At 71.6% G+C, this 55,285-nt stretch carries 60 protein-coding genes and 1 pseudogene (1 of these 61 only partly in view); 37 read left to right on the top strand and 24 right to left on the bottom strand.

What is annotated here, in order from left to right; genetic code table 11:
• A protein-coding gene (locus ABD714_RS09885; RefSeq protein WP_344812151.1) for an MFS transporter crosses the window boundary here: on the top strand, positions 1–381 show its end. 1,578 nt of this gene lie to the left of the window's left edge; 381 of the gene's 1,959 nt are visible here — the last part of the coding sequence; the start codon falls outside the window, past its left edge; the stop codon is at positions 379–381.
• A gap of 61 nt (positions 382–442) precedes the next feature.
• Here the strand turns inward: ABD714_RS09885 and ABD714_RS09880 are convergent, their stop codons facing one another.
• Positions 443–1,414 (bottom strand): epimerase, encoded by a 972-nt coding sequence (locus tag ABD714_RS09880; RefSeq protein ID WP_344812150.1) that lies wholly within the window; start codon positions 1,412–1,414, stop codon positions 443–445.
• A 60-nt stretch (positions 1,415–1,474) separates the two neighbouring features.
• Between ABD714_RS09880 and glsA the strand changes: the two genes are divergently transcribed.
• The gene (gene glsA, locus ABD714_RS09875) at positions 1,475–2,704 is read left to right on the top strand and encodes a glutaminase A (protein ID WP_344812149.1); all 1,230 of its coding nucleotides are present in this window, start codon (positions 1,475–1,477) and stop codon (positions 2,702–2,704) included.
• A 10-nt stretch (positions 2,705–2,714) separates the two neighbouring features.
• Here glsA and ABD714_RS09870 read toward each other — a convergent pair whose 3' ends face one another.
• Positions 2,715–3,755 (bottom strand): zinc-binding metallopeptidase family protein, encoded by a 1,041-nt coding sequence (locus ABD714_RS09870; protein ID WP_344812148.1) that lies wholly within the window; start codon positions 3,753–3,755, stop codon positions 2,715–2,717.
• A gap of 111 nt (positions 3,756–3,866) precedes the next feature.
• Between ABD714_RS09870 and ABD714_RS09865 the strand changes: the two genes are divergently transcribed.
• From ABD714_RS09865 to ABD714_RS09855, 3 genes are all read left to right on the top strand, one after another.
• Positions 3,867–5,030, top strand: coding sequence for an AI-2E family transporter (locus tag ABD714_RS09865; protein ID WP_344812147.1), 1,164 nt, complete (start codon positions 3,867–3,869; stop codon positions 5,028–5,030).
• A 1-nt stretch (position 5,031) separates the two neighbouring features.
• The gene (gene mmuM, locus ABD714_RS09860; RefSeq protein WP_344812146.1) at positions 5,032–5,967 is read left to right on the top strand and encodes a homocysteine S-methyltransferase; all 936 of its coding nucleotides are present in this window, start codon (positions 5,032–5,034) and stop codon (positions 5,965–5,967) included.
• A gap of 203 nt (positions 5,968–6,170) precedes the next feature.
• Complete coding sequence (locus tag ABD714_RS09855) at positions 6,171–6,344, top strand: hypothetical protein (protein WP_344812145.1); 174 nt, start codon at positions 6,171–6,173, stop codon at positions 6,342–6,344.
• A 24-nt stretch (positions 6,345–6,368) separates the two neighbouring features.
• On the opposite strand, the gene ABD714_RS09850 is transcribed toward ABD714_RS09855, so the two are convergent.
• The gene (locus tag ABD714_RS09850; RefSeq protein WP_344812144.1) at positions 6,369–6,764 is read right to left on the bottom strand and encodes a VOC family protein; all 396 of its coding nucleotides are present in this window, start codon (positions 6,762–6,764) and stop codon (positions 6,369–6,371) included.
• A 31-nt stretch (positions 6,765–6,795) separates the two neighbouring features.
• Entirely contained in the window at positions 6,796–7,545 is a 750-nt protein-coding gene (locus tag ABD714_RS09845; RefSeq protein WP_344812143.1) for a hypothetical protein, read from the bottom strand.
• Positions 7,546–7,660: 115 nt separating this feature from the next.
• Between ABD714_RS09845 and ABD714_RS09840 the strand changes: the two genes are divergently transcribed.
• Positions 7,661–8,473 (top strand): SGNH/GDSL hydrolase family protein, encoded by an 813-nt coding sequence (locus ABD714_RS09840; protein ID WP_344812142.1) that lies wholly within the window; start codon positions 7,661–7,663, stop codon positions 8,471–8,473.
• 1 nt (position 8,474) lies between these two features.
• Here the strand turns inward: ABD714_RS09840 and ABD714_RS09835 are convergent, their stop codons facing one another.
• Positions 8,475–9,980, bottom strand: a complete 1,506-nt coding sequence (locus tag ABD714_RS09835; protein ID WP_344812141.1) for a fused MFS/spermidine synthase — start codon at positions 9,978–9,980, stop codon at positions 8,475–8,477.
• 186 nt (positions 9,981–10,166) lie between these two features.
• Here ABD714_RS09835 and ABD714_RS09830 point away from each other — a divergent pair, with 186 nt between their 5' ends.
• Positions 10,167–11,186 carry an LLM class flavin-dependent oxidoreductase gene (locus ABD714_RS09830; protein WP_344812140.1) on the top strand — a complete coding sequence of 340 codons (1,020 nt, stop codon included), beginning with the start codon at positions 10,167–10,169 and terminating at the stop codon, positions 11,184–11,186.
• 59 nt (positions 11,187–11,245) lie between these two features.
• Here the strand turns inward: ABD714_RS09830 and ABD714_RS09825 are convergent, their stop codons facing one another.
• The 5 genes from ABD714_RS09825 to ABD714_RS09805 form a co-directional block, all read right to left on the bottom strand.
• A complete protein-coding gene (locus tag ABD714_RS09825) occupies positions 11,246–11,803 on the bottom strand; it encodes an isochorismatase family protein (protein ID WP_344812139.1) in 558 nt (185 codons plus the stop codon).
• A 52-nt stretch (positions 11,804–11,855) separates the two neighbouring features.
• Positions 11,856–13,229, bottom strand: a complete 1,374-nt coding sequence (gene efeB / locus ABD714_RS09820; protein ID WP_344812138.1) for an iron uptake transporter deferrochelatase/peroxidase subunit — start codon at positions 13,227–13,229, stop codon at positions 11,856–11,858.
• Between the two features lie 14 nt (positions 13,230–13,243).
• On the bottom strand, positions 13,244–14,440 hold the full coding sequence (efeO, locus tag ABD714_RS09815) for an iron uptake system protein EfeO (RefSeq protein WP_344812137.1): 1,197 nt from the start codon (positions 14,438–14,440) through the stop codon (positions 13,244–13,246).
• Entirely contained in the window at positions 14,437–15,306 is an 870-nt protein-coding gene (gene efeU / locus ABD714_RS09810) for an iron uptake transporter permease EfeU (protein WP_344812136.1), read from the bottom strand. The genes efeO and efeU overlap by 4 nt, the downstream gene beginning before the upstream one ends.
• A 184-nt stretch (positions 15,307–15,490) precedes the next feature.
• Positions 15,491–16,186 carry an EcsC family protein gene (locus ABD714_RS09805; protein ID WP_344812135.1) on the bottom strand — a complete coding sequence of 232 codons (696 nt, stop codon included), beginning with the start codon at positions 16,184–16,186 and terminating at the stop codon, positions 15,491–15,493.
• A gap of 188 nt (positions 16,187–16,374) precedes the next feature.
• On the opposite strand from ABD714_RS09805, the gene aat reads away from it, so the two are divergent.
• On the top strand, positions 16,375–17,070 hold the full coding sequence (aat, locus tag ABD714_RS09800; RefSeq protein ID WP_344812134.1) for a leucyl/phenylalanyl-tRNA--protein transferase: 696 nt from the start codon (positions 16,375–16,377) through the stop codon (positions 17,068–17,070).
• On the opposite strand, the gene ABD714_RS09795 is transcribed toward aat, so the two are convergent.
• A complete protein-coding gene (locus ABD714_RS09795) occupies positions 17,060–17,374 on the bottom strand; it encodes a winged helix-turn-helix domain-containing protein (RefSeq protein WP_344812133.1) in 315 nt (104 codons plus the stop codon). The two genes, aat and ABD714_RS09795, sit on opposite strands and share 11 nt — an antisense overlap.
• Positions 17,374–17,790, bottom strand: a complete 417-nt coding sequence (locus ABD714_RS09790; RefSeq protein WP_344812132.1) for a hypothetical protein — start codon at positions 17,788–17,790, stop codon at positions 17,374–17,376. Before ABD714_RS09790 ends, ABD714_RS09795 begins: the two co-directional genes overlap by 1 nt.
• Positions 17,791–17,969: 179 nt before the next feature.
• On the opposite strand from ABD714_RS09790, the gene ABD714_RS09785 reads away from it, so the two are divergent.
• The 11 genes from ABD714_RS09785 to ABD714_RS09735 all read left to right on the top strand — a co-directional run bounded on the left by ABD714_RS09785 (position 17,970) and on the right by ABD714_RS09735 (position 28,446).
• Entirely contained in the window at positions 17,970–18,713 is a 744-nt protein-coding gene (locus ABD714_RS09785; protein ID WP_344812131.1) for a hypothetical protein, read from the top strand.
• A 226-nt stretch (positions 18,714–18,939) separates the two neighbouring features.
• Positions 18,940–19,128 (top strand): hypothetical protein, encoded by a 189-nt coding sequence (locus ABD714_RS09780; RefSeq protein WP_344812130.1) that lies wholly within the window; start codon positions 18,940–18,942, stop codon positions 19,126–19,128.
• A gap of 3 nt (positions 19,129–19,131) precedes the next feature.
• Positions 19,132–19,524 carry a TadE/TadG family type IV pilus assembly protein gene (locus ABD714_RS09775; RefSeq protein ID WP_344812129.1) on the top strand — a complete coding sequence of 131 codons (393 nt, stop codon included), beginning with the start codon at positions 19,132–19,134 and terminating at the stop codon, positions 19,522–19,524.
• Complete coding sequence (locus ABD714_RS09770) at positions 19,521–19,970, top strand: TadE/TadG family type IV pilus assembly protein (RefSeq protein WP_344812128.1); 450 nt, start codon at positions 19,521–19,523, stop codon at positions 19,968–19,970. The genes ABD714_RS09775 and ABD714_RS09770 overlap by 4 nt, the downstream gene beginning before the upstream one ends.
• A complete protein-coding gene (locus ABD714_RS09765) occupies positions 19,967–20,377 on the top strand; it encodes a pilus assembly protein TadG-related protein (protein WP_344812127.1) in 411 nt (136 codons plus the stop codon). The genes ABD714_RS09770 and ABD714_RS09765 overlap by 4 nt, the downstream gene beginning before the upstream one ends.
• 20 nt (positions 20,378–20,397) lie before the next feature.
• Positions 20,398–21,102, top strand: a complete 705-nt coding sequence (locus tag ABD714_RS09760; protein ID WP_344812126.1) for a hypothetical protein — start codon at positions 20,398–20,400, stop codon at positions 21,100–21,102.
• A gap of 6 nt (positions 21,103–21,108) precedes the next feature.
• Entirely contained in the window at positions 21,109–21,891 is a 783-nt protein-coding gene (locus tag ABD714_RS09755) for a CpaE/TadZ family protein (protein ID WP_344812125.1), read from the top strand.
• Between the two features lie 2 nt (positions 21,892–21,893).
• Positions 21,894–23,396 carry a TadA family conjugal transfer-associated ATPase gene (locus tag ABD714_RS09750; RefSeq protein ID WP_344812124.1) on the top strand — a complete coding sequence of 501 codons (1,503 nt, stop codon included), beginning with the start codon at positions 21,894–21,896 and terminating at the stop codon, positions 23,394–23,396.
• The gene (locus ABD714_RS09745) at positions 23,393–24,274 is read left to right on the top strand and encodes a type II secretion system F family protein (RefSeq protein WP_344812123.1); all 882 of its coding nucleotides are present in this window, start codon (positions 23,393–23,395) and stop codon (positions 24,272–24,274) included. The genes ABD714_RS09750 and ABD714_RS09745 overlap by 4 nt, the downstream gene beginning before the upstream one ends.
• Positions 24,271–25,164 carry a hypothetical protein gene (locus ABD714_RS09740; protein ID WP_344812122.1) on the top strand — a complete coding sequence of 298 codons (894 nt, stop codon included), beginning with the start codon at positions 24,271–24,273 and terminating at the stop codon, positions 25,162–25,164. Before ABD714_RS09745 ends, ABD714_RS09740 begins: the two co-directional genes overlap by 4 nt.
• Before the next feature lie 135 nt (positions 25,165–25,299).
• Positions 25,300–28,446: a LysM peptidoglycan-binding domain-containing protein gene (locus tag ABD714_RS09735; protein WP_344812121.1), complete on the top strand. Its 3,147-nt coding sequence runs from the start codon at positions 25,300–25,302 to the stop codon at positions 28,444–28,446.
• Positions 28,447–28,623: 177 nt separating this feature from the next.
• Here the strand turns inward: ABD714_RS09735 and ABD714_RS09730 are convergent, their stop codons facing one another.
• Complete coding sequence (locus tag ABD714_RS09730) at positions 28,624–29,025, bottom strand: DUF1801 domain-containing protein (protein WP_344812120.1); 402 nt, start codon at positions 29,023–29,025, stop codon at positions 28,624–28,626.
• Between the two features lie 128 nt (positions 29,026–29,153).
• Here ABD714_RS09730 and ABD714_RS09725 point away from each other — a divergent pair, with 128 nt between their 5' ends.
• Positions 29,154–29,858 (top strand): hypothetical protein, encoded by a 705-nt coding sequence (locus ABD714_RS09725; protein WP_344812119.1) that lies wholly within the window; start codon positions 29,154–29,156, stop codon positions 29,856–29,858.
• Between the two features lie 11 nt (positions 29,859–29,869).
• On the opposite strand, the gene ABD714_RS09720 is transcribed toward ABD714_RS09725, so the two are convergent.
• A complete protein-coding gene (locus tag ABD714_RS09720) occupies positions 29,870–30,088 on the bottom strand; it encodes a hypothetical protein (protein ID WP_344812118.1) in 219 nt (72 codons plus the stop codon).
• A gap of 61 nt (positions 30,089–30,149) precedes the next feature.
• Between ABD714_RS09720 and ABD714_RS09715 the strand changes: the two genes are divergently transcribed.
• A complete protein-coding gene (locus ABD714_RS09715; protein ID WP_344812117.1) occupies positions 30,150–30,635 on the top strand; it encodes an ArsR/SmtB family transcription factor in 486 nt (161 codons plus the stop codon).
• The gene (locus ABD714_RS09710) at positions 30,632–31,552 is read left to right on the top strand and encodes a cation diffusion facilitator family transporter (protein ID WP_344812116.1); all 921 of its coding nucleotides are present in this window, start codon (positions 30,632–30,634) and stop codon (positions 31,550–31,552) included. Before ABD714_RS09715 ends, ABD714_RS09710 begins: the two co-directional genes overlap by 4 nt.
• 9 nt (positions 31,553–31,561) lie before the next feature.
• On the opposite strand, the gene ABD714_RS09705 is transcribed toward ABD714_RS09710, so the two are convergent.
• Positions 31,562–32,449, bottom strand: a complete 888-nt coding sequence (locus ABD714_RS09705; protein ID WP_344812115.1) for an oxidoreductase — start codon at positions 32,447–32,449, stop codon at positions 31,562–31,564.
• 19 nt (positions 32,450–32,468) lie between these two features.
• On the bottom strand, positions 32,469–33,368 hold the full coding sequence (locus ABD714_RS09700) for a hypothetical protein (protein WP_344812114.1): 900 nt from the start codon (positions 33,366–33,368) through the stop codon (positions 32,469–32,471).
• 134 nt (positions 33,369–33,502) lie between these two features.
• On the opposite strand from ABD714_RS09700, the gene manD reads away from it, so the two are divergent.
• The 5 genes from manD (at position 33,503) to ABD714_RS09675 (ending at position 39,378) form a co-directional block, all read left to right on the top strand.
• Complete coding sequence (gene manD / locus ABD714_RS09695) at positions 33,503–34,726, top strand: D-mannonate dehydratase ManD (protein WP_344812113.1); 1,224 nt, start codon at positions 33,503–33,505, stop codon at positions 34,724–34,726.
• A complete protein-coding gene (locus ABD714_RS09690; protein WP_344812112.1) occupies positions 34,723–35,679 on the top strand; it encodes a PfkB family carbohydrate kinase in 957 nt (318 codons plus the stop codon). Before manD ends, ABD714_RS09690 begins: the two co-directional genes overlap by 4 nt.
• A complete protein-coding gene (gene eda / locus ABD714_RS09685) occupies positions 35,676–36,311 on the top strand; it encodes a bifunctional 4-hydroxy-2-oxoglutarate aldolase/2-dehydro-3-deoxy-phosphogluconate aldolase (RefSeq protein ID WP_344812111.1) in 636 nt (211 codons plus the stop codon). Before ABD714_RS09690 ends, eda begins: the two co-directional genes overlap by 4 nt.
• 116 nt (positions 36,312–36,427) lie before the next feature.
• Positions 36,428–36,898 carry a P-loop nucleotide/nucleoside kinase family protein gene (locus ABD714_RS09680; protein ID WP_344812110.1) on the top strand — a complete coding sequence of 157 codons (471 nt, stop codon included), beginning with the start codon at positions 36,428–36,430 and terminating at the stop codon, positions 36,896–36,898.
• Positions 36,899–36,966: 68 nt separating this feature from the next.
• Positions 36,967–39,378 carry a hypothetical protein gene (locus ABD714_RS09675; protein ID WP_344812109.1) on the top strand — a complete coding sequence of 804 codons (2,412 nt, stop codon included), beginning with the start codon at positions 36,967–36,969 and terminating at the stop codon, positions 39,376–39,378.
• A 124-nt stretch (positions 39,379–39,502) separates the two neighbouring features.
• On the opposite strand, the gene ABD714_RS09670 is transcribed toward ABD714_RS09675, so the two are convergent.
• Positions 39,503–39,802 (bottom strand): SH3 domain-containing protein, encoded by a 300-nt coding sequence (locus ABD714_RS09670; RefSeq protein ID WP_344812108.1) that lies wholly within the window; start codon positions 39,800–39,802, stop codon positions 39,503–39,505.
• A 9-nt stretch (positions 39,803–39,811) separates the two neighbouring features.
• On the bottom strand, positions 39,812–40,438 hold the full coding sequence (locus ABD714_RS09665) for a class I SAM-dependent methyltransferase (protein ID WP_344812107.1): 627 nt from the start codon (positions 40,436–40,438) through the stop codon (positions 39,812–39,814).
• Positions 40,439–40,551: 113 nt separating this feature from the next.
• Between ABD714_RS09665 and ABD714_RS09660 the strand changes: the two genes are divergently transcribed.
• The 3 genes from ABD714_RS09660 to ABD714_RS09650 all read left to right on the top strand — a co-directional run bounded on the left by ABD714_RS09660 (position 40,552) and on the right by ABD714_RS09650 (position 43,035).
• Positions 40,552–40,695 (top strand): hypothetical protein, encoded by a 144-nt coding sequence (locus tag ABD714_RS09660; RefSeq protein WP_344812106.1) that lies wholly within the window; start codon positions 40,552–40,554, stop codon positions 40,693–40,695.
• A gap of 160 nt (positions 40,696–40,855) precedes the next feature.
• Positions 40,856–42,013, top strand: a complete 1,158-nt coding sequence (locus tag ABD714_RS09655; RefSeq protein ID WP_344812105.1) for a L,D-transpeptidase family protein — start codon at positions 40,856–40,858, stop codon at positions 42,011–42,013.
• A 107-nt stretch (positions 42,014–42,120) separates the two neighbouring features.
• Positions 42,121–43,035: a type IV toxin-antitoxin system AbiEi family antitoxin domain-containing protein gene (locus tag ABD714_RS09650; protein WP_344812104.1), complete on the top strand. Its 915-nt coding sequence runs from the start codon at positions 42,121–42,123 to the stop codon at positions 43,033–43,035.
• 46 nt (positions 43,036–43,081) lie between these two features.
• Here ABD714_RS09650 and map read toward each other — a convergent pair whose 3' ends face one another.
• Complete coding sequence (gene map, locus ABD714_RS09645; RefSeq protein ID WP_344812103.1) at positions 43,082–43,849, bottom strand: type I methionyl aminopeptidase; 768 nt, start codon at positions 43,847–43,849, stop codon at positions 43,082–43,084.
• 98 nt (positions 43,850–43,947) lie between these two features.
• Here map and ABD714_RS09640 point away from each other — a divergent pair, with 98 nt between their 5' ends.
• Positions 43,948–45,348, top strand: coding sequence for a DUF2252 domain-containing protein (locus tag ABD714_RS09640; protein WP_344812102.1), 1,401 nt, complete (start codon positions 43,948–43,950; stop codon positions 45,346–45,348).
• A gap of 38 nt (positions 45,349–45,386) precedes the next feature.
• On the opposite strand, the gene ABD714_RS09635 is transcribed toward ABD714_RS09640, so the two are convergent.
• Positions 45,387–46,577 (bottom strand): AI-2E family transporter, encoded by a 1,191-nt coding sequence (locus ABD714_RS09635; RefSeq protein ID WP_344812101.1) that lies wholly within the window; start codon positions 46,575–46,577, stop codon positions 45,387–45,389.
• 80 nt (positions 46,578–46,657) lie between these two features.
• The gene (locus ABD714_RS09630) at positions 46,658–47,425 is read right to left on the bottom strand and encodes an exodeoxyribonuclease III (protein WP_344812100.1); all 768 of its coding nucleotides are present in this window, start codon (positions 47,423–47,425) and stop codon (positions 46,658–46,660) included.
• Between the two features lie 51 nt (positions 47,426–47,476).
• Between ABD714_RS09630 and ABD714_RS09625 the strand changes: the two genes are divergently transcribed.
• From ABD714_RS09625 to ABD714_RS09600, 6 genes are all read left to right on the top strand, one after another.
• Positions 47,477–48,502 carry a zinc-dependent alcohol dehydrogenase family protein gene (locus tag ABD714_RS09625; RefSeq protein ID WP_344812099.1) on the top strand — a complete coding sequence of 342 codons (1,026 nt, stop codon included), beginning with the start codon at positions 47,477–47,479 and terminating at the stop codon, positions 48,500–48,502.
• A complete protein-coding gene (locus ABD714_RS09620; protein WP_344812098.1) occupies positions 48,499–49,038 on the top strand; it encodes a DinB family protein in 540 nt (179 codons plus the stop codon). Before ABD714_RS09625 ends, ABD714_RS09620 begins: the two co-directional genes overlap by 4 nt.
• Before the next feature lie 50 nt (positions 49,039–49,088).
• On the top strand, positions 49,089–49,667 hold the full coding sequence (locus ABD714_RS09615) for a VOC family protein (RefSeq protein WP_344812097.1): 579 nt from the start codon (positions 49,089–49,091) through the stop codon (positions 49,665–49,667).
• Positions 49,668–50,409: 742 nt separating this feature from the next.
• On the top strand, positions 50,410–52,317 hold the full coding sequence (locus tag ABD714_RS09610) for an MFS transporter (protein ID WP_344812096.1): 1,908 nt from the start codon (positions 50,410–50,412) through the stop codon (positions 52,315–52,317).
• A gap of 17 nt (positions 52,318–52,334) precedes the next feature.
• Complete coding sequence (locus tag ABD714_RS09605; RefSeq protein ID WP_344812095.1) at positions 52,335–52,778, top strand: universal stress protein; 444 nt, start codon at positions 52,335–52,337, stop codon at positions 52,776–52,778.
• A gap of 435 nt (positions 52,779–53,213) precedes the next feature.
• Positions 53,214–54,284 (top strand): IS110 family RNA-guided transposase, encoded by a 1,071-nt coding sequence (locus ABD714_RS09600; RefSeq protein WP_344812094.1) that lies wholly within the window; start codon positions 53,214–53,216, stop codon positions 54,282–54,284.
• 175 nt (positions 54,285–54,459) lie between these two features.
• On the opposite strand, the gene ABD714_RS09595 is transcribed toward ABD714_RS09600, so the two are convergent.
• The 3 genes and pseudogenes from ABD714_RS09595 to ABD714_RS09590 form a co-directional block, all read right to left on the bottom strand.
• Complete coding sequence (locus tag ABD714_RS09595) at positions 54,460–54,660, bottom strand: hypothetical protein (protein ID WP_344812093.1); 201 nt, start codon at positions 54,658–54,660, stop codon at positions 54,460–54,462.
• Entirely contained in the window at positions 54,611–54,859 is a 249-nt protein-coding gene (locus tag ABD714_RS23050) for a transposase (RefSeq protein ID WP_425562367.1), read from the bottom strand. The genes ABD714_RS09595 and ABD714_RS23050 overlap by 50 nt, the downstream gene beginning before the upstream one ends.
• Positions 54,793–55,285 (bottom strand): annotated as a pseudogene (locus tag ABD714_RS09590) (hypothetical protein); the annotation flags it as partial. The pseudogene ABD714_RS09590 and the gene ABD714_RS23050, both read right to left, overlap by 67 nt.

The raw sequence follows: 55,285 nt of genomic DNA, 5'->3' as shown, positions 1-55,285 counted from the left end.
CTGGCGCTCCCGGGCCGGGACCGCTACCTGGTGATCGCCAACGCCGACGGCTGGACCCCCCGCTCCCAGGTCACCGACTTCGCCACCCCAGGTCTGGCCCCGGTGGTCCGGCTGGGTGGACCGCTGATGCTGACCGGAACCGTACGGCAGGGTTCCGAGCCGGTGGGCGGGGCGCTGCTGACCCTCAGCGCCACCACCGGCGAGGTGCGGGCCACGACCTCCAGCGCGGCCGACGGCAGCTACCGGTTGCGGCTGCCCCCGCCCGGCCACCACATCCTCACCGTCCTCGCCCCGGACCGGCTGACCACGGTGGCGGTCAAGATCTTCACCACCACCCAGTCAGCCGTGAACGACGTCGAGCTGCCGACCACCCACCGCTGACGCCCCCTTTCACTCGCTGACGCCCCCTCTGCAGCGGGGCGTGAGGCAGCGAAAGGGTGCGTCAGCGGGTGGTGAGGTCGGCGATCGCCGGACCCAGCTCCGGCCAGGCGAAGGTGAAGCCCGCGTCCATCAGCTTCTGCGGCTCCACCCAGCGGCTCTTCAGCAGCAGCTCGGACTCCTGGCGCAGCACGAGCATCCCCGGCTCGAGCATCCACCGGTACGCCGGCAACCCGAACGGTCGGTGGGTCGCGCGTCGCAGCTCGGCCATCAGCAGCCGGTTGGTGCTGGTGCCCGGGGCGGCCAGGTTGACCGTACCCTCCAGCTCGGGCCGGTCGACCACGAACCGGACCGCGGCGACCAGGTCGTCCAGGTGGATCCAGCTGAACCGCTGGTCGCCGTGGCTGCGGTGCCCGGTGGTGGCCGGTTGCGTCGGGGTGGGGCCGATCCCGCGGTAGCGCCGATGCGAGAACCACCAGCCGTCGTGCTGCGGTCCGCCGGCCCCGAGCCGGGCCGCCCGAAGCAGCATCTGCAGTGCGGGCCCGTCGCCCAGCACGATGGCCATCCGCAGGGCGATCCGGCGGGTGCCGGGCAGGTCGCCGGTGAACAGCGCCTGCTCCCAGTCGCGCGCGACGTCGACGGAGAACCCGCTGCCCAGCTCGCCGTCGGTCTCGCTCTGCGGTCGGTCCATCGCGTACCGGTAGATGGTGCCGGTGCTCGCGTTGAGCCAGACGGGCGGCGGGTTGCTCGCCGTCTCGACCGCCCGGTGCAGCTCGGTGGTGGTGTCGATCCGCGAGCGGTAGATCTCGTCGCGGTTCGCGTCGGTGTAGCGGCAGCCGACGCTGCGCCCGGCCAGGTTGATCAGCAGGTCCGCGCCGTCGACGAGAGCGGCGATCCGGTCCGGCTCACCCCAGCGCGCGTCCGGTCCGGACCGACCCACCAGGGAGACTTGATAGCCGTCGTCGGTCAGCTCGCGGGCCAGCCGCTGCCCGATGAAACCGGAGGCGCCGGCCAGGACCGCTCGTCGGGAACTCATGGCGCCGACTCTGCCAGGCGGGGGGAGCGCGTCAGCGTGGGCACGGACTAGCCTGCCCGCGTGCGCTCGCCCATCGACGACGAGATCCGGCAGATCTTCGACCAGTGCTCCGGCATCGTCGAGGGCGAGGTCGCGACCTACATCCCCGAGCTCGCGGCGGCCGACCCGACCGCCCACGGGCTGTGCGTCATGTCGGTCGAGGGCCACAGCTACGCGTACGGGGCGGTCGACGTGCCGTTCACCGTCCAGTCGATCTCCAAGGTGTTCGCGTACGCCCTCGCCCTGGAGACCCATGGGTTCGAGACGGTCGACGAGCTGATCGACGTGGAGCCGTCGGGCGAGGCGTTCAACGAGCTGAGCCTGGACGCCCGGACGCACCGACCGCGCAACCCGATGATCAACGCCGGCGCGATCACGGCGAGCTCGCTGCTGCCGGGGGACGGTCCCGAGCAGCAGGTGACCGCCCTGCTGGACTACCTCGCCGGGTTCGTCGACCACCCGCTGACCGTCGACGACCGCGTGTACGCCTCGGAGGCGTCGACCGGACACCGGAACCGGGCCATCGCGTACCTGCTGCGCAGCGTGGATGTGCTCCGGACCGACCCGATGGCCGCGGTCGACGTCTACTTCCGCCAGTGCTCCGTCCAGGTGACCGCCCGCGACCTCGCGCTGATGGCCGCCACCCTGGCCAACGGCGGGGTGCAGCCGACGACCGGGAAGCTGCTGGTCTCTCGGGCCGTGCTCCGCCGGGTGCTGAGCGTGATGGCGGGCTGCGGCATGTACGACGGGGCCGGGCACTGGCTGACCGAGGTCGGGTTGCCGGCCAAGAGCGGGGTCAGCGGCGGCATCCTGGCCGTGCTGCCCAGCCAGTTCGGGGTGGCGAGTTTCGCCCCGCCCCTCAACGAGCACGGCAACAGCGTGCGCGGGGTGGCCGCCTTCCGCTCGCTGTCGGAGCACTACGGCTCCCACCTCTTCGAGCCGAGGCTGGGCCGGCTGCACACCGTGCGGCACCGCACCACCGACGTCGACGATCCGGGCACTGTGCGCTACGCCCTGCAGGGCGACCTCGATGTGGCGGGCACGGAGTCCGTGCTGTGGCAGCTGACCAGTGAGCCCCCGAGCACCCGACGGGTCGTCGTCGACCTCGGCGCCACCGACCGGGTCAGCGCCCACGCCGGCGAGCTGCTCGCGGAGATGTCGCGCCGCTACCTGGTGGACGGCCGCACGCTGGAGGTGGTCGACCCCCAGGAGCTGCTCACCGGCATCCCCGACGTCACCCGGCTGACCTGACTCCCGCCGGTCACGCCCCGGAGTCTGAGGGCAGGCGGGTGTCCTGCACCAGCGTGTGCACGAACCCGAGCTTCTCCACCACCTGCGGCGACAAGGTGAAGGGGTAGGGGTCGGGTTTCCCCATCGACCGGCTGAGCTCGTTGAAGGACCCGGCGAACCCCGCCCACACCGCGATCAGGTCGGCCAGGTCGGCGACGTCGAAGTCGAGCTGCGGCCGGCCGTGGAACTCAGCCCGTCGCGGGTCGGGGAACAGCGAGTGCTGCACCGCCGTCTGCAGGGTGTCGGTGATGTGCAGGTAGTGCGCCCAGATCTCGGCGAAGTCCTCCCACGGGTGTGACGACGCGTACGGGGTGATGAACTCCGGGGCCGGCGGGCTGCCGGGATCACGACGGTAGTGCCGCTGGAGCGCCTCGCTGTAGGAGGCGCGCTCGTCGCCGAACAGCGCGCGGAACGGCTCCTCCCACCGGGTGCCGGGGATCAGCACCTGCCAGTAGTAGTGACCGATCTCGTGCCGGAAGTGGCCGAGCATCGTCCGGTACGCCTCGTCCAGCCACACCCGGACGGACTCGCGGTGGGCGTCGGTGGACTCGGCCAGGTCGACCGAGATGACCCCGTTGGCGTGCCCGATGACCACCCGCTGACCGCTGGTCGCGGAGGACAGCAGGTCGAAGGCCAGACCGCCGTCCGGACGCTCGTGGTAGCTGGTGATCGGTAGTCCCAGGTCGGTCAGCTGGTGGACCAGGCGGCGCTTCGCCACCGCCGCCCGGGACAGCTGCTCCCAGCCGATCGTGTCGTCCCGCGGCGGGGTCCTGCGGTTCAGCCGGCACGCCGGGCAGCGGGCCTGGTCGTCGCCGTCACGCACCAGCCAGTTGCAGCCCCACGACCGTTCCGCGCACGCGTGCCAGCCCACGAAGCCGGCGCCGTCGTCGGTCGAGGCGTTGACCATCGTCCTCAGGTCCGGGCGGTAGGCGAGGCGGTCGCCGCAGGACGCGCACCCGGCGTCCTCGAAGCTGATCAGCGCGCCACAGCGGGCACAGTCGAACCGTTGCATGGTGCTTTGTAGCACCCGGCCACCGCCGGGCCGGTGTCGTCCCGCGGAGGCGTCGCTCCCGGCTGACAGAATGACGGCCGAAGCACGCGACTACTCCGGAAAGGTCGTGCCATGAGTACGTCGTCCAGCCACCCGCACTACGAGGCCGACGAGCGGTCCTCGACCTCGGTGTCGACGGTGATCTTGACCCTGGCCGGCGCGGTGATCGTCTGTGCGGCGATCAAGACCACGGCGTCGATCATCGCGCCGGTGCTGCTCGCGTTCTTCCTGATGATGATCTTCCGCCCGCTGATGGCAGCCCTGGAGCGGCGGCGGGTCCCGCGCGGGGTGACCATCCCGTTGAGCATCGTCCTCGTCTACGGCGTGATCGTCTTCCTCGGGCTCTGCGTCTACCTGGCGCTGGCCCGGTTCGCGATCATCGTGGCCGACAACGGCGCCAAGTTCGCGGAGCTGGCCCGCTGGGTCGGCGGGGTGGCGCAGCAGTTCGGTGTCGATCCCACGAACGTGCAGCAGATCTTCACGCTGATCTCCCCGGCCCGCCTGGTGAACCTGGCCAGCACGGTGATCTCGGTGTCCGCGTCGGTGCTGACGGCGTTGGCCTTCCTGGCCGCGCTGGTCTTCTTCATGGCTCTGGACGCCGCGGACTTCTCGGGTCGGCTGGCCATGGTCGTCCGCCTCCGCCCGGCCACCGGCAAGGCGCTCCGCGACCTCGGCGTGTCGACGCGCAGCTACTTCGCCGTCGCGGCCACGTTCGGTGCCATCGTCGCCGTCCTGGACTGGATCCTGCTGCTGGTCCTCGACGTCGAGTACGCCTGGCTGTGGGCCCTGTTGGCCTTCGTCACCAACTTCATCCCCAACATCGGCTTCGTCCTGGGTCTGGTGCCACCGGCCCTGATCGCCTGGTTGACCATCGACTGGCAGACCGCGGTGATCATCGCGGTCGGCTACTCGGTCCTCAACGTGGTCGTGCAGACGCTGATCCAGCCCAAGGTGGTCGGTGACCGGGTCCAGCTCAACACGACGCTGACGTTCCTCGCCCTGATCATCTGGACGTTCCTGCTCGGCGGTCTGGGCGCCATCCTGGCCATCCCGATGACCCTGTTGATCCGGGCCCTCTTCGTGGACTCCCAGCCGCAGCACCGGTGGGTCCGCGCCCTGTTCTCCAGCGGACCACCGCCCGGCACCGGGGGCAGGAAGAAGAAGCCGAAGCTCGTGCTCCCGACGAAGGACGAGGCGACGGCCGTCGACGAGGGCGCCGCCCCGGCGGCGTCCTGAGATGAGCCCGGCGGCACCGCGTCCGGACCCGGCCGCGGTGGACCTCGCCGTGGTGCTGGACCAGGGACCGCTGCTGCTCGACGGCGGCCTGGCCACCGAGCTGGAAGCGGCCGGCCACGACCTCTCCGGCACCCTCTGGTCCGGCCGGTTGCTGCTCGACGCACCCGAGGCGGTGACGGCCGCGCACGCCCGCTTCTTCGCCGCCGGGGCGCGGGTGGCGACCACGGCGTCCTACCAGCTGTCGTTCGCGGGGCTGGCCGCGCTCGGCGTGGACCGGGCGGGAGCCGAGGTGCTGCTCCGCCGCAGCGTGGAGGTGGCGGCCCTCGCCCGGGCCACGACCCCGGAGCCGTACCGGTGCTGGGTCGCGGCGTCCGTCGGGCCGTACGGTGCGACCCTGGCCGACGGCTCGGAGTACCGCGGTGACTACGGCCTGACCGTCGCCGAGCTGCGGGACTGGCACCGCCCACGCCTCGCCGTGCTGGGTGACGCCGGCGCCGATCTGCTGGCCCTGGAGACGATCCCGTGCCTGGCCGAGGTCGAGGCGCTGCTGGCCGAGGTGGCGGGCACCGGGATCCCCGCCTGGCTGTCGGTGACCTGCGCGTCCCCGACCACGACCCGGGCCGGGGAGCCGGTCGCCGAGGCGTTCGCGATGGCCCGCGAGGTGGCCGAGGTGATCGCCGTGGGGGTCAACTGCCTGGACCCGCACGATGCCGGTCAGCTCGTCGCCCTCGCCGCACAGGAGTCCGGCAAGCCGGTGGTGGTCTACCCCAACAGCGGGGAGGAGTGGGACGCCACGAGCCGGACCTGGTCCGGCACCGGTGCGGGTCTGGCCGACCGGGTGCCCGGCTGGGTCGCCGACGGCGCCCGACTGGTCGGCGGCTGCTGCCGGGTCGCTCCCGCCGAGATCGCCACGATGGCGGACCGGCTGACCGACTGACCGGCTCACCTGTCGCCGTCTACCGCCGACTGATCACGCTGTCCCCGAATCGTTCGTGACGGGAATCTGTCGCTCGCGCCCGGACCTTCGGCGCGTCGCGGCGGTGCCGCCTCGCGAGCAGCAGGTCTCCGTCACCCGAAGTCCACAGCCAATTCAAAGGCACAGGTGATCGATTCCACCGGATTCCGACGCACTCTTGATCCATGGACATCACTCAGCTCGCGATCTCCGGGGCCGTGGCCCTGGGCATGCTCGTCGTGGCGCTGCTGGCGATCGTTCCGACGCTGTCCGAGCTCCCCGGCAGCCATCGGCGCCACGACCGCAGCACCGACACCCCGAGCCCCGTCAAGGTGCATCACCACTCGCTCCGGCACTGACCCCGTCGAGCCGGAGGCCCCGGCTCACCGACTGATCGGCGGCGCCGAGGCGGGCCGGGCGATCAGGCAGAACGGATGACCAGCCGGGTCCGCGTACACACCGGAGCCGGCCCCCAGTGGGCGCGCCCCCAGTGCCCGCACACGCTCGTCGGCCACGGCCGGATCGTCGACCATCACGTCCAGGTGGACCTGTTGCGGCCTGGCCGGATCCGGCCAGGCCGGCGGGCGGTGGTCGGGCGCGAGCTGGAACCCGAATCCTGACGTCTGCTCGTCCCGGGACACGACGACGAAGTCGGGCGAGCGGAAGGTGATCGGCAGGCCGAGCAGCCGGGCGTAGAACGCCGCCAACGCCTCGGGGTCGGGGCAGTCGTAGATCACGTGGTGGGCCCGGCCGATCTGCCCGGCCACCTGTTCGGTCATCGCAGCACCCTCCCTTCCGTCCTCGGCGGACTCAGCTCGGCGGGGGTTCCAGCCGCGGATCCTGGACCACCGCGATGAGATCCCCGTTGTGCAGCGGGAGCGGTCGTCCACCTGTGGTGTTCCGGGCGGCGACCGTGATCACGTACGTCCCGGCGGGGCTGTGCTGGACCTCGATCCCCTGCGCGACACCCGGGGTGGTGGTCATGGAGAAGCGGTTGCCGTCCATGAACCGCTGTCCCGTGCATCGGTGGCGGGTGATCTGCCCGCAGCGCACGGCGGCGGAGCGGGTCTTGGCGATCTGGATGAACACCTCGGTCCCCCCGCCGTTCAGCCGGTAGACGTCGAGCCCGAGGGCGTCGAGTCGGCTTCCCGCGTCGTAGAGCGGGTCGACCGAGTAGCTGAAGCCGCTGAAGTACGCGTTCTCCGGATCCAGTCGCTCGCGCACGATCGCGGCCGTACGGGCGCGCCAGCGGGCCGCGGCCACCACCCGGCAGGCCTCCAGCGCCAGGTCGCACCCGGCGTCGGGTGGGGCCGAGCTGCTCAGGGCCGGACCCGGTCGTGGGGGGTCCGACGGGAGGGGCGCGCCCGGCGAGCCGTGCGGGAGGACGACGGCGGCCACCAGGACGAGGACCGCTGCACTGACCAGCACGATCAGCGCCGACGGGCTCCGGGGGAGCCGGTGCTGACGGTCGGGCGGCGGTGGCGTGGGGCGGTCCAGCGGGGGCGGCAGGGGGCCGTCGACCAGCTCGAACCGGCTGGTCCGGGACGGTTCCTCGTCCATCGCCACCTCCTCGTGCTGTCGCGATCGTACGCCGGGGTCCGAGAGGCCGGCGCCGCCGAACCGCGGTGGCTAGGAGCGCCGGCTCGGCAGACCCGCGCTGCGCGACAATCGGACCGTGCTCACCTTCCACCGCTACGTCGCCATCGGCGACTCCAGCACCGAGGGTCTGGTCGACCCCGACGGGGCGGGCGGTTACCGGGGTTGGGCCGACCGGCTGGCGCAGCTGATCGCCGATGCCCAGGACGCGCCGCTGGAGTACGCCAACCTGGCGGTCCGCAGCCTGCGCCTGAACGAGATCCGCAACCGCCAGTTCGACGACGCCCTGGCCCTGCGGCCGGACCTGATGACCATCTTCGGCGGGGGCAACGACCTGATCGGCATCGGCTGGGATCTCGACGAGATGCGGGCCGACCTGGCAGCCATGTACGGCGAGGCCCGCGCCCACGACTGCACGGTGCTGACCTTCACCTTCCCGGACCCCAGCTCGATCAACCCGCTGGGCAAGCGGGTCCGCGACCGGATGTTCCGCTTCAACGACATCGTCCGCGCGGAAGCGGAGCGTTACGGCGTCCTGGTGATGGACTTCCAGCACTACCCGATCACCGAGGACCCGCGGCTGTGGTTCGAGGACCGGCTGCACGGCAACGCGCTCGGCCACCAGCGGACGGCGGCCGCGCTGGCCTGGCGGCTCGGTGTCGACGGGGCGGACGAGGCGTGGGCCGAACCCCTGGACGACGAGCCCGCCCGGCGACGACTGCGGGAGCAGCTGGGCTCCGACGTGGACTGGGTCCGCCGCTACCTGGGTCCGTGGCTGGGCCGCGGCCTCATCGGGGTCCCGCACGGCGACGGGGTGGAGGCGAAGCGGCCGGTCCCGACCGTCGTGCCGCGGTCCGACGGGTCCGAGCAGGCCGACGCCTTCGGTCGCTGAGTCAGCCGGGGGTGAGCAGCTGGTCGACGGGGGCGAAGTCGTCGGTGAGGATCGGGGCATCACCGGTCCAGCTGGCCAGGTCGTCCCCGGCCACCACCTGCCAGCCCGGCACCGCCGTCGCCAGGTCCGTCCGGAGCCGGGCCTCGTCGATCGGCTGCTGAGAGGCGACCACCACCAGGTTGCCGCCGTCGTTGCGGGGGTCGTCGAGGGTGCCGGCCTCCGCGGTGAGGGCGACGTGGGCGAACTGCCGCCGCAACGTGGCCACCTCGGCCCGGGCGAAGCCGAGCGGGCCCGAGTCGAGCAGGTTGAGGACGTAGATGCCGTCCGGGGTGAGCACCCGGTCGACGTCACCGATCGCCTCGGTGGTGGTGAGGTGCCAGGGCACGCTGACCCCGCCGAAGGCGTCACCGACGACCAGGTCCCGGCTGTCGTCGGCCAGCCGGCGCAGACCGAGCCGGCCGTCCTCGACCCGGACCTCGACGCGTCCGTCGGGGCGGAAGCCGAGCAGCTGCTCGTCGACGCGGACCACCCCGGGATCGATCTCGGACACCACGCTGCGGGTGCCGGGACGGGTCTCGGCCAGGTAGCGCGGCACCGTCAGGCCGCCGCCCCCCAGGTGATAGGCGCGCAAGGGCTGGGCGCCCGGGTAGGTGGTGTCGATGCTCGCCACGACCGCGCGGACGTAGGGGAACTCGAGGTGGCGCGGGTCGTCGAGGTCGACGTACGAGTGGCGCAGCCCGTCGAGCTCGAGCGTGCGGCCCGAGGGCCGCTGCGGATCGGCCACCACCACCGCGCAGTGGTACGTCGTCTCGGCGTCGCACCCCCCGGGGGCGACCGCGGCGGTCAGACCGCCGACCAGGACCAGGGCCGCCGGGACGGCCGCCGCCCGCGGACCGCGGGTGCGCCACTCGAAGGCGGCGGCGGTGAGCACCAGCAGCGCCCCCAGCCCGACCAGGATGCCGCTGACCGGGACTCGTGAGATCAGGATGAAGCCGGTGATGACGGTGCCGGCGATGGCGCCCGCGGTGCCGATGCCGGACAGCCGACCGACCACGGTGCCGGTCTCGGTCAGGCTGGTCAGCCTCAGCTTGGTGACCATCGGCGTCACCGCCGAGAGCAGGGCCCCGGGGACGATGATGCTCAGGGCCGAGGTCAGGACGAGCACCAGCTCCCAGCCACCCGGTAGGGCACCGGCACCCCTCACGGCGAAGGGCGTCAGGGCCACCGCCGCTCCCGAGACCGCCAGCAACGGGCCGATCGCCCGCAGCGGCGGGATCCGGTCGGCGAGCTGCCCGCCGGACCAGGACCCCATCGCGATGGCCGCCAGGGCGGTGCCGATGACGATGGTGCTGGTCTCCAGGGTGAGTCCGAGATAGGGCGCGAGCAGACGCAGGGAGGTGAGCTCGACGACCAGGACAGCCGCCGAGGACCCGGCCACGAGGGCGGCGGCCCCGTACTCACCGAGGGTCTCGCGCGGGCCGGTGCGGTGGTCGCCTGCGGAGGTCACCCGGCCGATCATGACAGTGACGGCCAAGGGCGCCTTCCTCGTGGGACGGCGTCCGGCGCGGATCCCGAACTTTCCGTCACCTGACGGAGAGTTCCAACCGGAGCGCCGCTGAATGTCGAACATTCCGTCAACCGACGGCATCTTCGGCCTGGGAATGCTGGTCAAGGGTCAGGAGTTAGTTGAAACATGAAGAACATTGGCTTCCTGTCCTTCGGGCACTGGTCCCCGGGCCAGCACTCGATGGTGCAGTCCGCTGCCGACACCCTGCTGCAGTCCATCGAGCTGGCCGTGGCCGCCGAAGAGGTGGGTGCCGACGGTGCGTACTACCGGGTGCACCACTTCGCCCAGCAGCTCGCCTCGCCGTTCCCGCTGCTCGCGGCCGCCGGGGCGAAGACCAGTCGGATCGAGCTCGGCACCGCTGTCATCGACATGCGCTACGAGAACCCGCTCTACATGGCCGAGGACGCCGGCGCCGCCGACCTGATCTCGGGCGGCCGACTCCAGCTCGGCGTGAGCCGGGGATCGCCCGAGCAGGTGATCGACGGCTACCGCCACTTCGGCTACGAGCCGGCCGAGGGGACCACCGACGCGGACATGGCCCGCGAGCACACCCGGCGGTTCCTGGAGGTGCTGTCCGGCGAGGGGTTCGCGCAGCCGAACCCGCGACCGATGTTCCCCAACCCGCCGGGGCTGCTCCGGATCGAGCCGTACGCCCCCGGTCTGCGCGACCGGATCTGGTGGGGCGCGGGCAACCGGGCGACAGCGGTCTGGACCGCCGAGCAGGGGATGAACCTGATGAGCTCGACCCTGCTCACCGAGGACACCGGGGTGCCGTTCCACCAGCTGCAGGCCGAGCAGATCCAGATGTTCCGTGACGCCTGGGCCACCGCCGGTCACCAGCGCGAACCGCGGGTCTCGGTGAGCCGCAGCATCTTCCCGATCGTCAGCGACCTCGACCGGAAGCTGTTCTGGCGGGAGACGCACAGCAGTGACCAGGTCGGGTGGCTGGACGGGGGCAACGCGCGGTTCGGCAAGACCTACGCCGGCGAGCCGGACAAGCTGATCGCTGAGCTGGCAGAGGACGAGGCCATCGCGGCGGCGGACACGCTGCTGCTCACCGTGCCCAACCAGCTCGGGGTGGACTACAACGCCCACGTGCTGGAGAGCGTGATCAACCACCTGGCTCCGGAGCTCGGCTGGCGCTGACCCGCTCAGGGCCCGGTCAGGCCCCGGTCAGGCCCCGGTCAGGCCCCGGTCCGGTCCGGTCAGGTCGAGGTCAGGCTCGCCTCGGCGGTCGTCGTGGTGCCGGCGGTCCGACCCGGGGCCTCGTGATGCTGCCAGTAGAGGTTGGTGTGGGCGATCACCAGGTCCGGCGTCGGTGCCCCGTAGGCCGACAGGTCCTCAGTGGTGTGGGCGTCGGCGACCAGCGTGGCGTCGTAGCCGCGGGTGATCGCGCCGTGCAGCGTCGAGCGGATGCAGGCGTCGGACTGCGCACCGGCGACCACCAGTCGGCCGACGCCGAGCCCGGCCAGGACGGTCTCGAGCTCGGTGTCCTCGAACGAGTCGCCGTAGCGCTTGTGGATGAGCGGCTCACCGTCGGCCGGGACGAGCTCGTCGACGTACGCCCACTCCGCACTGCCCTGCGGCAGGTCGTCGGCCGAGTGCTGGACCCAGACCACCGGGACCTCCTCGCCCCGGGCCCGGTCCACCAGCGCGGCGATGTTGGCGATCACGGCGTCGCGCTCGTGCGCCTGCGCGACCACGCCCTTCTGCACGTCGACCACCAGCAGCGCGGTGTGCGGCCGATCAGTGAATGTCGTCATGACCTCACCGTAGAACCGGCCGCTGACAGTCCGTGCCGGTCCGCGACCGGACTCAGGCGAAGAGCGACTGACCCACGTACTCGCCCAGCTTGACCCCCGGCGGGACCGCGAACAGGGCCGAGCCGGTGTGCTGGAGGTACTCACTGAGCGCGTCGCCGACCCCGATCTTGGTCTGGATCGGGATGAAGTGGGTGCGGGGGTCGACCACGTACGCCAGGAAGAACAGGCCGGCGTCGAGGCGACCGAGCCCGGTGGAGCCGTCGACGAAGTTGTAGCCCCGGCGCAGCATCCGGGCCCCGTCGTTGGCGTCGGGATGGACCAGGGCGACGTGGGAGTTCTTGGCGATGAGCGGCAGGTCGCCGCGGCCCAGCAGGGCGAAGTCCGGCTCACTGAACTCCGAGCCTCCGGAGAGCGGGGCCCCCTCGGCCTTGCTGCGACCGATCACCGCCTCCTGCTCGCGCAGCGACTGGCGGTCCCAGGTCTCGATGGTCATGTTGATCCGCCGCGCCACCAGGTAGCTGCCCCCGGCCAGCCAGTCCGCCGCGGGGTCGGCGCCGGTCGGCACCCACACGTGCTCGTCGACGGTGGCGGGCTCCTCGGCCTTGAGGTTGGCGGTGCCGTCCTTGAAGCCGAACAGGTTGCGCGGGGTGGCCTGGGCGGTCGAGGTCGACGACGTCCGCCCGAAGCCGAGCTGGGACCAGCGCACCGACGCCCGGCCGAAGGCGATCCGCGCCAGGTTGCGGATGGCGTGCACCGCGACCTGCGGGTCGTCGGCGCAGGCCTGGACGCAGAGGTCGCCGTCGGACCGGGCCGGGTCGAGCTTGTCGGCGGGGAAGTGCGGCAGCCGGCGCAGCGCCTTGGGCTGTCGGTCGGCGAGGCCGAAGCGGTCCTTGCCGTCCTGCCGGAACAAGCCTGGCCCGAAGCCGAAGGTCAGGGTCAGGCCGGACGGCGGCAGCCCGATGGCCTCGCCGGTGTCGTCGGGCGGTGCGTCGTAGGAGCCGGAGGTGGCCCCCAGCTCGCCCGCGTCCCGGCCCTGCGTCATCCGCGCCGCGGCTGCGGTCCAGTCCCGCAGCAGGGAGATCAGCTCGTCGCGGTCGGTGGTGATCACGTCGAACGCGGCGAAGTGCAGCCGGTCCTGGGCCGGGGTGACGATGCCGGCCTGGTGGTCGCCATAGAACGGGTACGCCCGGTCCACCGGGTGGGGGGCCGGTGCCGCGCCCGCCGACTGCCGGTCCTGGTAGGCCATCCCGGCCGCCCCGAGTCCGAGGCCGGCCACGCCGGCTCCCGCCGCGCCGAGCAGCCCCCGCCGGGACACTCCGCGCGCGGTCCCCGAGCCGTCGACAGGCTCCGGGTCGCGGGTCGACGGAGTCGCCTCCGACAGCTGGGTGTCGGGGGCGCTCTCGTCCGGGGGCGGCTGCGGGGTCATCTCGGTGCGACTGCTCAGATCACCGCGGCGGTGAGCTTGGACAGCGGCTCGGACAAGGCGTTCACCGCGTCGGAGAGCTGCTTGACCTGGTCGGGGCTGAGCGTGTCGTAGGTGACGAAGCCGTCGCCTTCCTTGTGCTCGTCCAGCAGAGCCTGCAGAGCGGTGAACCGGGTCTGGATCTGGTCCATCAGCTTCGTCTCCTCCCGCGCCTGCAGCAGCGGCTTGAGCCCGTCGAAGGCGACCCGGGCGCCGTCCACGTTGGCCTGGAAGTCCCACAGGTCGGTGCGCGACCAGTACTCCTCCTCGCCGGTCACCTTGCCGGTGGCCACCTCGTCCAGCAGACCCTTGGCGCCGTTGGCGATCTGGTCGGCGGTGAAGGACATGTCCCGGGTCCGCTTGTAGAGGGTCTCGGTGTTGGCCAGCAGGTTGTCGGCGGCCTCGGACCGCTCGGCCTCCGTCATCGGGGTGTAGTTCTCGGCCCGCTCCGGCCACAGGTCCTTCTCGATCCGGTGCCAGCCGGTCCACTTCTGGCCGGGCTCGAGATCGGCCTCCCGGGCGTCCATCTCCGGGTCGAGGTCGCCGAACGACTCCGCCACGGTCTCGATCCGCTCCCAGTGCACGCGGGCCGGCGCGTAGAGCTCGCGGGCCCGGTCGGCGTCGCCGGCGGCGAACGCGGTGGTGAACTCCTGCGTCTTGGCCAGCAGCTGGTCGGTCTGATCCCGTACGTACGCGGCGTAGAGGGTGTTGGCCTGGTCGACCAGCGCCTTCTCGTCCGCGTTCGGGGCCAGCGTCTCGCCGGAGTCGCTGACGGTGAACTCGGCGCGGATGCCGTCGCCGACCATGCCGGGCTTGCAGGCGGTGAAGTACGTCCCGGGGGCGGCCTGGAGGACCAGGTCGCGGGTCAGACCCGGGCCGATGTTCTCCACCTCGCCGATGATCCGCAGACCGTCCTCGGCCAGCAGGTAGAACTCGTTGACCTTGCTGCCGGTGTTGCTCACGCTGAACCGCAGGTTGCCCGACGGGGCGGTGGTGGCGGAGACGTCGCAGGCCGTGTCCGTGGCGGTGACCGTCAGCGCCCGCGGATCGGCCGAGGCCTCGCCACCGGCGGTCACGTTGTCGGTGCAGGCGGCCAGCAGGGGCAGCCCGAAGGCGAGCGCGGCGGCGGCAGTGACCGTACGGGAGCCGAGGCGGCGCGAGCGGGACGAGGTCATCGGGTGGTTCCTGACGCAGGGACGGCCACGGGGGCCGGCTTGGCGGGCTGGCTGCGGCGACGGATGCGCCGCAGGAAGAGGGTCATGGTCGGCACCACGTAGAGGACCCAGGCGGTGGCCTCGAGCCAGGTGGTGGCGGGGGAGAAGTTGAAGATGCCCTTGAGCAGGGTGCCCAGGACCGAGGTGGGCGGGATGACGTGGCTGACGTCGAAGGCCAGGTTGCCCAGCCCCGGCAGGATGCCCGCCTCCTGCAGGTCGTGGATCCCGTACGCCAGCACGCCGCCGGCCACGATGATCAGGAAGGCCCCAGTCCAGGTGAAGAACTTGGTCAGGTTGATCCGGACGGCGCCGGAGTAGAAGAGGTAGCCGAGCAGCACGGCGGTCAGCAGACCCAGCAGCGCGCCGAGCAGCGGCACCGCGCTGCTGCCGGCGCCACGGGTGCTGGCCTGGGTGGCCGCCCACATGAACAGGGCCGTCTCCAGGCCCTCGCGACCGACGGCCAGCATGGCCACGACCATCAGCGACCACGGCTTCGCGTCCGCCGCCCGGTCGACCTGGGCCTTGAGCTCACCGGACATGGTCCGTGCGGCGTTGGCCATCCAGAAGATCATCCAGGTGACGAAGCCGACCGCCACGATGGACAGGGCGCCGCCGATCGCCTCCTGGGCCTCGAAGGTGAGGCCCTTCGGGCCGAAGGTGAGCACGGCGCCGAACAGCAGGGAGACGCCGACGGCGATGCCGACGCCGAGCCAGATCCGGGGCAGCAGGTGGCGGCGGTCGGACTTGACCAGGTAGGCCACCAGGATGCTGACCACCAGGGCGGCCTCGAGACCTTCGCGCAGGCCGATGAGGTAGTTGGCCAGCATGGACGATCCTCGGTGCTCAGCGGTGTCGAGAGCCCCGGTGGCGTCGGCTGGTCCGCGGCTCGCTAGGTGAGCCTGTCCTAACGTAAGTCCGGGTGCCCGGGATCGGCAAGCCGATGTGACTCAGTGAACAGTGGCGTCCTCCCTCGCGAGGGGTCGTCCTCCTTCGCTGCCGCGAGGGGAGTCCTCAGGAGCCGAGGGACCGCCGGACCACGAGCTCGCTCTTGGCGTACTTGCCGATCTGGTGGGTGGCGATCCCGTCCATCACCGCGCCGACACCGCCGCCGAGGATCGGCACCCGCCGGGTGACGGTCAGGGCGAGGTTCTTGCCGCCCACCCGCTGGATCAGGTCGGACAGCACCTCCTCGGCCACGCGCTGGTCGAGGTGCGGGTCGAACACCGGCGCGGTGGCCACGGCGAGCGGCGAGGTGGGCAGGCGCCCGCTGAGGATCTTCTTGGCCACCTGCTCGCCGCCGAGCAGGCACATGATCAGGGCCGTACGCACGCGGTTGTCGTCGAGGTCGTAGCCGCGGATGTGGGCCAGGGCCGCGACCATCCGGACCTGCACGATCGCGACCCCGGCCAGGTTGGCCGGCATGGTGACCGGCAGCGCGGCCAGGCCACCGAGGTTGGTCACGAAGCCCTGGGCGCCGGCCATCTTGACGTGGAAGTCGATGATGCCGTCGACCGCTCCGTCGGTGGCGCCGCCGTGGCGCTGCAGCTGGCGGGAGGCGTGAGCCTTGGCGCCGGGCAGCTTGGCCGTGCCGTCGATCGCGATCTCGAGAACGTGTCGCAGAGCGCCGCCGGCGACCTGCGGGGTCATCCGGCTCGCGACCGGCAGGCCACGAGCGAACAACCTGCCGACATCTTGGGCAGACGGCATGGGACCTCCCGGGCTCGGCGTGCTCCCCAGCGTACGTGCGCCTCCCGCCCACCGGCCCCGGTCTTCCCCTGGCCGCCCCCTGACCCTGACGCGGGTGACCTGACGCGGGTGACCTGACGCGGGTGACCTGAAGCGGGTGAGACGGCGCGCGGGTGACCCGACCGGGGTCGGCGGGTCAGACTGGGCCGGTGCAGCCCTCCCCGTTCGGCTCGCCGCGGCAGTGGCGCGATGACGACCTGATCGCGGTGTCGCGGGACGTCGACGCCGAGATGGTGCTGGAGGCCTACCGGAGCGGGGTGTTCCCGATGCCGGTGCGACGGCGCCTGATGGGGTGGTGGTCACCGCTGGACCGCGGCGTCCTCCCCCTGGACGGGCTGCGGGTGACGCGTTCGCTGCGCAAGGTGCTCGGCCGGTACGAGATCCGCGTCGACACCGACTTCGCCCAGGTGCTCGCCCGCTGCGCCAACCCGAAGCGCCCGGGCAGCTGGATCGACGCCCGGATCCGCGACATCTACACCGGTCTGCACCAGCGGGGGGTGGTGCACTCGGTGGAGGCCTGGACCCCCGACGGGGTGCTCGCCGGCGGCCTGTACGGCGTCAGCCTCGGCGGGTTGTTCGCAGGCGAGTCGATGTTCCACGACCCGGTGGTCGGGCGGGACGCCTCCAAGGTGGCGCTGGTGGCCCTGGTCGAGCGGCTACGGGCCGCCGGGGGAACGGACCGGCTCCTGGACGTCCAGTGGCGGACCGACCACCTCGCCACCCTCGGGGTGGTCGAGATCGATCGGGCCGACTACCTGTCCCGTCTCGCTCGCGCCCTCGAACTGCCGGCCCCGCCGTGGCCGGGATCGGGGCCGGGGCCGGGACCGGAGGAGGTCAGTCGGTGACCACGGCCCGGTCAGCGATCTCCCGCAGGGTGGCCAGGTGGTCGGCGAACCGCTCGCGTCCCGTCGGCGTCATCGACAGCCAGGTCCGCGGCCGCTTTCCCACGTACCCCTTCTTCACCCGGACGTAGCCGGCGCCCTCCAGCACGGCGACCTGCTTGGACAGGGTGGAGTCGCTGACCTCGACGGTGTCGCGGACGAAGGCGAACTCGGCCTCACCGATCCCGGAGAGCGCCGCCATGATGGAGAACCGGACCGGGGCCTGGATCAGCTCGTCCAGCTGGTGCCGGGGGTGCGCGCCGCTCATCAGCGGGTCTGGCGGAAGACGATCAGGCTGCCGATCAGGGCCGGGAGGGCGGTCACGACGCCGGCCGGGACCCACCACGAGAGATCGCCGACGAAGGAGAAGGTGCCCACGAGCACCGTGATGACCCACAGCGAGGCCCAGGTCATGATCACGATGGTGTGCAGAGCGGCGAACTTCTTGATCAGGGCCTGCTGCTTGCGCTGGTAGACGGTGAGCCCGGCGAGGAGGATCAGCCAGACCCCCATGCCGATGCTGACGCCTAGGGGCCCGGGAGCGATCCCGATCACCAGGGCCAGGCCGACGGTGCCGACGGCGTAGAGCAGCAGATAGCGGGCGTACCAGCGGGCGGCTCGGCGCGATCGCTGCGCCAGTCGCTCGCCGCTGGTCAGCAGGTCTTCTGCGGAGGTCTCTGTCATGACACGACTATGACAAGTACTTTCCAGATAGGCAAGTAATTCCCAGATATCTCGACTGCCGATCGGAGGGCAGCGGACAACACGCGCGGACGACGGACAACACCGAGGGGGTGGTGGTCAACACCCCTGCCAACACCGCCTCGACATCGTGGAGCTCACAACGAGCGGAGGAGCAGGGCATGACGCGTAGGGGTGGCGAGCAGGGCGCCCACCGGCCGGATCGGATCGTGGCCGACCTGAACACCGAGTGGGGCGCCCTCGCCGACGCGGGCGAGGTGGTCGGCTGGGCGAGCCGACACCGGGCGCTGGGAGCCTGCCACGACCTGGCGGGTGTCCTGGCGGCCATCCCCGCCGATCCGGATGCGACCCTCGGCGCACTCCTGCGGGAGTCCGAGGCCGGATCCGCGCTCGCAGCTCGGACTGTGCTGCAGGCCATGCTCGGCAAGGTGGTGTTGATGGCACGTCACGACTCGACTGTCGGCACCGACGCGTACGTGGCGGCGATGTGGGAGCGCATCCGCACGTACCCGCTCGATCGCAGACCGGTCCACATCGCGGGGAACCTGGCACTGGACACCCGCAAGCTCGCGCGGCGCGAGTCCGGGTGGGACCTCCGCGTCACTCCGTGGCCGCCGGGGACGGCCTTCACCGAGCTGGCGGACCGCGAGCGGGTGCGGAACGAAGGCGACCACGGTCAGGACACCTCGCTGGTGACCGCGGGCGAGGTCATCCGGGCGGCACTTCAGCTCGAGCTGATCGACGCGGCCGCGGGCGAGCTGTTGGGTGCGGTCTACGGGGACGGGCTGTCGAGTCGGGAGACGTCGCGGCGGTTGCTGACCACACCCCAGGCGGTGCGACAGCGCTGCCGGGTGGCGGTGCGCCGACTGGCCGACCACTCGCTCGAGCTGGCGAGTCTGGCGTGACAACCGTCGGATTCAGTTCCCACTCAGGATCGGGATCACGCAACACGCCGACGAGTCGTGTGATCCTGGACACCTTTTGCGAGCGAGTCAGGCGTGGTCGCGTCCGACGGCATTCGCCCTACCACATCGTCGACTTGTATCTTCGGCCGCTTACCCCAGAGATGGCACAGGCGCGCTCGGGCAACTCTCAGCCAGAGTCGTGGGCGCCGGTGGAGAGGAGTCCTCGATGACGATCACTCGTCTGACCCACGCGGTCGTCGGCCTGCTGGTGCTGATCAAGAGCCCGCGCCAGCGTGACGAGCGGGGCCTCAGCCAGTCGGCCGAGAACGCGATCCTGATAGCCGGTGCCGTGGCCATCGCCGTGGCCATCGTGGCCGCCATCCGCGCTTTCGTGCTCAGTCGACTTCCCAGCTGAGACATGCGTACGCCAACCGCGGGGCGTCGCAGTCGCGCCGAGCGCGGCATCACGGGGTCGGCGCAGTTCGCCCTGATCTGGCCGATGCTGCTCCTGGTGAGTCTCGGCATCATCCAGGCGGGCATCTGGGTGCACGGGCACAACGTGGCCAACCGTGCCGCCAACGCGGCGGTGGACGCAGCGTCCGGAAGCTACGGAAGTGCCGCCGAGGCCCGTGAGATCGCGGCCGGCATCGCGCGCAGCGGTGGTCTGACCGAGGTGGACGTGCGGGTGTCGGGCGGGGCGGCGACCGTCGACGTCACCGTGACCGGCAACGCGCCGACGCTGCTGGACCTCCCTCTCGGTCGGATCCAGGAGACCGCATCAGCGCCGGTGGAGCGGGTGACCCGACCATGACCGCCAGACCCACCAGACGCGGGACTCGACGGACGGACCGGGGATCGGCCTCGGTCGAGCTCGTCGTCCTGGTGCCGGCGCTGGTGCTCGTGCTCGGGCTGCTCGTCGCAGGCGGACGTCTGTGGTTCGCCCGGGCGACGGTGGTGGAGGCGTCGGAGTCGGCCGCCCGGGCCGCGAGCCTGGCCCGGTCCGCGGGTGAGGCCCGGGACGCCGGTCAGCGAGCCGGTCATCGCGTCCTCGACACCGAGGGACTGCGCTGCGCCGGAGTCTCCGTCGTGCTCGACGTCGGGGCCTTCGGGGTGCCGGCCGGTACGCCTGCCACCGTGCGGTCCACCGTCACCTGTCGGGTGCCGTTCGCCGACCTCGCCATCCCCGGCATGCCCGGCAGCATCACCGTGCGCAGTGCCGGCGGAGCCGCCCTCGACACCTACCGGGCCCGCTCGTGACCGGCCGCGTCCGTGACGAGCGCGGCCAGTCGGTGAGTGTCTTCGTCATCGTCGTGTTCGCCGCGTTGATCATGACCGCCGGTCTCGTCATCGACGGCGGGCAGAAGGTCGCGGCGGCGAGTCGCGCCGAGACCGCCGCGGCCGGTGCGGCTCGCGCCGCCACGAACGCCGGCGTCACCCAGTCTCTGGCGGGAGCCTCGCCCGCGGACGCGTCGCTGCGGGCGGCTCGTGCCTTCCTCTCCGGTCAACCCGGGGTCACCGGGTCGGCCTCGGTGAGCAACGGCGTGGTCACCGTCCGGACCCGAGCGAGCGAGCGCACGCTCTTCCTCTCCCTGATCGGGATCGACTCCGTGTCGGCCACGGGCACCGCCCGAGCCAACGCCGTCGGTCCCGACGCGACCCGCTAGACCTCGACCCCAGGAAGCTCATGAGCATCGACACCCCGCCCCGAGTCGCACGTCGACCCGCGCGTTCCCGTCCGAAGCCGGGTGGCGCCGATGCCGTACCCGTCACGCCGGAGCCACCCCGCCTGCCCTCGCGTCGGAACCCGAAGTGGATCGCGCTCGGGGTCGTCGCGGTCTGCCTCGGCGGCCTCCTCTCCTACGTGATCTACGCCCGGGTGGCCACCGAGAGCGCGGTGGTGGCGATGACGAGCACGGTCTACCGGGGCGAGGTGATCGACGCAGGCGACCTCACGTCGGTGACGCTCAGCGGCGATCCCCGTGTGCCGACCATCGCGGCCGACCTCGCGCCGACGCTGGTGGGTCAGCGCGCCGCGTACGACCTGGTCGGCGGCTCGTTGGTGGCACCGACGGCGGTCACCGCGGCCGCGGTTCCGGCCGCCCAACGGGCGGTGGTGGGGATGAAGCTGGCCGGCGGTCGGGCTCCGGCGGACTTCCTGGTGCCGGGTGCCCCCGTCCGACTCGTCGCCCTGCCACCGGTGGATGCCCAACCAGGAGCAAGGGACCCGTACGCGGGCAAGACGTTCGCGGCTCGCACCGTCTCCTCCGTGCCCGGACCGGATGCCGGGTCGCTGTTCGTCGACGTAGACGTGCCCGCCAACCAGGCGCCGACCATCGCGATGCTCGCGGCGCAGGAGCGCCTCTCCGTCGTGCGCGATGCGGGGCGGTGAGAGGGCGTGGCGATCCTGCTGCTGACCTCGGCCTCCGGGGCTCCCGGGGTGACCACCCTCGGGGTCGGACTGGCCCTGTGCTGGCCCCGGTCGGTGCTGTTGGTCGACGCCGACCCCGGTGCTCACCAGGCGGTTCTCGCCGGTTACCTGGCCGGCACCAGCGCCGACGGCAAGGGGCTGCTCCGGGTCGCCGAAGCCCACCGTGACCGGCGCGGCCTCCGCGAGGTGGTGATCGACCAGGCGGTGCCCTTGACCACCGACGACGGCGCCAGCCGGCTGTTCCTCCCCGGTTTCGCTCGGCCGAGCAGCGCCGGCCTCTTCGCGGGTGTCTGGTCCGATCTGACCGAGGCCCTGGCCGGTCTGGACGACCAGGGCTTCGACGTCATCGTCGACGCCGGGCGACTCAGCCACAGCGGCCTGCCGACCCCCTTGGTCGAGCGCGCCGCCCTCACCGCCCTCGTGCTGCGCAGCGACCTCCGCTCGATCGTGTCCGCCCGTGTGCACCTGCTGGCGCTGCGGGAGCACCCCCGCCTGCAGGCCAGCGCCCGCAGCCTCGGGCTGGCCCTGGTCGGAGGTGGTCAGCCGTACAGCGCCCGCGAGATCGGGAAGTCCCTCGGCGTCCCGGTGATGGCCCAGATCGCCGACGATCCGCCGACGGCTCGGCACCTCTCCGACGGGGCGGCCCGAAGCCGCAAGTTCGACAGCTCCGCCCTGGCCCGGTCGTTGCACACCACGGCGACTCAGCTCGCGACGCGGTTCGAGCGCTCAGCCGAGCTGGTCAGGGGCTGAGGATGGACGACACGACCAGGGCACCCCGGCGGCTCGCCGACGTCCCGGTGCTCGCCGATCTCGAGCCGACACCGGACAAGGGCAGGCGACGCCGGACGGTGGCGGCCGGTCCGGTCCACGGGTTCGGGGTGTTCGCCCGGACCCAGGCCGACGGGCTCGCCGACCGGCTGGCCGGCGACCTGATCGAGTGGTCGCAGGTCGTCGAGCTGCGTCGGCGGGCCTCCGAGGCGATCACCGACGCGTCCGAGGCCGAGGTCCGGCGCACCGGGCGGACCCTGACGGCCGACGACCGGCTGCTGCTGGGTCGTTCCCTGATCCGTCGGATCGTGGCCGACCACGTGCGAGCGCTCCACCGCGACGGAGCGGACCTCTGGTCGACCGAGCGCGAGCTGGCGTACGTGCAGGCGGTGGAGAACGCGGTCTTCGGTTACGGCCGGCTCCAGGTGCTGCTCGACCTGCCCGACGTGGAGAACATCGAGATCCACGGCTGGAGCTCGGTGGTGGTGCAGTACGGCGACGGGCGGCGGGAGAAGATGCCCCCGATCGCCGACAGCGACGAGGAGCTGGTGGAGGCGATCCGCTTTCTCGGTCAGAACAACCAGCCGTCGCGGCCGTTCGACGACATCCACCCGACGATGACCCTGGCCCTGGGCGACCGCTTCCGGTTGCACGCGATCGGCTTCGGCCTCTCTCACCGACCGAGTGTGGTGATCCGCCAGCACATCCTCACCGACGTGACGTTGGCGGATCTGTCCGCCGGCGGGCTGATGCCGGTGGAGGTCGCCCGGTTCCTGGACGCCGCGGTGCTGGCCCGCAAGTCGATGGTCATCTCCGGTGACCAGGGCGCGGGCAAGACCACGCTGCTCCGGGCGCTGATCAACGCGATCCCGGCGAACGAGCGCTTCGGCACGATCGAGACCGACTACGAGCTGATGACGCACCTGCAGCCGGGACGCGAGAACATCCTGGCCCTGCAGGCACGGGTGGGTCACGGGGAGACCAACGGCGGCACGGCGGTCGGGGACTTCACCGTGGCGGACCTGATGCCGGAGGCGCTGCGCCAGAACCTCTCCCGGCTCGTGGTGGGGGAGGTGCGCGGCTCGGAGGCGGCGGCCATGTTCGAGGCCATGCAGGCCGGCACCGGGACCATGTCCACGACCCACTCCCACTCGGCCGCCTCGACGATCGACCGGCTCGCCTCCCGGGTGGCCCAGGGCGGCGTGCTCACCGTGGACGAGGCCTACCGCCAGATCGCCCACAACATCGCCCTGTTCGTCTTCGTCCGGCTCGAAGACGACACGTGGAAGGGCGGGGTGCGGCGTCGGTTCGTCTCCGAGATCCGTCAGGTGACCAGGGCCATCGAGAACGGACGCCCCGTGACCCACCTCGTGTACCACGCCAGCGGCACCCCGGGCCGGCCCGCCGGTTTCCTTCCCGACGCCGACTTCGAGGCCGAGCTGCTGCCGTTCCACCGGGATCTCGAGCCCAGCCGGCGGCCGGGATGACCGGCGAGATCGCGGCCGTCGCCGGGCTGCTGGTCGTCGGCGGTCTGGTGCTGGTGGTCGCCGGTGCGCTCCGGGTCTGGGCGCCCGCGGCCGTCCGTCCCCGCAAGGACCAGCAGTCCGCCTGGGTACGGTTGACGCGTCGTCCCCCGGGTCCGCAGGGCCGTCGCCGCGATCTGCTGCTGCTGGTCAGCACGGTGGCGGGCGTGGCGGTGGCCGCGCTGAGTGGCTGGGTGGTCGCGGTGGTGGTCGCGCCGTTGCTGACCCTGGGCCTGCCGTACCTGCTCTCGCTGCCGCAGGCCCGTGACATCGAGCTGCTGGAGGCGCTGGACCGCTGGGTGCGGGGACTGGCTGCGACGTTGAGCACGGGACGTTCGGTCGCCGACTCGATCCGACTGTCCCGACGGACCGCGCCGCCGGCGATCGCGGCCGAGGTGGGGATGCTGGTCACCCGGTTGGACAACCGGTGGGACACCCACGAGGCGCTGCAGCGGTTCGCCGACGACCTGGACTCCGCCGACGCCGACCCGGTGGTCGCGGCACTGATCCTGGCCAGCAACCGCGGGGCGGTGGGGGCGTCCACCACGTTGCGTGAGCTGGCCGAGTCGATCCAGGACCAGCTCAAGGGACGTCGGTTGATCGAGACCGAGCGCAGCAAGCCGTACGTGGTGGTCCGACAGGTCACGGTCATCACGCTGGTCACCCTGGTGGGGATCTTCGCTCTGTCACCCGGCTTCTTCGCCGCCTACCGGACGCCGGTGGGCCAGGTGGTGCTGTCGGTGCTGATCGTGGCCTACATCAGCTCGCTGGTGCTGCTCCGGCGCCGCGCGCAGCAGCCGCCGCGTGACCGCGTCCTCGTCCGGGTGGGGGTGCGGACGTGACGACCGGGTTGATCCTGCTCGCCGGCATGCTCACGCTCGGCGGGTTGGTGGCGGTGGTCGCTGCGCTGGTGCCGGCCCCTCCCGGCCTGCGGCCCGCGCTCGAGCGCTTCGGTGCGGACTCGACGGTCGCCGGACGGCGCCGCCTCGAGGTGTCCGCGGCGTCGCCGTCGGAGCGGCTCGGTGTCCTGCTCTACCGCCGGTCGCCGATCGCGTTGACCCCACGCCAGCGCCAGCTCCTCCGCCTGCAGGACAAGTCGATCGCAGAGTTCTACGCGGACAAGGCCGTGATGGCGGCGGTGGGCGCCGTCCTCCCGGCGCTGGTGGGCCTCGGTTGGGGGTGGATGACCGGCGCCCCGTCGTGGTGGCCCGCCGGGCTGGCCGTGCTGGGGGTGCTGGTCGGCTTCTTCGTCCCGGACCTGCTGCTGCGACGGTCAGGTCGCGCGACCCAGTCCCGCGCCGTCGAGTCGCTGCTGGTGTTCATCGACCTGGTCACCCTGGAGCGACTCGCGAACGCCTCGGCGACCGAGGCGCTGCAGTCGGCGGCGGCGCTGAGCGACGTCCCGCTCTTCGTCCAGATCCGGACAGCCCTGGAGCGGGCCCGGCTCGAGCAGCAGTCGCCGTACGGCGAGCTGCGTCGGTTGGCCGAGGAGCTCGAGCTCCCTGAGCTCACGGACGTGGCCGACATCATGCAGCTCGACGAGAGCGGGGCAGCGCTGTCGGGGACCCTGCGGGCCCGGGTGAAGGAGCTGCGGAACGCCCATCTCACCCGGGAGCAGATCGCAGCCGGAGCGGCCGCCGAGGGGATGACGATCTTCATGACCATTCCGGCGCTGATCTTCGGGATGATCTTCCTCGGCGCCGCCATGCTCACCCTGCTGTTCGAGGTGTGATCGTGAACGGACAACACCGATCTCGGATGGACAACACTGCGACCACCTACCACCGCCCGTCCTCCAGCACAGTGGAAGCCCCTGGAGTCGTCGGCGGAGAGGACGTGGCATGACGCCCGAGCAGAGCGCCCGATCATGCGGGTGATCAGGGGGCTCGCGGCGCTGGTGGCGCTGGTCGTCGCGCTGGGCGCCGTGCCGGTCTTCGTGGTGACTGCGGTCGGCAACCCGTTGCCGGCTCGACTGAGCTGGGAGCGGGTCGTCGCCGGCCTCACCCGTCCCGACGACGGCTCGATCCTGGTGGGTCTGATCGCCGTCGTCGCGTGGATCGCGTGGGCGGTCTTCGCCGTCTCGGTGCTGACGGAGCTCGTGGCCCTGCTGTCCCGGCAGCGGATCCGGCTCCGGCTGCCCGGCCTGGGCCCGTCGCAGCGCCTCGCTTCCGGTCTGCTGGTGGCGGTGGTGTCACTCGTCGTCGTCACGCCGCAGCTGTCGCAAGCGACCCCTGCCGGTGCGACCCCCGTCCCCGCCGCCCCGGCGACCGTCCACGACGACGTGGCTGCCCCCCTCGTGGTCGAGCCGGCAGTCGGCCCTGTGCTGATGCACGACGGGGACGACGACACGGCCGAGCCTCCGTCGGCGTCCCCGCCGCCGTCGGGGGTCCGCCACGTCGTGCAGCGTGGCGACGATCTGTGGTCACTGGCGGAGCGCTACTACGGTCAGGGCCGGGACTGGCGGAAGATCGCTGCCGCCAACCCCGATCGCCTGACCGGCGGCCCGGACCGGCTGGCGCCGGGCTGGCGACTGGTCATCCCTGACGTCGATCGCTCACCGACGGAAGGGACGGTCGTGGTCGCGCGCGGGGAGACGCTGTCGTCCATCGCCGAACGGCTGTGGTCCGACCCTGAGCGGTGGCCTGAGCTGTACGAGGCGAACAGGTTCCAGCTCGCCGACCCCGACGACCTGGCGGTGGGTCTGCGTCTCACCCTGCCGAAGGGCCAGCCCGATGGTCGCGAGCTGGCTGAGTCCGGTCCGACGTCGCGGACGGGCACTCGAGCGCCGGCGGACGGCGGTTCCGAGGCCGGCTCGGCCACCGACGAGGCCGACGCCGAGCCCTCGACCGGCCGGGAACCCGACGCCCTGCCCCGACCGCACCAGCCCACCACTCAGGCTGAGCCCGGCCCCACCACTCAGGCCGAGCCCGCCTCCACCACCGGGGCGGCGCGGCCGGCCCCTCCCCCGGCCGCGGCTCCGTCGGCCACCTCTTCAGACACCTCGGCGGACACGTCCGCAGACGCTCCGACGTCGGCACCGGTGACCGAGAGCTCCGCCTCCCTCGCCCCCCTGGTGGCAGGTCTGGCCGGGGTGGGCGGGTTGCTGGCCGCCGCTGTGGTCTCGGGGGTGGCGCTGCGACGGCGTGCGCAGCTGCAGGTCAGACCCGTCGGACGACGGATCTGGGCACCGTCGCCGGCGGCCCAGATGGCTGAGGCCCACCTGGGCCGTCGTCAGCAGCCGATGGGTCTGCGCACCCTCGACCTGGCGACCCGGGCGATCGCCGCCCACTGTCACCGCACGGGAGACGAGCTTCCGGCCCTGGTCACGGCGGCCGTCCACCCTGACCGGCTCGAGCTCGTCCTGGCGGAGCCGTGCGACAGCGCGCCGAACGGGTTCCGCGTCGACGGCCGTCGTTGGACGCTGGCCGAGGTCGACGTCGATCGACTGCGCGCCATCCCGGGTCTGTCGGACGCCGTCCGGCCCTACCCGGCGCTGGTGACCCTCGGGGTGGGGGCGGACGGCGAGCAGGTGGTCGCCGACCTCGAGCAGCTGAGACTCACCTCGGTGGACGCGGTGGAGGGCGACCTCGCTGGCGCGCTGCTCGCCGCCATCGCCGTCGAGCTGTCGTGTTCTCCGTGGGCCGAAGAGCTCGAGCTGGTCGTGATCGGGACCTGCGAGCAGCTGCCCGCCGCCCTCGGCCGGCACACGGTGACCCGGGCAGACGAGCTGACCCCGGTGCTGGATCGTCTGGCCCGCCGGGCCCGCCTGCAGCGCAGTCAGTTCACCGGCTCGTCGGTCGCCGCCCACCGGGTCGATCCGGATCTGGCCGACCCCTGGGTGCCGACGATCGTGGTGATCAGCCGTCGGCTGTCCGCTGAGGAGCAGCTGTTGCTCCGAGAGGTGGTGCTCGCCGAACCGCCGGTGAGCATCGCGGCCGTGGCTGCGAACCTGACCGAGGCGCCCATGAGGATCGCGGTCTCCGGATCTGCGGATGCGGTCGTCGCGCGGGTCGAGCCAAGCGGCCAGGTCATCACTCCGCAGCTGCTCGGGGGTCCGGCGGCCGACGCGATCATCGAGCTGGTCGAAGCCACCGGCAGGACTGACACGACCCCTGCCCCGTGGTGGTTCGACGGTGCGTGGGCTGCGGAGCCGGATCCGCCCGACAACGTGACCTACCTCGGCCGACGGTTCGGGGGATGGGCGGGCAGCCGACACGAGGACACCGACGACGAGCAGGGAGGAGGGGCGATGGACCAGCAGCAGAGCACGCCGACGTCGGTCGGTCACCACCCCCTGCTCCAGCTGCTCGGTCCCGTCGAGCTCGACGGCGCGGCGGGCGCTGTGCCGTCGCGGGCCGCGAAGCAGTGCCTGGAGTACTGCGCCTGGCTGCTGGAGCACCCGGGCACCACCGCGCAGGCGATGGGTGCCGCGTTGGCGGTGGCGGAGGGCACTCGGCGCTCCAACATGAGCCGGTTGCGGAGCTGGCTCGGAGCCGACGACCTGGACCAGCCCTACCTGCCCGACGCCTACAGCGGTCGGATCATGCTGCACGCCTCGGTGAGCTCGGACTGGCAGCGGCTGCAGATCCTCACCGGACGGGGAGTCAACCAGACGAGCTCCAGCGGTCTCGAAACGGCCCTGCAGCTCGTCCGCGGGGCTCCGTTGGCGGATGCGGCGCCGGGCCAGTGGCACTGGGCCGAGGGGCTGCGCACCGACATGATCTCGGTGATCCGCGACATCGGGGTGGAGCTGGCCCAGCGCGCTCTGGACGACTCCGACATCGAGCTGGCCCGGTGGGCCGCAGCCCGTGCCCTGGCAGCGGCCCCGGGGGACGAGCTGTTGCTCGTGGCCCGGATCAGGACCGAGCACCGTGCGGGCAACCACCCGGAGGTGGAGCGCCTGACGCTGCAGCTCGCGGCCCACGCCCGCACGCTGGAGGTCGATCTGCGACCGGAGACCGTCGACGTGCTCCAGCAGATGATGGAAGGGCGGGTGCGGGCCCGGTTGGCGTGACCTGTGGGACCGACGGCGTGATCTGTGGGACCGACGGCGTGATCCATGGCGCTGACGGCGTGATCCATGGGACTGAGGGACCTGGCTTCGGTTGCCACACGGCTCGCGCCAGGTCGTCGAGCCTGGCGACCTCTCGCCGACCGACCTCTCGCTGACCGTCGCCTCGCCGGCCTGGGGTCAGCCGTCCCGAGCGTCCCGCACCGAGGCCGAGACCAGTTCCTCCAGCACCGCGAGGTCCACGTCGTCGACCCGCTTCAGGTTGAGGCAGGACCGGCCTACGGTGTGCGGACCGAGCCGGCCCAGCAGATCGGCACGTTGTTCGAACCCGTCGATCAGGTAGACCACCGTGGCCGCCGTGCGGGGGCTGAAGCCGACCTCCATCCAGGGGTAGGACGCCCCGCTGGCCGGGGTCAGGGTCCGCTCCCCGAAGCCGACGATGCTGGTGCCCCAGAGCACGGCGGGAGCGCCGGTCACCCGGGTCATCAGGTCACGGACGGTCTGGGCGTCGCGTCGACGCGGAGCGGGGAGGGAAGCCAGGAAGTCGTCCACGCTGGCGTCGGTGGGGACGGTCTTCGGCATCGGCGCTCCTGACTCGTCGGCGCGAGCACGTCAGCCCGGTCGACTGCGGGGTGAGCTCGGCGGTCTCGTCCCCACCGTAGCGCCGCCGTGCCGGCCCTGCTCGGCCCCCGATTGCCTATCCTGACCCCGTGTCCGCCCCCGCCACCCAGCCGCCGAGCCACGGTGTCGCCGTGCCGGCCGCCATCGGCGTGGTGGTGGCCGCGGTCGTCGCCGTGATGGTGGTCGTCGGGCTGGTCGTCTCGCTCACCGAGGACCGGTTGCCGACCGGACCGGCCCTGCCGCCGCCACCGGCGCCGGTCGCCGAGGTCACCTTCCGGTCCTCGACCCTCCAAGCGGACTACGCCGGGATCTCGGCCCGGCTGCCGACCTTGCCGTACGTGTGCCCCAGCAGCCCGGAGACGGTGTCCCCGCTGCTGACCAGCGGCGTCGTCTGCAGCGCTCCGGTCCACCCCGACTACGAGGGGACGGCGGACTGGACGGCCACCGCCGGTTTCGGTGCCGTGGCCGACGACCTGGCCGGCGCCACCGCCGAAGCCACGGCGAAGAGCTTCTTCGACACGTTCCGTGGTGCGGGTTTCGGCAGCCGGAAGACCACCCTGACCGACCAGCGGACCGAGCAGACCGACGTCGACGGTCGCCAGGTCGCCCTCATCAGCGGCAACGTCGGCTACCAGGTGGCGGGGGTCCCGAGCACGTACGACAGGGTCCTGGTGGTGGCCCTGCCCTTGGACGACGGCGGCTACGCCATCTACTTCTCCAGCCGTCCGAACGACACCCCGAAGCCGACCCTGGACGTCCTCAACCAGTCCATCAACAGCCTCTACTACGGCTAGGCCCGCCGCGGCTACCGGTGGCGGCGCTCGTAGGCGTACAGGATCGAGCCCAGCACGACCAGGGTGAGCAGGAACGCGCCGATCCCCGGCAGCAGCTGGTCTGTCCGCCAGATCGTGATCGCTCCCACGGTCGCGCAGACCAGCGACAGCGTCCACAGCCGGGCCTGCTTGGCCAGGTCGCGACGGATCCCTTCGGCGGAGGAGTCGCGGCGGTTCGGGGGGGCGGGCATGGCTCCAGTCTCCCGGCGATTGACAAACAACGTCACCTTCCGATTACATCGCCGTGTGACGATGAATGACGGAAGCGGGGTGCTCCCGGTCGAGGACGCGGTCGAAGCCGACGTCGGACCGGCGGTCGCGCTGTTCCGCAGCCTGGCCGACCCGGCCCGGCTGGCGATCCTGCAGCACCTGACCCTCGGTGAGCACCGGGTCGTCGATCTGACCGCGCACCTGGGGCTGGCCCAGAGCACGACCTCGGCCCACCTCGCCTGCCTGCGGGACTGCGGGTTGGTGTCGGTGCGCACGGTCGGGCGCTCGTCGGTCTACTCCCTCGCGGTCGAGACCGAGCTGATGGGGGTGCTCGGCGCTGCGGAGCAGCTGCTGGCGGCCACCGGCGACGCGGTCGCGCTCTGTCGCACCAACCTGACCGACCCCACCGACCCCACCACCACCAACCCCACCACCACCAACCACCTGAACCGAACCGGCACCATCAACCCGACCGGCCCGACCTCGGTCGCCGGAGCCCGCGACCTGAGCGGCGTGGTCCGCTCGTGAGTGGTCACAGTCACGACCACGGGGTGGGCACGGCGGCCGGCAAGCACCGTCGGCGGCTGGTGCTGGTCCTCGGCATCAACGCCGGCGTCCTCGTCCTCCAGCTGATCGGTGGGCTGGTCTCGGGTTCGCTGGCGCTGCTCGCCGACGCGGGCCACATGCTCACCGACTCGACCGGTCTCATCATCGCCCTGGTGGCCGTCTCCCTGGCCGCCCGCCCGGCCACCTCCAGCCGCACCTTCGGTCTGCAGCGGGTCGAGATCCTGGCCGCCCTGACCAACGGTCTGCTCCTGGTCGGCGTGGCCGTCTGGGTGCTCATCCAGGCCGTCGACCGGTGGAGTCAGCCTGAGCAGGTCGACTCCGGGCTGATGCTCGTGATCGCCCTGGTCGGCGCCGCGGCCAACACCGTCGGACTTCTCGTCCTGCGCGGCGGCAAGGACGAGAGCCTGAACCTGCGGGGCGCCTACCTGGAGGTGCTGGGCGATCTGATGGGCTCGGCCGCTGTCGTCATCGCCGCGGTGATCATCCTGCTGACCGGCTGGACCCGCGCGGACTCCATCGCCTCGCTGGCCATCGTGGTGCTGATCCTGCCGCGCGCCTGGTCCCTGCTCCGTGACGTCGTCGACGTGCTGCTGGAGGCCACCCCCAAGGGGGTGGATCTCGCGACCGTACGCGAGCACATCCGCGAGGTGCCCGGGGTGGTCGACGTGCACGACCTGCACGCCTGGACCATCACCAGCGGGGTGCCGGTGCTGTCGGCGCACGTGGTGGTCGACGACGCCTGCATCGCCGACGGTCGTGCGGGCGAGGTGCTGGACCGGCTGGGGGAGTGCCTCGGCGACCACTTCGACGTGGGGCACTGCACCTTCCAGCTCGAGCCGGTGGGCCACGCCGAGCACGAGGGCGCGCACCACGCCTGACCCGTCGGGTCAGTCCTCCGTACGCTGACCGGTCAGCTGCTCCGACAGCGACCACAACCGGGTGGCCAGGGCGGCGTCGGCAGCTGCGCGGCTGCGGCCCAGCAGGGTGGGGACCCCGCGGTTCGCGCCCAGACCGTCCGGCCCGACGTAGCTGCCGCCGGGCAGGTCGCCGACCACAGCGGTCAGGCTGGAACGGGCCCCGTCCTCGGCGGTCTGACCGAACACCGAGCCCAGCCCCTGGGAGAGCCGCGCCGCCACCGAACCGTGCTGGCCCAGACCGAGGTCGGACCGGACCCAGCCCGGGTGCACGGCCAGGGCCCGCCGGCCGCTCGACCGCAGCCGCCGGTCCAGCTCGAGGGTGAACAGCAGGTTGGCCAGCTTGCTCTGGCCGTACGCCCCGAAGGCGCGGTAGCGCCGCCGTTCCCACTGGGGATCGGTCAGATCGAGGTGGCCGAACCGGTGCGCGTCGGAGGACACAGTCACCACCCGATCGGTGACCTGCGGCAGCAGCAGGGTGGTGAGCAGGAAGTGGCCGAGGTGGTTGGTGCCGAGCTGCAGCTCGAAGCCGTCGGCGGTCTGCGCCCGCGTCGTCGCCATCACCCCGGCGTTGTTGAGCAGCACGTCGACCGGCTCGGTCCAGGCGGCGGCGAACGCGCGGACCGACGACAGATCGGCCAGGTCCAGCACCCGGACCTCGACCGCCGCACCGGTCCGGCCGGCCCGCAGCTCGGTCGCGACCGCGTCGCCCTTGGCCTGGTTGCGCACGGCCAGCACCACGCGGGCGCCGGCCCCGACCAGAGCGTCGGCGGTGGCCCGACCGACGCCGCTGGTGGCGCCGGTCACGATCACCGTCCGGCCGGTCAGGTCGGGCAGGAAGGTACGGCGGGCGGAGGTCACGACGATCGACGCTAGCGCGCTAGCCGAAGACCCCGTCCGCGGCCAGCCAGGTGCTCGGATCGGTCAGGTCCTCGGCGAAGGTGAACGACTCGGCGATCGCTCGGATGGCCGGCAGCTCGCTCCGCCGGTTCGGGTAGGGGCCCGTGTCGCTGGCAGTGACCCCCGCGTAGACCCAGCGGCCCTGTTCCTGCACCCAGACCGCGGGACTGGTCGACGTGTCGTCGACCCGGGCCGGGCGCCCGGCGAGCGTGGTCGGCTCGCCCGGCGGGTCCGACGACAGCTCCGGTGCCCCGTACGCGAGGTCGAGCTCGGCCTCCGGCGACCAGGGCCGACGGCCCAGTCGGCCCACGTAGACGCGTCCACTCGGCCGGTCGAGATCGACCACGATCTCGGCCGGCGCGTAGCCGTCGGGCAGCCCGACGTCGAACGGGATCATGATCGGGGTGGGCTCGAGGTCGACCGCGGCCGCGACCCGCTCGATCGAGGTCCGGGAGTCGAGCCCCGCGCAGGACACCTCGACCCAGGAGTCGTCCTCCAGCCGCCACATCAGGTAATCGGCCTCGGCACCGGCTCCGCTGCGGACCGCCGGACGGCCTTCGTAGGTGGTGGCAACCCGTTCGCCGACCTTGTTGTCCGGGCCACCCTGACCCGGGACGGACAGCGCCACGAAGCAGTCCTCGGAGACGTTCGTCGCCGCGTCGGTGAGCCGCACGGTGGTGCTCTCCCCGCCGTGGTCGATCTGCTGACCGACGACGCTGAGGCCCCTCGTGTCCAGCAGCCGGTGGCGCAGCTCCCAGTGGGTGCGGGCGTCCGGTCCGGTGTGGGGGATCTCCGTCGGCGGGGGCGGTGCGGGGGTGCACCCGGCCACGACCAGCGACGCCGCGGCGATCGCGGCCACCAGCAGCACCGAGGCCCTCATCCGACCGAGCGTACGGTCACGGGCGGCGGCGGACCGGTTCCGCCGCGTACGTCTGGGGTGATGGCCGGCCCGAGCGGCACCCCGATGACGGTGGACACCGGGCCACCCCGGCACAGGTGCGAGAGGATCGACCGATGAAGATCACCGACGCCCGGGTGGTGGTCACCTCACCCGGCCGCAACTACGTCACGTTGATCATCGAGACCGAGGACGGCGTCAGCGGACTCGGCGACGCCACGCTCAACGGCCGTGAGCTGGCCGTCACCTCGTATCTGCGGGACCACGTCTGCCCGCTGTTGATCGGCCGCGACGCCCGCCGGATCACCGACACCTGGTCCTACCTCTACAAGGGCGCCTACTGGCGTCGGGGACCGGTCACCATGACCGCGATCGCCGCGGTCGACGTGGCCCTGTGGGACATCAAGGGCAAGGCGGCCGGGCTGCCGGTCTACCAGCTGCTCGGTGGCGCCGCCCGCGACGGCGCGATGGTCTACTGCCACGCCAGCGGTTCCACGTTGGACGAGCTGAGCCGCGACGTCCAGGACCACCTCGACCAGGGCTACCTCGCGATCCGGGCCCAGGCCGCCATCCCGGGACTGGTGAAGACGTACGGGATCGCCAAGGCCTCCGACAAGGCCGACGGGCGGATCTACGAGCCGGCCAGCGGCGCCCTGCCCCAGGAGGACACCTGGGAGACCGGGGCCTATCTCGACTTCGCGCCGCAGATGATGGCCCACCTGCGCCACGAGTTCGGCTACGGGCTGCACCTGCTGCACGACGTGCACCACCGACTGACCCCGATCGAGGCCGGGCGGCTGGGGGCGGCGCTGGAGCCGTACCGGCTGTTCTGGCTGGAGGACCCGACCCCCGCCGAGGACCAGAGCGCGTACCGGCTGATCCGTCAGCACACCACCACCCCGATCGCCGTCGGCGAGGTGTTCAACAGCATCTGGGACTGCCAGCAGCTGATCACCGAGCGGCTGATCGACTACATCCGCACCTCGGTGGCCCACGCCGGCGGGATCACCCACCTGCAGAAGATCTTCGCCCTCGCCGACCTGTACGGGGTCCGCTCCGGCTCGCACGGCCCCGGCGACCTGTCCCCGGTCGCGATGGCCGCCGCGCTGCACGTGGACCTGACCATCCCGAACTTCGGCCTCCAGGAGTACATGGGTCACCGGCCGGAAGCGGCGGAGGTGTTCGGCACCGCGTACACCTTCGCCGACGGCTACATGCACCCCGGCGACCAGCCGGGCCTCGGGGTCACGTTCGACGAGCAGGCCGCGGCCCGCTATCCGTACGAACCGAGGTACCTGCCGGTCAACCGCCGGCTCGACGGCTCCGTCCACGACTGGTGAGCACCCCCGCGTACGACGTGATCTGCCTCGGCGAGGTCCTGGTCGAGGTCGCCACCACCGCGCCCTTCGGCCACGACGTCCCCGCTGTGCTGGGGATCTCGGGCGACACCCTGAACGTCGCGGCGGCGGCGGCCGCGGCCGGCGCCCGGGTGGGGCTCGTCGCGGTGCTCACCGACGACGACCTCGGCCGGGCCATCGCCGCCCGGGTCGCGGAGCTGGGCATCGGCACCGACCTGCTCCGGTTCGCAGCCGGTCAGCAGGGCGTGTACCTCGTGCACAGCGACCCGGCGGGCGAGCGGGAGTTCAGCTACGCCCGGTCCGGCAGCGTCGGCTCATCGCTGTCCCCGGAGCACCTGCCGGCCGAGGCGCTGGCGCGCGCCGGTGCGGTCGTGGCCAGTGGCATCGCGGGCGCCATCTCGGTCTCGGCGCGCGCGGCGGTCCGGCACGCCGCCGACGGCGCGCAGCGTTTCGTCTACGACCCCAACCACCGGCCGCGGCTGAGCGATGCCGATGCCGCGGCGGACCTGCTGCGGGAGCTGGCCCCGCAATCCTGGCTGATCACCCCGTCCCACCCCGGCGAGACCGCCGCTCTGCTCGGCGCGACGTCGCCGGACGACGCCGCCCAGCAGCTGCGGGCACGCGGCACGGTGATGGTCGCGGTGACCTGTGGCGCGTCCGGGGTGCAGGTGGTCGACGCTGACCGCTCGACCTGGATCCCGGCGGTGCCGGCCCCTGCCGTGGTCGACCAGACCGGGGCCGGAGACGCGTACGTCGGCACCCTGACCGCCCGGCTCGTCCTCGGCGACGACCTGGTGGGCGCCGCGCGTCTGGCGGCGGCGGCGTCGTCGCTGGTGGTCGGGGGCCGGGGCGGCACCGGGCTCGTGCCCACCCTCGACCGGACCCGGGCGCACCTGCGGGCCCACGGAACCACCGCACAGGAGATCTCCGGATGACCCTCACCACCAGCCCGCTCGACGTCTCCGCGGTGATCCCGGTGGTGGTGATCGACGATCCCGCCCATGCCGTGCCGCTGGCCCGCGCCCTGGTGGCGGGTGGTGTGTCGATCATCGAGGTCACCCTCCGCACCCCGCGGGCGCTGGACGCGGTGGCCGCGATCGCGGCGGAGGTGCCCGAGATCGCCCTGGGAGTCGGCTCGCTCCTCACCGCCTCCGACGTCGACCAGGCACTGACCGCAGGTGCGGAGTTCCTGGTCAGTCCCGGCGCGAGTCCGGCGCTGCTGGAGAGCCTGGTGGCGGCCGCGGTGCCGGTGCTGCCGGGGGTCGCGACGGTCAGTGAGGTGCTCACCGCGCTGGACCGCGGGCTGACCGAGCTCAAGTTCTTCCCGGCGGGTCCCGCGGGCGGACCGGCCTATCTGGCCGCGGTCGGCGGCCCGGTGCCCCAGGTGCGGTTCTGCCCGACCGGTGGGGTGACCCCGGACAACCTGCGCGACTACCTGGCTGTGCCGGGGGTGGCCGCGGTCGGTGGCACCTGGCTCGCCCCCCGGGCCTCCATCGCGGCCGAGGACTGGGCCGGGATCGCCGCGCAGGCGGCGGCGGTCCGCGGTCTGATCTCAGGGGTCGGCTGAGCGCACGCCGTCGACCCACAGGGGCTGTCCAGACGCCAGCCTCGAGGGTTGCCGCTGACGGGGCGGACCGTCAGAATCTCGCTCTGACGGCGGGCCGGCGCGACGGAAGAGGTGACGTGACAGAACCGGTGCTGATCATGGTCTGCGGGCTGCCCGGGGCGGGCAAGACGACGATGGCCCGCAGCCTGGCCGCCGAGCGCACGGCGATCCGGCTGTGCCCCGACGACTGGCTCGAGGCCCTCGAGGTCAGCCTCTGGGACGGGGTCCAGCGGGACCGGGTGGAGCGGCTGCAGTGGGAGCTGGCCTGCGAGCTGCTGCGCGCCGGCAACGTGGTGGTCATCGAGTGGGGGACCTGGGGGCGCGCGGAACGCGACCGGCTCCGGATCGAGGCCCGTACGCTGGGAGCCCAGGTCGAGCTGGTCTTCCTGGATCCCCCGACGGAGGAGCTGTGGCGCCGCCTCCAGGAGCGGGGACAGCTCGACCCGCCGATCTCGCGGAGCGACCTCGACGGCTGGGACCGGGTCTACGAGCGGCCCGACGAGGACGAGCTGGACGCCTACGACGCTTCCCTGGTGACGACCGACTGATCCTCGTCGACCGGGCGCACGGGCGTCGTCTGGCAGGATCGAGGACGCAGTCAGCCCCGGAAGGCACGATGGCCCAGCAGCAGAACAAGCAGAACCGGCCCAAGCAGCCGCAGGACCCGTACGCCCAGAAGGCCAAGGAGCTCGCCTCGGCGGTGCAGCGGCTGCGGGGGTGGGTGGGCTCGGACCCGAGCCGTACGCCGGAGCTCGCGGACGCCCTCGTCGCGCTGACCGAGCACCGGCTGCTCGGCCACGCCTACACCGTGGCGGCACCCGAGGCGCAGGAGGCCGTCAAGCTGGCCGCGCAGCAGCTGACCGCCAACGGACCGATCGGACCGTACACGTCGGTGGCCGACGCGTCCCGCTACGTCACCGCCGTCGTGCACCTGGGCGTCATCCAGGCCGCGGCCGGTCTGCCCGAGGCGGCGGCGGAGACCATCCGCTCCTTCGCGGACCTCCGCGAGCAGCTGGGATCGCTGCCGCTGGCCGAGGCGCTCGCGCCGGCCACGGTCGTCTGGGCCCTGGCCTGCACGGCGCGCGGGGCCCTGGCCGGAGGTGACGTGGCCCTGGCGAACGCGTACGCCGACGCGGCGCGTCAACGCGTCGCCGAGTCCGGGCTGCGGTCCGACCCCGACTCCGCGTACGTGGTGGTGGACGCCGACCGGCTCGTGTCCGACGTCCGCTGGGCGGCCGGGCTGACCGAAGCCGCCCTGACGCACCTCCACGTCGCCCGGGAGACCTACGACAGCGTCGTGGACGGGCGCCTCGCCCAGCCGGGGCGGCTGAGCCCGGCCCTGTTGCAGCGGTTGTCCGAGCCGCTGTTCGTGCTCTACCGCGACCTGGCCGACCGGTTGCTCGCGGTCGGCGAGGTGGACCTCGGGCTGGTCACCCGGCGTCAGCTGATCGACCTGCTCGCCGGTATCGCCCCGAAGGACGAGACGGCTCGGGTCCAGCTGGCGGGCTCGCTCGCCGATCTCGTCCGCGACCTGCGCGCGGTCGACCGCACGGAGGAGGCGGAGGTGGTCGCCGAAGAGCTCTCGGCCCGTCCCGCGCCGGAGCGCAAGGCGGCCGCCGAGCTCTCCCCGGGACTGGCGCGTGGCACCTCGGCTGTGCGGTGGGAGCCGCTCGACCCGGACGCCGCGTACGCAGGCGCCACCGCGGGAGCATCGACGAGGTCCACTGCGGACGAGGAGGCCGCGCTGCAGCAGCACGCAGCCGATCGGCTGGCGGCGGAGCGACGCGAAGCGCACCGGTTGGAGCAGGAGCGGTTGGACGAGGCGCGTCGAGAGGCGGCGCGGCGGGAGACCGAGCGCGCCGAGGAAGAACGGCGGGCGACCGAGCGGGCCCAGGCCGAGCAGGCCGCAGCGGCCCGGCGCGAGCTGGAGCGGATCGAGGCGGCGCGGGTGGAGGCCGAGCGGCTGGCCGCCGAGGAGGAGGCGGAGCGGCTGGAGCGCAGACGTCGCCGCGAGGAACGGATGGAGGAGCACCGCCTGGAGGCCGAGCGGCTGGAGGCGGAGCGGATCGCCGCCGAGCGGGCGGCCCTCGAGCAGCGCGAAGCGGAACGTCGGGCTGCCGACCCGGCCGAGATCGAGCGGTTGGAGCTGGAACGTCTGCAGGCGGAGCTCGCCGAGCTGGAGCGGGCCGAAGCCGCGGAGCGCGCGGAGGCCGAGCGTGCGGCCGCACTGCTGGCTGAGCAGCAGCGGGCTGAGGGGGCCGACCGAGAGCGGGCCGAGGCGGAGCTGGCCGACGCTGAGCAGGCTGAGCAAGGGCGGGTCGAGGCGGAGTGGCTCGAAGGCGAACGCCGGGCTCGCGCGGAGGCCGAGCAGGCCGAGGCCGAGCGCACGCGAGCAGCCCAGGAGGACGCCGACCGGATCGACCGTGAACGCGAGGAGGCGGCGGCCCGAGCCGAGACGGAGTGGCTGGAGGGTGAGCGCCTGGCCCGGGAGCGTGCGGAGACCGACGCGACCCGCGAGACGGTCCGGCCGGACGAGACCGATGATCTCGAGCCGGAGGTGGCCGAGCCGGTTGTGGTGCAGCCGGCCGAAGCGCAGACCATCCAGCCGGCCGCGGTCGCCGACCAGCCGGTCGAACCCGCGCCGCAGGATCCGTCGCGGGTGGAGCCAGCGCCGCCTACGCCCGAGCCCGTGGCCGTGGAGCCGCTGCCGGTCGAGCCGGTCCATGAGGCGGAGCCGGTTCCTGAGCCGGTCCCCGCGGAGCCGGTCGAAGACGATCTCGCCAGCGCGTACCGGCGGTGGCAGGAAGCGAAGGGCCGCGGTGACCGCAAGGAGGCGCGGGCCCTCAACGAGCAGGTGGTCGAGCTGCTCCGGCCGCGGGCCGAGCAGGATCTGGCCGAGTACGGTCCACGCCTGCTCTATGCGCTCGAGGAGCTGTCCGGCGCCAGACTGCGTGGCGGCGACCTGTGGGGGTCACGGGCCCCGGCCAAGGAGGCCAAGACGCTGGCGAAGACCCTCGGACGCCGCTGAGTCCGCGTCTCGGATTCGTTCGTGACGGGAATCTTCGTCTCGCGGACCACACCTCGGCGCGTCGCGGTGGTGTGTCGCCGTTGAGGCGCGGGTCTCCGTCACATCGCCGAGATGCGTTCCTCGCTCAGTCCCCGGTGACCGCCGCGACCGGGAGGACGTCGGTCCGCGCGATCGCCTGATCGCGTAGTCCCGCCACGCTGCTGCGGCGCGGGTCCGCCTGGTAGGCGTCCACCGCCGCCTGATCGGGCATCTCGATCAGCTGCACCTCGTACGGCTGGTCGGTGGTGCCGCCGACCCGCCGCACCCGGGACAGCACCGTGCCGCCGTACTCGGGGATCAGGGCGAGCACCTCGTCCTCGTACGCGGCGAGCTGGTCCTCCTGTCCGTCGACCGGATACAGCAGGACGCACAGAGTGAGCGGCATCCGCCCAGGCTAGGCGTCGGTCAGCCGGGGTCGGTGGCTCGGCGGCGCGGTCCAGGACAGCAGGTAGCGGTAGTGCAGGCCATGGCGCCAGCGGGCGCCGGGGAGCGTCGCGCGGACCACCCGACGGAGGTCGGCGTACGTCTCCGTGGGCTCTGCCACCGGCACCCCGATGTCGTTCTGCTCGTGACGCCACCGGCCGATCAGGCGGTTGAGCGGGATCGACGCCGCCGAACGCACCCAGTCGGCTGCGCTGTGCTCCCGGGCCAACCCCACCACCACCAGCACCCCGCCGGGGGCGAGCACCGCCGTGGCCCGCTCCAGACCTGGCCGCAGGCCGAGGTGGTGCAGGCTCGCCACGAAGACCACGCCGTCGAACGGCGCGACCGGGAGGTAGTCCAGGAAGCCGCCTTGCACGACCTCGACCGTCGGCAGGTCCGCGACCCGTTCCCGGGCCCGGGCCGCCGTGTCGGGGTCGGGTTCGAGTCCGACCACCCGGTCGACCGTCGGCACGAGGCGCTCCAGCAGCAAGCCGTCCCCGCAGCCCACGTCGAGCACGTTCGACCGCCGGCCGAGCGTCCGGAGGATCCACTGGTGGTAGGCCGTGTTGTGGTTCCAGTAGCTGGGTGGGGAGGACACAGGCGATCCGATCCGGGAGGTGGCTGACGTCGGGAGTCCAGCCTGCCTTGGATCACTCGCTTATCGTGGAAGGTCAGCACCCACCCCTGCGGGTGCACGAGCAAGGAGTTCAGATGGGCATGTTGGGAAAGCTGGCCAAGGGCGCGATGGCGGCCAAGATCATCCAGATCGCCTCCCGCGAGCTGCAGAAGCCGGAGAACCAGGCCAAGATCCGCGACGGCCTGAGCAAGCTCAGCAAGAACGTCCGTCCCCGCTGATCACGACCGGGACTCGGCGACGGGTCCCGCCGCGTGAATCTCTCGACCTCAGGATGAACGACCGGTAACGGGTCGGTCGCGGCGGCTGCTCGGGCTGGATCCCCTCGTGCTCCCGGGTTACGGTGTGGCGACTGTGACCAGTGGGACGTAGAGGACTGAGATGACGGTACGGCCGACAGCGAACGCACCCCGCCCCGGCGGGCGACGTCTGCGGGTGGCCGGCGCGCTGGCCGCCGCCGTCACCTTCGGGCTGGTCGCCGCCGGGTGCGGCCAGATCCCGGCCGACCAGGCCGGCCCGGCGCCGGACAGCCAGGTCCCCGCGACCTCGTCACCGACCGCCTCCGCTGAACCCACCACCGCGGCCCCGTCGCCGTCGCCGACCACGGCGGCCCCGACCACCGAGCCCACCAGCGAGCCAACCCCGACCACGGTCCGGGCGCTGCTGCAGAAGGGCGACACGGGGACCAAGGTCCGCGAGCTCCAGCACCGGCTGCGCCAGCTCGACTGGTACTCCGGCAACATCACCGGCACCTTCGGCTCCGGCACGGTCACCGGGGTCAAGGGCTTCCAGGAGAAGCGCAAGCTCGACCAGACCGGGGCGGTCGACAAGACCACCTGGGCCAAGCTCACCTCGATGACCCGCAAGCCGACCGACGACGAGATGCACAACCGGCTCGTCCCCGGGCCGGCGATCCTCTCCCAGGGCGACTCCGGCGATCGGGTCCGCGGCCTGCAGGCGCGACTGAAGCAGATCGGCTGGTTCTCCGGCAGCGTCACCGGCTCGTACGGCTCCGTGACGGTCGCCGCGGTCAAGGGGTTCCAGGACAAGCGGGCCATCCCGGTCACCGGCGAGGTCGATCAGCGCACCTGGGACCGGCTGACCGCGATGACGCGGACGCCGAGCAACGACGAGCTGCACAACCGCACCCCGAAGCCCTCGGCCGCCGGGCTGGACTCCCGCTGTCTGACCGGCCGGGCGATGTGCATCAGCAAGTCGACGAACTCGCTGGTCTGGGTGATCGACGGCAAGCCGCAGCTGCGGATGGACGTCCGGTTCGGCTCGCAGGAGCTACCGACCCGCGAGGGCGCGTTCTCGGTCGGCTGGAAGTCCCGCGACCACGTCTCGACGATCTACCACACCAAGATGCCGTACGCGATGTTCTTCTCCGGCGGCCAGGCGGTCCACTACTCGCCCGACTTCGCCGCCCGCGGCTACAACGGCGCCTCCCACGGGTGCGTCAACGTCCGCAACCTCGCCGGCATCCAGTCCCTCTTCGCCGACGCGCGGGTGGGCGACAAGGTGATCGTCTACCGCTGACCCCGTTTTTTGCACTGTTATCCACATCCTGCGTGGGTTCTGCTCCAGAAATCCACAGGTCGTCGGTGAGCCCGTACGATTCGGGCCGATGTCCTTTGTGTGGAGACATGGACATCAAGCGCTTCCGCAGTCTGATCATCGAGCAGTCCGGGGCGATCTCCCGCTCCCAGGCCCTCACACTCGGCATGAGCCTGCGGCAGGTGGAGTGGCGTGTCGAGTCCGGTGACTGGATACGAGCACTCCCTGGCGTCTACCGTCTCGCCACGGTGCCGCCGACGTCCGAGCAGGGCATGCGTGTTGCCGCGCTGTGGCTCGACAACGGCGTGCTCACCGGTGTCGGTGCGGCCTGGTGGTGGGAGCTGGTGCCCGAGCCGCCGTTGCGCTGGGAGTTCCAGGTCACCAACGTGACTCGCCGCAGTCAGCAGGCGAGCGTGTGCGTGCTGCGCCGTTGGGTCGATCCGGGCGATGTCACGTCGCACCGCGGGATCGCGGTGATCGCCCGACCGCTGGCGGTGCTCCGTGCGGCGGTGACGCTCGAACGAGGTCGCCGACGCCACGGCGTGCGCTTTGTGGACCGGTGCAAACAGACCAGAGCGGTCGGCGCGGTCGAGCTCCAGCTCGCCTTCCAACGCAACCGCGGCACCTGGGGTACGACGGCGATGCGGGACATCCTGGAGCGGACCGGGGACCGGGCCCATAGCGATCTCGAACGGCTGGGGGCGAAGTTGCTGACCGACGCCGGCATCACCGGCTTCACGGTCAACCTGAAGATCCGGCTGTCCAACGGCCGAGGCATGGAGATCGACATCGGCTTCAAGGAGCGGAAGCTGGCGATCGAGCTCGATGGGTTCCGATATCACTCGTCACCCGAGAGTCACGCAGTCGATCTCGAGCGGCAGAACACGTTGATCCGGCACGGCTGGACCGTGTTGCGGTACGGGCCGGACGTGCTGAACGACGATCCCGGACGCTTCGTCCGGGAAGTCGCCGAAGCTCTCGGGAGCGACCTCTCGGATCTTTAGGAGCAGAACCCACGTCAAACGTGGATAGCGGTGCAAAAAGCGGTGGTCAGGGGCGGGCGGTCAGGATGAGGGGGCCGTCGGCGGTGATGGCGATGGTGTGCTCGGAGTGGGCGCCACGGGAGCCGTCTCGGCTGCGCAGGGTCCACCCGTCGGCGTCGGTGTAGATCTTGTCCGTGGAGGTCAGGAACCACGGCTCGATGGCGATCACCAGACCCGGCTTGAGCGGCAGACCACGACCGCGGCGACCGTTGTTGGGGATGTGCGGGTCGCCGTGCATGGTGCGGCCGACGCCGTGCCCGCCGAAGTCGGTGTTGATCTTGTAGCCGGCCTGGGTGGCGACCCGGGCGATGGCGAAGGAGATGTCGCCGATCTTTGCGCCCGCCTGAGCGGCCTCGATGCCGGCGGCCAGGGCGACCTCGGTCGTCTCGATCAGCGTCAGGTCGTCCTCGCGCGGCGTCCCCACCACCACCGACAGCGCCGAGTCGGCCACCCAGCCGTTCACGGAGGCGGCGAAGTCGACACTGAGCAGGTCACCGTCGGCGAGGACGTAGTCGTACGGGAGCCCGTGCAGGACGGCGTCGTTGACCGAGGTGCACAGGACCTTGCCGAACGGGCTGGCCCCGAAGGAGGGGTGGTAGTCGATGTAGCAGGACTCCGCCCCGGCGTCGCGGATCATCTGGTGGGCCAGCGCATCCAGCTCGAGCAGGTTGACCCCGACCGCCGCCTTCGCCTTCAGGGCCGTCAGCACGCTGGCGACGAACGCCCCGGCGGGTCGCATCTGGTCGATCTCGGTGGGGGTGCGGTACTCGATCACAGGGGTCGATTCTGCCTCATCGCGCAAGGCCGGCCCGCGGTGGCGAGATCTTCTGGAGCAAGAACCACGTCAGGTGTGGATAGCGGTACAAAAGTTCCGTGACGACGAGCTGGCCGTACGCGCTGCCGACCACCGCCGACCAGATCGAAGCCGGCCGGTCGGCCCGCCGCCGGCTGCCGCGGCAGGCGCTGGCCGAGCTCGTCGCCGCGGCCACCGACCCGGTCGACGTCCTCACCGCACAGGACGCCACCCGGATCGCGGAGCTGGTGCCGGTCCGCTACGAGCGGATGCTGGTCTCCCCGTTCACCTTCTACCGCGGGGCGGCCGCCCTGATGGCCGCCGACCTCGGCCAGGCGCCGCACACCGGGCTGACGGTGCAGCTGTGCGGGGACGCGCACCTGTCCAACTTCGGGCTGTTCGCCTCCCCCGAGCGGCGGCTGGTGTTCGACCTCAACGACTTCGACGAGACCCATCCCGGTCCGTTCGAGTGGGATGTGAAGCGGTTGGCCGCGAGCTTCGAGCTGGCCGGACGGGAGAACGGTCTGGACGCGGGCACCCGCCGCCGGATCACCACCCGGGTGGGTCACTTCTACCGGACGTCGATGGGCCGGTTCGCCGCGGCGACCGCGACCGAGGTCTGGTACGCGCACCTGGAGATGTCGACCCGGCTGCTGGAGCGGATCGCCCTGCAGCCGGGCAAGCGGGATCTGGCCCAGGCCCGCAAGGTGACGGAGAAGGCCAAGCGGCGTGACAGCCGGCAGGCGGTCCGCAAGCTGATCCGGATCGTCGACGGGCACGCCGAGTGGATCGCCGACCCGCCCTTCCTGGTCCCGCTGGCCGACCTCGCGCGGCACCAGGACCAGGAGACCCTGCTGCACGGGATGGCGGAGCTGCTGGAGTCGTACGCGGACACGGTGACCCCGGAGATCCGCCGGTTGCTGCGCCAGTACCGGCTGGTCGGGATGGCCCGCCGGGTGGTCGGCGTGGGGAGCGTCGGCACCTCGGCCTGGGTGGTGCTGCTGGTCGGCGCGGAGGAGGACGACTTCCTGGTCCTGCAGGCCAAGGAGGCGACCACGTCGGTGCTGGCCCCGTTCGTGCCCGGTCACGAGTTCTCCCACGAGGGTCGGCGGGTGGTCGAGGGGCAGCGGCTGATGCAGGCGTACGGCGACATCCTGCTGGGCTGGAAGACGGCCGCGGTGTCGGGCTACCCACGCGACTACTACGTCCGCCAGTTCCGGGACTGGAAGGGTTCCTTCGAGCCAGCCGAGCTGAACGCCGACCAGCTGGAGACGTACGCCGACGCCTGCAGCTGGACCCTGGCACGGGCCCACGCCCGCTCGGGGGACCGGGTGGCGATAGCGGCCTACCTGGGTCGCAACACCCGGTTCGACGACGCGATGGCGGACTACGCGACGGCCTACGCCGACAAGACCGAGAACGACTACGCTCGCGTGCGCGCCGCGGCCGACGAGGGTCGGCTCCCGGCGCGTACAGGGTGATCGGTGAAGGCGAGAGGCTCAGGCGACGGCCTCACCCCTCAGGCCCGGGGCTGCTCGTCAGCGGTGCCGACCGGGGTGTCCACCGCCGCTGTCCGGCCGGTCGTCGGGGTCGGCGGGGACTCGACGGTCGTGGTCGGGCCGTCGGCCAGCTCGACCTCCGACTCGTGCCGCATCGCCCGGGTGGAGCCGAACAGGGCGGTCGCCCAGCCGGCGGTGGGGTCGGTGTCGACCAGCACGGCCTTGACCAGCAGGGTGAGCGGTATGGCCAGGATCGCACCGAGCGGTCCCAGCACCCAGCCCCAGAACACCAACGCCACCAGGGTGACCGGCATCGAGACCCCCACCGCGTCGCCGACGAAGTAGGGCTGGATCAGGGAGGTGAACAGCGAGTTCAGCACGATGAAGGCCACGATGACGACCAGCATCAGGGGCCAGTCGCCGATCAACAGGGCGAGCAGGGCGGGCGGGACCAGTCCGATGACGAAACCGACGTACGGGATGTAGTTGCAGATCGCGGCCAGCAGTCCCCAGAGCACGGCCAGCGGGATGTCCAACCAGAGCAGCAGCAAGGTGTCGGCGACGCCGGTGATCACCGCGAACACGGTGGTCACGCCCAGGAACCGACGCGTGTTCGTGGCGAAGATGGCGAACGCCTGACCGAGCCGGGGACGGAGCCGGTTCAGCGCCGCGATCCGACCCAGGGCACCGGTGGCGTCGACGCCCAGGAAGAGCATCAGGCTGAGCAGGAAGATGGCGTTCGCCACCAGCCCGACCACACCGCTCAGCAGCGGGGTGATCGCCGAGATGGCGGCGCCGAGGCTGACGTCGGTCAGCAGGGCGGACGCGGTGTCGCGGTTGATGCCCTGGGCGATCAGCAGCTCGCGCAGACTGCTGACCAGGCCGTCGGCCTCGGCCGCGTACTGCGGCAGCACCGTGACCAACCGCCCGACGGCCAGCACCAGGATCGAGCCGAGCACCACCAGCACACCGAAGATGGCCAGCAGCAGCCCCACCAGGGCCACGCCCTCCGGCAGGTTCTTGCGTCGCAGCCAGGTGTGCAGCGGATGCACCAACAGCACGATGACCAGGGCCAGGAAGACCGGACCGATCAGCCAGGCCAGCTCCCGCGCACCCAGGATGATCACCATCGCGGCGGCCAGCCCGAGCAGGATGGTCAGGGCACGGGGCAGCGGGTTCGCCGAGGAGGTGTCGGTCGCCGGTCGGGTCATCGGTGCTGCCTCATCTGGATACGACTGCTGGGTGGTCGCCGCGGCGGCTTCCGGAGCGCCGGCTCACCGTGGTCGGGACATCATCCCGCAGACTCGTCCAGCGCGAGATCCACGACCACCGGCGCGTGGTCCGACGGCCCCTTCCCCTTGCGGGCCTCGCGGTCCACGTACGCGTCGGTGACCTCCAGCTCCGGGCTGGCCAGCACCAGGTCGATCCGCATCCCCTTGTCCTGGTGGAACATGCCCGCCCGGTAGTCCCAGTAGGTGAACGGGCGGTCACCCTTGCCCGGCCGGGCCGGCAGGTCCACCAGTCCGGTGTCGGTCAGCGCCCGGACCGCCGCCCGCTCCGGCTCGGTGACGTGGGTGGAGCCGGCGAAGGCGCCGATGTCCCACACGTCCGCATCGGTCGGCGCGACGTTGAAGTCGCCCATGATCACCTGGCCGGTCGGGGCCTCGGTGGCCGGCAGGGTCGTGCGCAGGGTGGCCAGCCAGTCCAGCTTGTAGGCGTAGTGCGGGTCGTCCAGCGAGCGGCCGTTCGGCACGTAGACGCTGGTGATGGTCAACGGGCCACAGCGGGCGCTGGCGTACCGCGGCTCCGGGTGACCGGGCAGCTCGGTGGCCACAGGCGTCAGACCGACGCGGGAGAGCACGGCCACGCCGTTCCAGCGACCGTCGCCGACGTGCAGCGCCTCGTAGCCCAGGTCGGCCAGCTCCGCGAAGGGGAAGCCGCTATCGGCCGACTTGGTCTCCTGCAGGGCGACCGCGTCCGGCTCCCGGGTGGTCAGCCAGTCGAGCAGCCGGGGCAGCCGGGCTCCGATCGAGTTCACGTTCCAGGTGGCGATCCGCACCCCGCGATCCTAGGCTCGACGACTGACACCCCCATCCGTCCGAGGAGGACCATGCTCGCCGCCTATCTGCCCGGCAACTCCACCGTCCGGCTGGCCGAGGTCGACCGCCCCGTGCCCGGCCCCGGTCAGGTGCTGCTGGCCATGAAGGCGTCGACGATCTGCGGCAGCGATCTGCGCGCCATCTACCGCGAGCACCTCGGTGAGGGGCCGGAGGCGTACCAGGACGTGGTCGCCGGCCACGAACCGGCGGGTCAGGTGATCGAGGTCGGTCCGGACGTGCACCGGCTGGGTGTCGGCGCGCGGGTGGTGGTCTACCACATCAGCGGGTGCGGGCAGTGCGACGAGTGCCGCCGTGGCTACCAGATCTCCTGCACCTCGCCGCAGCGCGCGGCGTACGGCTGGCAGCGCGACGGTGGTCACGCCGAGCTCCTGCTGGCCGAGGAGCGGGACCTGCTGGAGCTGCCGGACTCGCTCAGCTACCTCGACGGCGCGTGCGTGGCCTGCGGTTTCGGGACCGCGTACGAGGCCCTGTGCCGGGTCGACGTTTCCGGTCGCGACCGGCTGCTGATCACCGGGCTCGGCCCGGTCGGGCTGGCCGTCGGGCTGTTGGCCAAGAAGCTCGGCGCCTCGTTCGTGGTCGGCACCGACCCCTCCCCGGAGCGGCGCGCGGCGGCCGAGCGACTGGGCGCGGTCGATGCCGCGGTCCCCGGCACGGACGAGGAGCTGACCGGTCTGCTGGGCGACGGTGCCGAGGTGGCCGTCGACTGCTCCGGTGCCGGGGTCGCGCAGGCCACGGCGATCCGGCACACCCGCCGTTGGGGTCGGGTGGGGCTGGTCGGCGAGGGCGGGCAGCTGACCGTGGACGTCAGCGAGGCCCTGATCCACCGCCAGCTGACCGTGCACGGCTCCTGGGTGTCGTCGACGGGACGGATGGCCGAGCTGCTGGAGCGCCTGGACCGCTGGGGACTGCACCCCGAGGTGGTGGTGTCGGACACGTTCGGTCTGGCCGAGGCGAGCGAGGCGTACGCGCTGGCCGACGCGGGTCTGTCCGGCAAGGTCGGGATCGTCTGGCCGTGAGTGACGTCTGGGAGGTCGAGGGCGGCGTGGACCCGCGCGACGCCGGTGGACCCAACCGGGGCGAACGGGCGACGCTGGTCGACTACCTGCGGGTCTACCGGCTGACGCTGGAGCTCAAGTGCCAGGGACTGACCCCCGAGCAGCTGGCCACCAGGTCGGTGCCGCCGTCGACGATGTCGCTGCTGGGACTGGTCCGGCACCTGGCCGCCGTCGAGCAGTCCTGGTTCCGCCGGGTGATGGACCGTCGGCTCGACCTGCCCCGGCTCTACGGCAAGCTCGAGCACCCCGACGCCGACTTCGACGGCGCGGTGGGGACGTCGGAGTGCGTGGACGAGGCGTTCGCGACCTGGCGGGCGGAGATGGCGTACGCGGAGGAGTGGGTCGAGCGGGCCGACAGCCTCGACGTGCTCGGCCGGCACCCCGACGGCGACCTCGAGCTGCGCGACGTGCTGGTGCACCTGATCGAGGAGTACGCCCGCCACTGCGGCCACGCCGACCTGCTGCGCGAGTGCCTGGACGGCCGGACCGGCCAGTAGGCGCGCGGACGTGAGAGGCTTCGGTGGCATGTCACCCACGGGTCATCCCGATGCTGCCCTGCGCCGACATCGACGAGATCGCGGACTTCTTCACAGCGCTCGGCTTCACCGTTATGTACAAGCAGACCCGGCCGAACCCGTTCGTCGCGTTGGAAGGCCACGGATTCCCGATCCAGTACTACGGACTCGACGGGCACCGGGCCGAACAGTCCCACAGCACCTGTGGGGTGCTGGTCGCCGACACCGGCGCGATGTTCGAAGTCTTCGCAGCCGGGCTGAGGGCACGATACGGAAAGCTCCCGGTGTCGGGACATCCCAGGATCACCCGTCCACGGCCCCGCCAGAACGCCGGTGGCGTGTCCGGATTCAGCTTGATCGATCCTGCGGGGAACTGGATACGCTTCTTCCACGACGGCCCTCCGGACCCGGTCGCCGAGTCGTCCCCGCTACGCGAGGGCCTGCTCAACGCCACCGTGCTCGCCGACAGCAAGGGCGACCCGGTGCAGGCTGCGAAGATCCTGCGGGGTGCTCTGCGGCGCGCCGACCCGTCCGATCCTGCTCTCTCCGACGCCCACGAGTTCCTCGCGGAGCTGGACGAGCGGACCTCGCCGCCGGAAAGTCGCTCGTAGGCGACCTGCTGTCAGCCCCGGGTGTCGTGCGGCCCGGGCCCCATGATGCGGCGTCGGGCCCCACGACGATCCGGACGTGGCCGCAGCACCCCGGGGCAAGCCGACGGCGAGTCCCGCCGAGTCATCCGGGGCTGCCGCCCACGGCGCCAGCAGTCCCGCACCCCTGCCCACCAGCGAGACGAGAGCGTGCAGGGTCTCGTCGACGTCGAGATCACTGCTGACGCTGTTCACGGTCACGATGACGGTGCGCCAGCCGTGCTGGACCAGAGACCGCACCCACGCGACCGCCTGATCGAGGACCATGGCGTTCCGTTCGTCGCTGTAGGGAAGCTCCCAGCGCGGATCGACGGCCCCGTACAACGAGTCGAGGTCGACGGCAGCCGCAGGGTGACCCCACGCCGCCAGCATGGCGGCGTGATCGACCCGGCAGAGCGTGGTCTTCCCTGATCCCGAGCTCCCGGCCAGCAAGATCTAGCGAGGTCGGGCAGGTCGGCTGGTCACCGGCGAACAGTCGTGGTCGACCGACAAGCCAGCAGTCGATGGCGCCTCCCCAGCCGAGCAACCGGCGCGCCGCCGGATGATCGGGATCGTCGAAGCCGGGGGCCTTGACAGTCGGCGAGTGATACCACGAGACTCCATCCCACGCATCTGATGGGCCTTCGAGAAACAGTCGGCTCGACCGGCGGACACGCTGCTAACCACACCACGTAGTCGGCTTGATCTACCGGAAGGAGCGCGTTCGATGGCGGTCACGGCACCAGAGGTCGAGAGCACGAGGGACGACGAACGCCGTCCCCTGATGACCACGGGCAACATGGCCTGGATGAACCTCGGGTTCTTCGGTGTGCAGTTCAGCTTCGGGTTGACCCAGAGCGCGGTGAACCCGATCTTCCTGTTCCTGGGCGCGGAGGCGCACAGCCTGCCGATCCTCAACATCGCCGGCCCGATCACCGGCCTGTTGATCCAGCCGTTCATCGGCGCGATGAGTGACAAGACCTGGAGTGACCGCTGGGGTCGACGCAAGCCGTACATCCTCGGCGGCGGCCTGGTGATGATCGCCATCTTGTTCCTGTTCCCGCTGGTGACCGCACTCTGGATGGCCGTGATCTGCTTGTGGCTGGTGGATGCCGGCAACAACACCGCCATGGAACCGTACCGGGCGTTGATCTCCGACCGGCTGCGCAAGATCCAGATACCCAAGGGCTTCCTGATCCAGAGCATGTTCACCGGTGCCGGAGCGGTGCTGGCGAACATCTCGCTGTTCATCTTCCAGAAGATCTTCCCCGGCAGCGCCGAGGGAGCGGTTCCCACCTGGGTGTTCGTGGTCTTCTGGTTCGGCGCGGTGTGCGCGATCGTCACGGTCGGGCTCGCCATGCTGCGGACCAAGGAGATCACGCCGACCGACGAGGAGCTGGCGCACATCCGGTCGCAGTCGAAGGGCCCGCGCGCCACGATCGGCGAGATCGCCCAGGCCGTGAAGGTGATGCCGATCGGCATGCACAAGATCGGCCTGGCGTTCTTGTTCCAGTGGTACGCGATGTTCATCTACTGGCAGTTCGTCAGCGTCAGCATCGCCGAGTCAGTCTGGAACGCCGCCCCGGACAGCCCCGGGTACGAGCAGGCCGCAGGCTGGGTGGGGCTGATGAACGGCACGTACAACTTCGTCACGATGCTGTCGGCGCTGTTCCTGCTGCCCCTCTGTCAGCGCTTCGGTGGCAAGCGGGTGCACGCCGGCACGCTCGCCCTGGCAGGCGTCTCGCTCGCCGTCCTGTCCCAGATCGACAACCAGTACCTGACCTTGGTTCCGATGATCGGTCTGGGCATCTGCTGGGCGAGCATGGTCGGCGTCCCGTACCTGATGGTGGCCAGCATGGTTCCCCGTGAACGCACGGGGGTCTACATGGGCATCCTGAACATGATGATCGTCGTCCCGATGCTGATCCAGACGCTCACGTTCGGTTGGATCTTCGAGAACCCGCTCGGCAGCCAGGGCACCAACGCGATCCTGCTCGCCGGCGGGTTGCTCGGCTGCGCCGCGCTGGCCATGCTCTGGGTCAACACCCCGCACGGCGACGAGGAGTCCCGGGTCATGCCGCTCAGCGGACGTCGCGAGATCACCGTCTACGACCGCGTCGTGGTCGGCTCCGACGGTTCGCCCTCCGCGCTGTACGCCGTGAGCCGGGCCCACGAGATCGCGGCCGCGGCCGAAGCGCGCATCGTCGTGGTGGCTGCCTTCGAGTCGGACGGCGAGTCGGCCGGTGTCGACCCGCCGGACGGAGGGGACGGTCGCAAGCTGCTGTACGGCCTGAGCGCTGCCAGAGCAGCCATGCACCGGACCGTCGTCCAGCTGACGTCCGACCGGATTCGGGACATCGAGCAGGTCATCGTGCCCGGCAGACCGGCCGAGGCGTTGTTGAGGGTCGCCAGCCAGAGCCCGGCCACCTTGATCGTGGTGGGCAACCGGGGTCTGGGCGCGACCGAGGGAGAGGTGCTGGGGTCGGTGCCCCGAGAGATCGTGCAGAAGGCGAACTGCGACGTGACCATCATCCAGACCTCGGCGCTGGGGGAGGAGCTGATGGCTGGAGATCAGGTACCCGGCGGAGCCTCCCGGCTGGATGGCTCATCCGGTTCCGGTCGCTCGTCGTCCTGACCAGGAAGGTGCTACCCATGACCGGAATCAACCAGATCGTCGTCGGGGTCGACGGATCCGACCACAGCCGAAAGGCGCTGCTCTGGGCCTACGACGAGGCCGCACACCACGGCGCCTCCCTCACCGTGGTCTCCACCTGGCACCCACCGTCGCTGCCCATGTCGCCCCCGTACGGTTCGTTGCCGCCGGACGACTACAGCAGCCAACCGCGGATGGCTGCGTTGGCGCTGCTCGAGCAGTTCACGGCGGAGCTGGTTCCCACCACACCCGCTGTGGACGTACGGACGTCCGTGGAGGAAGGGAAGAACCCCGCGAAGGTGCTGATCGAGCGGTCCCGGGAGGCTGACCTGGTGGTGGTCGGGTCCCGCGGCCACGGGGGCTTCGCCGGGATGCTGCTGGGTTCGGTCACCAACCACGTCGTCGCTCACGCGGAGTGCCCGGTCGTCGTCGTCCGCAGCTGATATGTAGTGGTTGTCTGTCAAGTGGGCAGGGTGAGGCGCCGCCGGGATGGGTTCACGGCGGCGCCTCTCTTGCGCCTTGTTGATCTTGGTCTGCCGGGCGTGTTCGCGACGCTTTGTCAGGCTGATATGCGCTGTGAGTCTTTGGGGAGCTGGTCTGGGACTGGCTGGCAGGGTTAGCGGTGGTCGCCTCGCCCGGGTCGTGACTCTTGATATGCATGGCTTCTTGAATGCCTTGAACCCGACTTGTCCGGCCCGGGCGGGCGGCCGACGCAGACCCGGCTCCACCTCGGTGACTTGATCAGAAGACTGCCCGACCCCCGCACCTAACGGGTCGTGGCTCATCACAGTGCTGCCCCGAAGTGACTTCCATCCAGGCCTGCGCCGGCCGCTGGCGGCCGGAGCCCTGTCCGTTGTCCTGGAAGGAAGTCCGTCGCCGTGACCATCGTCGCGCATACCCGTCCCTATGTCGTGGGGGTCGATACCCACGCCCGCACTCACAGCTTCGCCATCTTGGTCGCTGCCACCGGCGAGCTGCTTGCCACCGAGCAGTTCCCGGCCACCACCTCCGGCCTGACCCGTGCTATCGCCTGGGCTGGGCGCCGCACTGGTGGTGATCTCGCCACATTGTGGGTGATCGAAGGTGTCGCCACCTATGGTGCTCGCCTGGCGTCTGCGGCCGGCCAGGCTGGCTACGAGGTTGTCGAGGCCGCCCGGATGAACGCTCGAGCCCACCGCGGCGCCGGCAAGTCTGACCCACCTGATGCCCGCCGTATCGCTGCGGCGGTCTTGCCTCTCGAGGCCGTTGACCTGCGCCGCCCTCGCCGAGACGACGGCGTCCGGGCCGCACTGCGGACCCTGGTCACCGCCCGCGAGCACATGACCACCGACCGCACCGCGACGATCAATGCCTTGATCGCGCTGGTGCGTGTCGTGGATCTGGGTATCGATGCCCGCAGGCCGTTAACTGCTGACCAGGTCAGCCAGATCCTCCGGTGGCGCGCCCGGGCCGAGGACCTCGCCACCGGTATCGCTCGCGCTGAAGCCGTCCGGCTCGCCAAACGAGTGTCCGACCTCGACGAGGATCTCCGGTCCAACCACGACCAGTTGACCAGCCTGATCCGTGCGAGCAAAGCGGCGACCCTGCTCGACAAGACCGGCATCGGGCCCGTCACTGCCGCGGTCGTCCTTGCGGCCTGGTCCCACTCCGGCCGGGTCCGTTCCGAAGCGGCGTTCGCTGCGTTGGCGGGTGTCAATCCCATACCGGCTTCGTCGGGCAACACCGTCCGTCACCGGCTCAACCGCGGCGGTGATCGTCGGCTCAACCGGGCGCTGCATATGGCCGTGATCACCCGGATGACGCACGATCCGGACACCCGCGCCTACGTTGAGCGACGTCGCGCTGAAGGGCGCACCACCAAGGAGATCCGCCGCTGCCTCAAGCGCTACCTTGCCCGCCAGCTCTATAGGACCCTGAACGCGCTTCACACGACACTCGAAACGACTTGACCAAACATAGAAGAGTCGGGTTGGGACCGCAGGACGGTGCTGTTCGGCTGGAGCTGTCCGCTTGTCTAGAGTCGAGCGTCATCCCACTGTGGGGGTGGCTCATAGCTGCAACGCGGGTCGCTCCTGACGCGGCTCGGTCAGACCAGGATGATCACCAAGGACGATCTGTTCCCGGCTATCTGGTCAGGGTGTCGTCACCGTCGAGGATGGCCAGGGACCAGCACCACCCGGCCAGCTCACGGGCGATCGCGACGGTGGCGATGGTGCTGCGCTTCTTGCGGGCGATGAACTTCAGCCACTGGTGGTGCAGGCGGCGGTTCCCGGCATCACCGCGGACCTGCGCCGCTACTGGGGCCAGCGCCCACCGGTCCTGCATCGTCTTTCCCGGCCGATACGCGGACCGGTGATGCCACGCGGCTTCGACCAGCAGCCGGCGGGCGTGACCGTTGCCGGTCTTTGGTGATCGACCCGAGACTCCGCGAGGCCCCAGAGGAGTGCTCGCTGGGTGTCAACCCGACGAACGCACCGATACTGGCGCCGCTGAACCGGGTCCAGTCGCCGATCTCGACGGCCAACGCGAACCGGTCAACGTCGAGACTCCTCGCAGACAGCCCAGCCGACGCACGACGGGGGTGAACTCGCTATCGGCGGCCATTGCGGCGATCTCGGCATCCAACCGGTTCCGGCGCGCGGTTGTGACCACCACCGTCTCGTAGCCGGCGTCGAACGATGCCCGGGTGCCCGCCGACCAGACCTCACCGGCTCGCAGCCGCCGCAACCACCCATCATGAGCCTGGGTCCATGCCTGCGATCCGTCCCACAGGTAGCCGTGCCGCAACAGCAGCTTCGACAGCCGATGCCGGGCTCGCATCAGATCACCACGGCAGTCCTCCCGGGCCCGGACCAGATCCCGGGCGGCCTCCTGCGCGATGCTGGGCACCGTGACCGCGGTCAGGTCATCCATCCGCAGCAGCCGGGCCAACAGCAACGCATCCCGGGCG

The organism is Microlunatus aurantiacus, from assembly GCF_039536605.1.
GTDB lineage: Bacteria > Actinomycetota > Actinomycetes > Propionibacteriales > Propionibacteriaceae > Microlunatus > Microlunatus aurantiacus.
Note: the sequence above shows the minus strand (reverse complement) of the source record. Positions and strands in the feature narration are given on the sequence as shown.

Coding starts and splice junctions, on each gene's coding strand:
- ABD714_RS09760 (WP_344812126.1), top strand. CDS start 20,398: ATGAGCATCGACACCCCGCCCCGAGTCGCACGTCGACCCGCGCGTTCC.
- ABD714_RS09785 (WP_344812131.1), top strand. CDS start 17,970: ATGACGCGTAGGGGTGGCGAGCAGGGCGCCCACCGGCCGGATCGGATC.
- ABD714_RS09825 (WP_344812139.1), bottom strand. CDS start 11,803: ATGACGACATTCACTGATCGGCCGCACACCGCGCTGCTGGTGGTCGAC.
- ABD714_RS09790 (WP_344812132.1), bottom strand. CDS start 17,790: ATGACAGAGACCTCCGCAGAAGACCTGCTGACCAGCGGCGAGCGACTG.
- ABD714_RS09615 (WP_344812097.1), top strand. CDS start 49,089: ATGCTGCCCTGCGCCGACATCGACGAGATCGCGGACTTCTTCACAGCG.
- ABD714_RS09625 (WP_344812099.1), top strand. CDS start 47,477: ATGCTCGCCGCCTATCTGCCCGGCAACTCCACCGTCCGGCTGGCCGAG.
- ABD714_RS09805 (WP_344812135.1), bottom strand. CDS start 16,186: ATGCCGTCTGCCCAAGATGTCGGCAGGTTGTTCGCTCGTGGCCTGCCG.
- ABD714_RS09635 (WP_344812101.1), bottom strand. CDS start 46,577: ATGACCCGACCGGCGACCGACACCTCCTCGGCGAACCCGCTGCCCCGT.
- ABD714_RS09650 (WP_344812104.1), top strand. CDS start 42,121: ATGGACATCAAGCGCTTCCGCAGTCTGATCATCGAGCAGTCCGGGGCG.
- ABD714_RS09605 (WP_344812095.1), top strand. CDS start 52,335: ATGACCGGAATCAACCAGATCGTCGTCGGGGTCGACGGATCCGACCAC.
- ABD714_RS09660 (WP_344812106.1), top strand. CDS start 40,552: ATGGGCATGTTGGGAAAGCTGGCCAAGGGCGCGATGGCGGCCAAGATC.
- mmuM (WP_344812146.1), top strand. CDS start 5,032: ATGAGCCCGGCGGCACCGCGTCCGGACCCGGCCGCGGTGGACCTCGCC.
- manD (WP_344812113.1), top strand. CDS start 33,503: ATGAAGATCACCGACGCCCGGGTGGTGGTCACCTCACCCGGCCGCAAC.
- ABD714_RS09750 (WP_344812124.1), top strand. CDS start 21,894: ATGGACGACACGACCAGGGCACCCCGGCGGCTCGCCGACGTCCCGGTG.
- ABD714_RS09735 (WP_344812121.1), top strand. CDS start 25,300: ATGCGGGTGATCAGGGGGCTCGCGGCGCTGGTGGCGCTGGTCGTCGCG.
- ABD714_RS09850 (WP_344812144.1), bottom strand. CDS start 6,764: ATGACCGAACAGGTGGCCGGGCAGATCGGCCGGGCCCACCACGTGATC.
- ABD714_RS09700 (WP_344812114.1), bottom strand. CDS start 33,368: ATGAGGGCCTCGGTGCTGCTGGTGGCCGCGATCGCCGCGGCGTCGCTG.
- ABD714_RS09745 (WP_344812123.1), top strand. CDS start 23,393: ATGACCGGCGAGATCGCGGCCGTCGCCGGGCTGCTGGTCGTCGGCGGT.
- ABD714_RS09655 (WP_344812105.1), top strand. CDS start 40,856: ATGACGGTACGGCCGACAGCGAACGCACCCCGCCCCGGCGGGCGACGT.
- ABD714_RS09720 (WP_344812118.1), bottom strand. CDS start 30,088: ATGCCCGCCCCCCCGAACCGCCGCGACTCCTCCGCCGAAGGGATCCGT.
- ABD714_RS09775 (WP_344812129.1), top strand. CDS start 19,132: ATGCGTACGCCAACCGCGGGGCGTCGCAGTCGCGCCGAGCGCGGCATC.
- ABD714_RS09845 (WP_344812143.1), bottom strand. CDS start 7,545: ATGGACGAGGAACCGTCCCGGACCAGCCGGTTCGAGCTGGTCGACGGC.
- ABD714_RS09595 (WP_344812093.1), bottom strand. CDS start 54,660: ATGCAGGACCGGTGGGCGCTGGCCCCAGTAGCGGCGCAGGTCCGCGGT.
- ABD714_RS09870 (WP_344812148.1), bottom strand. CDS start 3,755: ATGCAACGGTTCGACTGTGCCCGCTGTGGCGCGCTGATCAGCTTCGAG.
- ABD714_RS09610 (WP_344812096.1), top strand. CDS start 50,410: ATGGCGGTCACGGCACCAGAGGTCGAGAGCACGAGGGACGACGAACGC.
- ABD714_RS09780 (WP_344812130.1), top strand. CDS start 18,940: ATGACGATCACTCGTCTGACCCACGCGGTCGTCGGCCTGCTGGTGCTG.
- ABD714_RS09830 (WP_344812140.1), top strand. CDS start 10,167: ATGAAGAACATTGGCTTCCTGTCCTTCGGGCACTGGTCCCCGGGCCAG.
- ABD714_RS09865 (WP_344812147.1), top strand. CDS start 3,867: ATGAGTACGTCGTCCAGCCACCCGCACTACGAGGCCGACGAGCGGTCC.
- ABD714_RS09730 (WP_344812120.1), bottom strand. CDS start 29,025: ATGCCGAAGACCGTCCCCACCGACGCCAGCGTGGACGACTTCCTGGCT.
- efeB (WP_344812138.1), bottom strand. CDS start 13,229: ATGACCCCGCAGCCGCCCCCGGACGAGAGCGCCCCCGACACCCAGCTG.
- ABD714_RS09880 (WP_344812150.1), bottom strand. CDS start 1,414: ATGAGTTCCCGACGAGCGGTCCTGGCCGGCGCCTCCGGTTTCATCGGG.
- ABD714_RS09795 (WP_344812133.1), bottom strand. CDS start 17,374: ATGAGCGGCGCGCACCCCCGGCACCAGCTGGACGAGCTGATCCAGGCC.
- ABD714_RS09670 (WP_344812108.1), bottom strand. CDS start 39,802: ATGCCGCTCACTCTGTGCGTCCTGCTGTATCCGGTCGACGGACAGGAG.
- efeU (WP_344812136.1), bottom strand. CDS start 15,306: ATGCTGGCCAACTACCTCATCGGCCTGCGCGAAGGTCTCGAGGCCGCC.
- eda (WP_344812111.1), top strand. CDS start 35,676: ATGACCCTCACCACCAGCCCGCTCGACGTCTCCGCGGTGATCCCGGTG.
- ABD714_RS09715 (WP_344812117.1), top strand. CDS start 30,150: ATGAATGACGGAAGCGGGGTGCTCCCGGTCGAGGACGCGGTCGAAGCC.
- ABD714_RS09855 (WP_344812145.1), top strand. CDS start 6,171: ATGGACATCACTCAGCTCGCGATCTCCGGGGCCGTGGCCCTGGGCATG.
- ABD714_RS09770 (WP_344812128.1), top strand. CDS start 19,521: ATGACCGCCAGACCCACCAGACGCGGGACTCGACGGACGGACCGGGGA.
- ABD714_RS09675 (WP_344812109.1), top strand. CDS start 36,967: ATGGCCCAGCAGCAGAACAAGCAGAACCGGCCCAAGCAGCCGCAGGAC.
- efeO (WP_344812137.1), bottom strand. CDS start 14,440: ATGACCTCGTCCCGCTCGCGCCGCCTCGGCTCCCGTACGGTCACTGCC.